The sequence below is a fragment of the Mumia sp. zg.B53 genome (genome assembly GCF_019550935.1).
GTDB lineage: Bacteria > Actinomycetota > Actinomycetes > Propionibacteriales > Nocardioidaceae > Mumia.
Window position 1 is genome coordinate 2,149,154 of record NZ_JAHWCK010000001.1, and the last position, 56,459, is coordinate 2,205,612.

General features: G+C 70.9%; 54 protein-coding genes, 1 tRNA gene and 1 pseudogene (2 of these 56 running past the window's edge). 40 read left to right on the forward strand and 16 right to left on the reverse strand.

Annotation, left to right across the window (positions count from 1 at the left end):
* From KV102_RS10510 to KV102_RS10540, 7 genes are all read left to right on the forward strand, one after another.
* Positions 1–637: the 3' portion of an ABC transporter ATP-binding protein gene (locus KV102_RS10510; protein ID WP_220346134.1), read on the forward strand. It extends 116 nt beyond the left edge of the window; 637 of the gene's 753 nt are visible here — the last part of the coding sequence; its start codon lies beyond the left edge, outside the window; it ends in the stop codon at positions 635–637.
* On the forward strand, positions 634–3,255 hold the full coding sequence (locus KV102_RS10515) for an FtsX-like permease family protein (RefSeq protein WP_220346135.1): 2,622 nt from the start codon (positions 634–636) through the stop codon (positions 3,253–3,255). The genes KV102_RS10510 and KV102_RS10515 overlap by 4 nt, the downstream gene beginning before the upstream one ends.
* 271 nt (positions 3,256–3,526) lie before the next feature.
* Complete coding sequence (locus KV102_RS10520) at positions 3,527–4,168, forward strand: HAD family hydrolase (protein WP_301022849.1); 642 nt, start codon at positions 3,527–3,529, stop codon at positions 4,166–4,168.
* Positions 4,169–4,222: 54 nt separating this feature from the next.
* The gene (locus KV102_RS10525) at positions 4,223–4,618 is read left to right on the forward strand and encodes a cold shock domain-containing protein (RefSeq protein ID WP_220343535.1); all 396 of its coding nucleotides are present in this window, start codon (positions 4,223–4,225) and stop codon (positions 4,616–4,618) included.
* 52 nt (positions 4,619–4,670) lie between these two features.
* On the forward strand, positions 4,671–5,483 hold the full coding sequence (locus KV102_RS10530) for a DUF3027 domain-containing protein (RefSeq protein ID WP_220346136.1): 813 nt from the start codon (positions 4,671–4,673) through the stop codon (positions 5,481–5,483).
* A gap of 174 nt (positions 5,484–5,657) precedes the next feature.
* Positions 5,658–6,191, forward strand: coding sequence for a MarR family winged helix-turn-helix transcriptional regulator (locus tag KV102_RS10535; RefSeq protein WP_220346137.1), 534 nt, complete (start codon positions 5,658–5,660; stop codon positions 6,189–6,191).
* The gene (locus tag KV102_RS10540; RefSeq protein WP_308290299.1) at positions 6,188–7,759 is read left to right on the forward strand and encodes an MFS transporter; all 1,572 of its coding nucleotides are present in this window, start codon (positions 6,188–6,190) and stop codon (positions 7,757–7,759) included. Before KV102_RS10535 ends, KV102_RS10540 begins: the two co-directional genes overlap by 4 nt.
* A 61-nt stretch (positions 7,760–7,820) precedes the next feature.
* Here KV102_RS10540 and KV102_RS19590 read toward each other — a convergent pair whose 3' ends face one another.
* Positions 7,821–8,408 carry a DUF2530 domain-containing protein gene (locus tag KV102_RS19590; protein WP_308289428.1) on the reverse strand — a complete coding sequence of 196 codons (588 nt, stop codon included), beginning with the start codon at positions 8,406–8,408 and terminating at the stop codon, positions 7,821–7,823.
* 55 nt (positions 8,409–8,463) lie between these two features.
* Between KV102_RS19590 and KV102_RS10550 the strand changes: the two genes are divergently transcribed.
* From KV102_RS10550 to KV102_RS10570, 5 genes are all read left to right on the forward strand, one after another.
* Positions 8,464–9,915: an NCS2 family permease gene (locus KV102_RS10550; protein ID WP_220346138.1), complete on the forward strand. Its 1,452-nt coding sequence runs from the start codon at positions 8,464–8,466 to the stop codon at positions 9,913–9,915.
* 105 nt (positions 9,916–10,020) lie between these two features.
* Positions 10,021–10,434 (forward strand): MarR family winged helix-turn-helix transcriptional regulator, encoded by a 414-nt coding sequence (locus tag KV102_RS10555; protein WP_255559640.1) that lies wholly within the window; start codon positions 10,021–10,023, stop codon positions 10,432–10,434.
* Positions 10,431–11,846 (forward strand): MFS transporter, encoded by a 1,416-nt coding sequence (locus KV102_RS10560; RefSeq protein WP_220346140.1) that lies wholly within the window; start codon positions 10,431–10,433, stop codon positions 11,844–11,846. The genes KV102_RS10555 and KV102_RS10560 overlap by 4 nt, the downstream gene beginning before the upstream one ends.
* Positions 11,847–11,848: 2 nt before the next feature.
* Entirely contained in the window at positions 11,849–12,661 is an 813-nt protein-coding gene (locus tag KV102_RS10565) for a maleylpyruvate isomerase family mycothiol-dependent enzyme (RefSeq protein ID WP_220346141.1), read from the forward strand.
* Between the two features lie 104 nt (positions 12,662–12,765).
* Entirely contained in the window at positions 12,766–13,665 is a 900-nt protein-coding gene (locus KV102_RS10570; RefSeq protein WP_220343542.1) for an esterase-like activity of phytase family protein, read from the forward strand.
* On the opposite strand, the gene serC is transcribed toward KV102_RS10570, so the two are convergent.
* Entirely contained in the window at positions 13,662–14,768 is a 1,107-nt protein-coding gene (gene serC, locus KV102_RS10575) for a phosphoserine transaminase (protein WP_220346142.1), read from the reverse strand. The two genes, KV102_RS10570 and serC, sit on opposite strands and share 4 nt — an antisense overlap.
* Positions 14,769–14,863: 95 nt before the next feature.
* On the opposite strand from serC, the gene KV102_RS10580 reads away from it, so the two are divergent.
* From KV102_RS10580 to KV102_RS10600, 5 genes are read left to right on the forward strand one after another with little or no spacing between them, the layout of a single operon-like run.
* Positions 14,864–15,820 carry an ABC transporter ATP-binding protein gene (locus KV102_RS10580; protein WP_220346143.1) on the forward strand — a complete coding sequence of 319 codons (957 nt, stop codon included), beginning with the start codon at positions 14,864–14,866 and terminating at the stop codon, positions 15,818–15,820.
* Positions 15,817–16,596, forward strand: coding sequence for an ABC transporter permease (locus tag KV102_RS10585; protein WP_220346144.1), 780 nt, complete (start codon positions 15,817–15,819; stop codon positions 16,594–16,596). The genes KV102_RS10580 and KV102_RS10585 overlap by 4 nt, the downstream gene beginning before the upstream one ends.
* Positions 16,597–16,610: 14 nt before the next feature.
* Positions 16,611–17,753, forward strand: a complete 1,143-nt coding sequence (locus tag KV102_RS10590) for a sensor histidine kinase (RefSeq protein ID WP_220346145.1) — start codon at positions 16,611–16,613, stop codon at positions 17,751–17,753.
* Positions 17,750–18,379, forward strand: a complete 630-nt coding sequence (locus tag KV102_RS10595; protein ID WP_220346146.1) for a response regulator transcription factor — start codon at positions 17,750–17,752, stop codon at positions 18,377–18,379. The genes KV102_RS10590 and KV102_RS10595 overlap by 4 nt, the downstream gene beginning before the upstream one ends.
* Positions 18,380–18,432: 53 nt before the next feature.
* Complete coding sequence (locus tag KV102_RS10600; protein ID WP_220346147.1) at positions 18,433–19,305, forward strand: alpha/beta fold hydrolase; 873 nt, start codon at positions 18,433–18,435, stop codon at positions 19,303–19,305.
* On the opposite strand, the gene KV102_RS10605 is transcribed toward KV102_RS10600, so the two are convergent.
* A complete protein-coding gene (locus KV102_RS10605) occupies positions 19,296–20,117 on the reverse strand; it encodes a TetR/AcrR family transcriptional regulator (RefSeq protein ID WP_220346148.1) in 822 nt (273 codons plus the stop codon). The genes KV102_RS10600 and KV102_RS10605 overlap by 10 nt on opposite strands.
* A gap of 57 nt (positions 20,118–20,174) precedes the next feature.
* On the opposite strand from KV102_RS10605, the gene KV102_RS10610 reads away from it, so the two are divergent.
* The 5 genes and pseudogenes from KV102_RS10610 to meaB all read left to right on the forward strand — a co-directional run bounded on the left by KV102_RS10610 (position 20,175) and on the right by meaB (position 27,093).
* Entirely contained in the window at positions 20,175–21,185 is a 1,011-nt protein-coding gene (locus KV102_RS10610) for an ABC transporter ATP-binding protein (RefSeq protein ID WP_255559639.1), read from the forward strand.
* Complete coding sequence (locus KV102_RS10615; protein ID WP_220346149.1) at positions 21,182–22,006, forward strand: ABC transporter permease; 825 nt, start codon at positions 21,182–21,184, stop codon at positions 22,004–22,006. The genes KV102_RS10610 and KV102_RS10615 overlap by 4 nt, the downstream gene beginning before the upstream one ends.
* Before the next feature lie 85 nt (positions 22,007–22,091).
* Positions 22,092–23,939, forward strand: a complete 1,848-nt coding sequence (locus KV102_RS10620) for a methylmalonyl-CoA mutase family protein (protein WP_220346150.1) — start codon at positions 22,092–22,094, stop codon at positions 23,937–23,939.
* Between the two features lie 98 nt (positions 23,940–24,037).
* A pseudogene (gene scpA / locus KV102_RS10625) lies at positions 24,038–26,119 on the forward strand (methylmalonyl-CoA mutase); the annotation flags it as partial.
* The gene (meaB, locus tag KV102_RS10630; protein WP_220346152.1) at positions 26,119–27,093 is read left to right on the forward strand and encodes a methylmalonyl Co-A mutase-associated GTPase MeaB; all 975 of its coding nucleotides are present in this window, start codon (positions 26,119–26,121) and stop codon (positions 27,091–27,093) included. The pseudogene scpA and the gene meaB, both read left to right, overlap by 1 nt.
* 105 nt (positions 27,094–27,198) lie before the next feature.
* On the opposite strand, the gene KV102_RS10635 is transcribed toward meaB, so the two are convergent.
* The gene (locus KV102_RS10635; protein WP_220343554.1) at positions 27,199–28,317 is read right to left on the reverse strand and encodes a citrate synthase 2; all 1,119 of its coding nucleotides are present in this window, start codon (positions 28,315–28,317) and stop codon (positions 27,199–27,201) included.
* A gap of 52 nt (positions 28,318–28,369) precedes the next feature.
* On the opposite strand from KV102_RS10635, the gene pdxH reads away from it, so the two are divergent.
* Both pdxH and KV102_RS10645 read left to right on the forward strand, forming a co-directional pair.
* The gene (pdxH, locus tag KV102_RS10640; RefSeq protein ID WP_220346153.1) at positions 28,370–29,011 is read left to right on the forward strand and encodes a pyridoxamine 5'-phosphate oxidase; all 642 of its coding nucleotides are present in this window, start codon (positions 28,370–28,372) and stop codon (positions 29,009–29,011) included.
* 313 nt (positions 29,012–29,324) lie between these two features.
* Positions 29,325–30,593, forward strand: coding sequence for an MFS transporter (locus tag KV102_RS10645; protein WP_220346154.1), 1,269 nt, complete (start codon positions 29,325–29,327; stop codon positions 30,591–30,593).
* Here the strand turns inward: KV102_RS10645 and KV102_RS10650 are convergent, their stop codons facing one another.
* The 4 genes from KV102_RS10650 to KV102_RS10665 form a co-directional block, all read right to left on the reverse strand.
* On the reverse strand, positions 30,594–31,217 hold the full coding sequence (locus tag KV102_RS10650; protein ID WP_220346155.1) for a PadR family transcriptional regulator: 624 nt from the start codon (positions 31,215–31,217) through the stop codon (positions 30,594–30,596).
* A 126-nt stretch (positions 31,218–31,343) separates the two neighbouring features.
* Positions 31,344–32,960, reverse strand: coding sequence for a glycoside hydrolase family 13 protein (locus KV102_RS10655; RefSeq protein WP_220346156.1), 1,617 nt, complete (start codon positions 32,958–32,960; stop codon positions 31,344–31,346).
* A 70-nt stretch (positions 32,961–33,030) separates the two neighbouring features.
* Positions 33,031–33,783 (reverse strand): hypothetical protein, encoded by a 753-nt coding sequence (locus KV102_RS10660; protein ID WP_220346157.1) that lies wholly within the window; start codon positions 33,781–33,783, stop codon positions 33,031–33,033.
* A gap of 44 nt (positions 33,784–33,827) precedes the next feature.
* Entirely contained in the window at positions 33,828–35,174 is a 1,347-nt protein-coding gene (locus KV102_RS10665; RefSeq protein ID WP_220346158.1) for a deoxyribodipyrimidine photo-lyase, read from the reverse strand.
* A 54-nt stretch (positions 35,175–35,228) separates the two neighbouring features.
* Between KV102_RS10665 and KV102_RS10670 the strand changes: the two genes are divergently transcribed.
* The 3 genes from KV102_RS10670 to KV102_RS10680 all read left to right on the forward strand — a co-directional run bounded on the left by KV102_RS10670 (position 35,229) and on the right by KV102_RS10680 (position 39,018).
* A complete protein-coding gene (locus KV102_RS10670; RefSeq protein WP_220346159.1) occupies positions 35,229–35,930 on the forward strand; it encodes a metal-dependent transcriptional regulator in 702 nt (233 codons plus the stop codon).
* Positions 35,931–36,062: 132 nt separating this feature from the next.
* Positions 36,063–38,405, forward strand: coding sequence for a bifunctional diguanylate cyclase/phosphodiesterase (locus KV102_RS10675; RefSeq protein ID WP_220346160.1), 2,343 nt, complete (start codon positions 36,063–36,065; stop codon positions 38,403–38,405).
* Between the two features lie 73 nt (positions 38,406–38,478).
* On the forward strand, positions 38,479–39,018 hold the full coding sequence (locus tag KV102_RS10680) for a PGPGW domain-containing protein (protein WP_220343563.1): 540 nt from the start codon (positions 38,479–38,481) through the stop codon (positions 39,016–39,018).
* Positions 39,019–39,067: 49 nt separating this feature from the next.
* On the opposite strand, the gene KV102_RS10685 is transcribed toward KV102_RS10680, so the two are convergent.
* The gene (locus tag KV102_RS10685; RefSeq protein ID WP_220346161.1) at positions 39,068–39,412 is read right to left on the reverse strand and encodes a hypothetical protein; all 345 of its coding nucleotides are present in this window, start codon (positions 39,410–39,412) and stop codon (positions 39,068–39,070) included.
* 22 nt (positions 39,413–39,434) lie between these two features.
* On the opposite strand from KV102_RS10685, the gene KV102_RS10690 reads away from it, so the two are divergent.
* From KV102_RS10690 to KV102_RS10700, 3 genes are all read left to right on the forward strand, one after another.
* Positions 39,435–40,004, forward strand: a complete 570-nt coding sequence (locus KV102_RS10690) for a protein-L-isoaspartate O-methyltransferase (protein ID WP_220346162.1) — start codon at positions 39,435–39,437, stop codon at positions 40,002–40,004.
* A gap of 26 nt (positions 40,005–40,030) precedes the next feature.
* Positions 40,031–40,103: transfer RNA gene (locus tag KV102_RS10695), tRNA-Arg, on the forward strand.
* A gap of 16 nt (positions 40,104–40,119) precedes the next feature.
* Positions 40,120–40,548 (forward strand): protein-tyrosine phosphatase family protein, encoded by a 429-nt coding sequence (locus tag KV102_RS10700; protein ID WP_220346163.1) that lies wholly within the window; start codon positions 40,120–40,122, stop codon positions 40,546–40,548.
* Positions 40,549–40,554: 6 nt separating this feature from the next.
* Here the strand turns inward: KV102_RS10700 and KV102_RS10705 are convergent, their stop codons facing one another.
* Entirely contained in the window at positions 40,555–41,046 is a 492-nt protein-coding gene (locus KV102_RS10705; protein WP_220346164.1) for a GNAT family N-acetyltransferase, read from the reverse strand.
* Positions 41,046–42,077 carry an LLM class flavin-dependent oxidoreductase gene (locus KV102_RS10710; RefSeq protein ID WP_220346165.1) on the reverse strand — a complete coding sequence of 344 codons (1,032 nt, stop codon included), beginning with the start codon at positions 42,075–42,077 and terminating at the stop codon, positions 41,046–41,048. Before KV102_RS10710 ends, KV102_RS10705 begins: the two co-directional genes overlap by 1 nt.
* A gap of 142 nt (positions 42,078–42,219) precedes the next feature.
* On the opposite strand from KV102_RS10710, the gene KV102_RS10715 reads away from it, so the two are divergent.
* Together KV102_RS10715 and KV102_RS10720 are read left to right on the forward strand one after the other, a co-directional pair.
* Positions 42,220–43,590, forward strand: coding sequence for a hemolysin family protein (locus tag KV102_RS10715; protein WP_220346166.1), 1,371 nt, complete (start codon positions 42,220–42,222; stop codon positions 43,588–43,590).
* Positions 43,587–44,606, forward strand: a complete 1,020-nt coding sequence (locus tag KV102_RS10720; protein WP_220346167.1) for a CNNM domain-containing protein — start codon at positions 43,587–43,589, stop codon at positions 44,604–44,606. The genes KV102_RS10715 and KV102_RS10720 overlap by 4 nt, the downstream gene beginning before the upstream one ends.
* A gap of 9 nt (positions 44,607–44,615) precedes the next feature.
* Here KV102_RS10720 and KV102_RS10725 read toward each other — a convergent pair whose 3' ends face one another.
* Entirely contained in the window at positions 44,616–45,644 is a 1,029-nt protein-coding gene (locus KV102_RS10725) for a hypothetical protein (protein WP_220346168.1), read from the reverse strand.
* Positions 45,645–45,717: 73 nt separating this feature from the next.
* Between KV102_RS10725 and KV102_RS10730 the strand changes: the two genes are divergently transcribed.
* From KV102_RS10730 to KV102_RS10750, 5 genes are all read left to right on the forward strand, one after another.
* Entirely contained in the window at positions 45,718–46,326 is a 609-nt protein-coding gene (locus KV102_RS10730; protein WP_220346169.1) for a TetR/AcrR family transcriptional regulator, read from the forward strand.
* A gap of 67 nt (positions 46,327–46,393) precedes the next feature.
* The gene (locus KV102_RS10735; protein WP_220346170.1) at positions 46,394–47,206 is read left to right on the forward strand and encodes an HAD-IIA family hydrolase; all 813 of its coding nucleotides are present in this window, start codon (positions 46,394–46,396) and stop codon (positions 47,204–47,206) included.
* On the forward strand, positions 47,199–48,272 hold the full coding sequence (gene mgrA / locus KV102_RS10740) for an L-glyceraldehyde 3-phosphate reductase (RefSeq protein WP_220343573.1): 1,074 nt from the start codon (positions 47,199–47,201) through the stop codon (positions 48,270–48,272). The genes KV102_RS10735 and mgrA overlap by 8 nt, the downstream gene beginning before the upstream one ends.
* A 104-nt stretch (positions 48,273–48,376) precedes the next feature.
* Positions 48,377–49,291: an NAD(P)-dependent oxidoreductase gene (locus tag KV102_RS10745; protein ID WP_301022296.1), complete on the forward strand. Its 915-nt coding sequence runs from the start codon at positions 48,377–48,379 to the stop codon at positions 49,289–49,291.
* The gene (locus KV102_RS10750; RefSeq protein ID WP_220346171.1) at positions 49,284–49,502 is read left to right on the forward strand and encodes a hypothetical protein; all 219 of its coding nucleotides are present in this window, start codon (positions 49,284–49,286) and stop codon (positions 49,500–49,502) included. The genes KV102_RS10745 and KV102_RS10750 overlap by 8 nt, the downstream gene beginning before the upstream one ends.
* A 17-nt stretch (positions 49,503–49,519) precedes the next feature.
* On the opposite strand, the gene mscL is transcribed toward KV102_RS10750, so the two are convergent.
* From mscL to KV102_RS10765, 3 genes are all read right to left on the reverse strand, one after another.
* The gene (gene mscL / locus KV102_RS10755; RefSeq protein WP_255560606.1) at positions 49,520–49,975 is read right to left on the reverse strand and encodes a large conductance mechanosensitive channel protein MscL; all 456 of its coding nucleotides are present in this window, start codon (positions 49,973–49,975) and stop codon (positions 49,520–49,522) included.
* Between the two features lie 80 nt (positions 49,976–50,055).
* Positions 50,056–50,679, reverse strand: a complete 624-nt coding sequence (locus KV102_RS10760; RefSeq protein WP_220343576.1) for an SAF domain-containing protein — start codon at positions 50,677–50,679, stop codon at positions 50,056–50,058.
* 109 nt (positions 50,680–50,788) lie between these two features.
* Positions 50,789–51,121: an FmdB family zinc ribbon protein gene (locus KV102_RS10765; protein ID WP_220346172.1), complete on the reverse strand. Its 333-nt coding sequence runs from the start codon at positions 51,119–51,121 to the stop codon at positions 50,789–50,791.
* 145 nt (positions 51,122–51,266) lie between these two features.
* On the opposite strand from KV102_RS10765, the gene KV102_RS10770 reads away from it, so the two are divergent.
* From KV102_RS10770 to KV102_RS10780, 3 genes are read left to right on the forward strand one after another with little or no spacing between them, the layout of a single operon-like run.
* Positions 51,267–52,631 carry a hemolysin family protein gene (locus KV102_RS10770; RefSeq protein ID WP_220343578.1) on the forward strand — a complete coding sequence of 455 codons (1,365 nt, stop codon included), beginning with the start codon at positions 51,267–51,269 and terminating at the stop codon, positions 52,629–52,631.
* On the forward strand, positions 52,628–53,686 hold the full coding sequence (locus tag KV102_RS10775) for a hemolysin family protein (protein WP_220346173.1): 1,059 nt from the start codon (positions 52,628–52,630) through the stop codon (positions 53,684–53,686). Before KV102_RS10770 ends, KV102_RS10775 begins: the two co-directional genes overlap by 4 nt.
* A gap of 16 nt (positions 53,687–53,702) precedes the next feature.
* On the forward strand, positions 53,703–56,336 hold the full coding sequence (locus tag KV102_RS10780; protein ID WP_308289426.1) for a penicillin acylase family protein: 2,634 nt from the start codon (positions 53,703–53,705) through the stop codon (positions 56,334–56,336).
* A gap of 9 nt (positions 56,337–56,345) precedes the next feature.
* Here KV102_RS10780 and KV102_RS10785 read toward each other — a convergent pair whose 3' ends face one another.
* A protein-coding gene (locus KV102_RS10785; RefSeq protein WP_220346174.1) for a 5-formyltetrahydrofolate cyclo-ligase crosses the window boundary here: on the reverse strand, positions 56,346–56,459 show its final stretch. 456 nt of this gene lie beyond the right edge of the window; only the last 114 of its 570 coding nucleotides appear in the window; the start codon falls outside the window, past its right edge; the stop codon is at positions 56,346–56,348.

The following is a 56,459-nucleotide window of genomic DNA, read 5'->3' on the forward strand; positions in this document are numbered from 1 at the left end:
TGCCGGGGAGCTCGTCGCCGTGATGGGCCCCTCCGGCTCCGGCAAGTCGACGCTGCTCAACCTCGCGGGCGGTCTGGACGCGCCGACCTGCGGTGACGTCGTCGTCGAGGGCGTGGCACTGGGGTCGTACTCGCGCACGGCCCTCGCGCAGGTCCGTCGGCGCCGCCTCGGGTACGTCTTCCAAGACCTCAACCTCATCCCCACGCTCACCGCCGCCGAGAACGTCGCGCTCCCGCTCGAGCTCGACGGGCTCCGCGCGCGTGACGCCCGCGAGGAGGCGCTGCGATCCCTGGAGGAGGTCGGGATGCAGGAGGTCGCCGACCGGTTCCCCGACGACATGTCCGGCGGCCAGCAGCAGCGCGTGGCGATCGCCCGGGCTCTGGTCGGTCCCCGCCGCGTCCTGCTGGCCGACGAGCCGACCGGCGCGCTGGACTCCGAGACCGGCGAGGAGGTGCTCGCGGTGCTTCGCCGCCGGATCGACGCCGGCGCCGGCGGGCTCCTCGTGACCCACGAGCCCCGGCACGCGGCATGGGCCGACCGTGTCGTGTTCCTGCGGGACGGCCTCGTCGTCGACTCCGGCGACAACGGTCACACCGAGGCCGCCTCGGCCGACCTCGGCGAGGTGGCGTCCGCATGAGCGCCGCACGCGCCCGGTGGAGGCTGGCGCTGCGCATGGCGCGTCGCGACGTCCGGCGTTCGAAGGGCCGCAGTGCCTTGATCGCCGCGATGGTCGGTGTACCGGTGATGATCGTCGTCGTCCTCACGACCGTGATCGCGACCGACGACATCACCGCCGAGGAGAACCTCCCGGCGACCCTCGGGCAGGCAGCGGCGCGCGTGTCAGTGGTCGGCGGGGGAGCGGTGACTCAAGACCCGGAGGGCATCGCCGGCGGCACGGGGGCGGGTGAGAGCCCGTGGGGGACGGAGCGTCCTCCCGCAAGCGCCTTGCAGGAGGCGCTCCCGGAGGCGACCCTCGTCCCGGTCCGGGCAGGACGCACGACCATCTCGCGATCTCGGGGCGCGGTCGACGTCCTCGAGGTGGACGTGGCAGAGCCCGCGACCGAGGGCCTCGTCATGCTCTCCGACGGCCGCCTTCCCCGGACCGGCGACGAGGTCGTGGTCAGCCCGGGCCTTGCTGGCGACGACGGGGTGCAGATCGGCGACACCGTCGGGCTCGGGGGTCGAGAGCGCGAGGTCGTGGGCATCGGGACGTACGACTCCGTCGCGACATCGCCGGGTCGCCACTCCCTCGTCACCGTGCCAGGTTCCGGCCTCCTCGACGACGCGGACGTGTTCACCGACCACCTGGTGGTCCGCGACGCGCCCGTCACGTGGGATGACGTCAAGCGGCTGAACCGCCTCGGCTTCATGGTCGTGTCGCGGTCGGTCGTCGAGAACCCTCCGCCGAAGTCCGCGCAGTACCCCGAGCTCGTCGAGTGGGATCGTCACGACGCCGAGCGCGAGGTCCTCGCGATCGTCGTCACCGCGATCGTGCTCCAGGTCGTCCTGCTGGCGGGCCCCGCCTTCGCCGTGGGCGTACGTCGCCAGCGCCGCGACCTCGCGCTCGTCGCAGCCGCCGGCGGAGGGCCGGCGGACGTCCGGCGCGCGGTGCTCGCGCAGGCGCTGCTGCTCGGCCTCGGGGCCGGAGCGCTCGGGGCCGTGCTCGGTCTTGCCCTTTCGCCGGCGATCGTGGCGCTGATCCCGCGCGCGGTCGACGACACGGTGCTCGGTCCGTACGACGTCATGTGGCCTGCCGTCCTGGCCGCTGTGGTCCTCGGCGCCGTCGCGGCGTTCCTGGCCGCGCTCGTCCCGGCACGTCAGGTCGCGAACCAGGAGGTGAGTGCGGCCCTCACGGGTCGTCCGAGCAGGCCGGGTCGGCGCAACGGCTGGCCGCTCGTCGGTCTGGCGCTCGTGGCCGTCGGGCTGGCCCTCTGCTTCACCCGAGGTGTCCGGCCCGGGGGCGAGATCGCTGTCGCCTCCGGAACGATCGCCGTCGTCCTGGGCACGGTCTTCCTGACGCCGCTCGTGCTCGCCGGGGTGGGGCGGCTCGGTCGGGCCCTTCCGCTGCCGTTGCGCCTCGCCGTACGGGACACGACGCGCCAGCGTGCCCGCAGCACGCCCGCGGTCGCCGCCGTGATGGCCACGGTCGCCGGTCTGACCGCCCTGGCCATCGCCGGCGCGAGCGACTTCGAGCAGGAGCGCCGGTCGTACACGTTCGCCTATCCGCTCGGGACGACCATGCTCAGCGAAGAAAGCGGGCCGGTCGATACGGCGGCGCAGGCGGCCGGCGAGGCTGCCGGCGTCACCTTCACCCCGATCGGGACGGCCGGGCAACGAGGGAGCGACGCGGCCGGCGAGGGATGGATCGACGTCGCGGTGGAGACCGAGGACTGGGGTCGGTGGGACACCCGTGAGGTCGCCGTCGCGACACCCGAGGAGCTTGCCGGGTGGGGGATCGAGCTGACACCCGAACAGGGCGAGACCCTTCGCACCGGGGGCGCGCTGGTCGCCGGACCCTCCCTGCTCGATGGTGACGGGCGGGTCACGCTGGGGACGTACGAGGAAACGTCCGACGGGGCCTCGGAGGACCTGCGCACGGTCGCGCTCGACGGTTCGGCCGCCGACCTCGGCATGGGGGCGGTACCGCAAGGGCGTGAACCCGTCGTCGCGCTCGCCGTGATCGCCCCGCAGACCGCGCAGGCCCAGGCCATCCCGTACGAGCGGAGCAGGGCGCTCGCCGACTCGACCCTCACGGCCCAGCAGTTGCGCGACGTTCGTGCGTCGTTGCGCGAGATGCCCGGGCTCCAGAGCACGTGGACCGAGCGAGGGTTCCAGGAGACGTTCACCCTGCAGTTGCTCCTGCTGATCGGCGCCGGAGGCATCGCGGTGCTCATCGGCACCCTGAGCGCGACCGGGCTGGCACTGGTCGACGCGCGTCCCGACCTGACGACGCTCGCCTCCGTCGGCGCGGGTCCGAGGACGCGCCGCGCGGTCGCCGCCGCGCAGGCCGTCGTGCTCGGTGTGCTCGGGGCGGCGCTGGGTGTCGTGGTCGGGTTCGCGCCAGGGCTGGCTGCGGCGCGGCCCCTGACCACCGATCGCTGGGGAGCCCTCGAGGGGAGCCCGGGAGGACCCGTCATCGACATCCCGTGGGCGGTCCTCGTCACGCTCGTCCTGGTCGTCCCGATGATTGCGGGGGCGGTGGCCGCAGTCGCCACCCGGGGTCGCGTCCCGCTCACCCGCAGGCTCGCTCAATGAGGTCGGCACTCACGTCGCTGTCACTTGGTGTTACAGAACCGTTATCGCGGAACGGACAGCATCTGAGTACCTGCCGCGTTTACAGTGTTCATAAGGTACGGCACAAGGTGTAGGGGGCACTGATGTCGCACATCGATCTTGCAGAACGACAGAGAAGGGCCGCACGGCTGCGCATCGCGCAGCTGGTCGCACTCCGGCGGGCAGCCGCCGACGGGGCAGAGCGGGTCACCAGGGAGGTCAAGTCCTCGTCCTGACCGCGTAGCCTGCGGGAGTGCCCACCACAGATCTCGGGACCTCTCCGCTCGTCGGCTTCGACCTCGACATGACGCTGATCGACTCGCGTCCGGGGATCAAGGCGGTCTATGACGAGCTCGCCGCCCGCACCGGGGTGGCGATCGACTCCGATCTCGTCGTGTCGCGGCTCGGTCCGCCCGTGGAGGTTGAGCTCGGCCACTGGTTCGCGGCGTCCGACGTTCCCGAGATGGCCGATCTCTATCGCGCGCTCTACCCGGACCTGGCGATCGAGCGGGTGAGGCCGCTCCCGGGTGCAGCCGTGGCGTTCGAGGCGGTGCGTGCTCGTGGGGGACGGCTCGCCGTCATCACGGCGAAGAACACCGCCGACGCAGCCCGACACCTCGATCACCTCGGGCTCCGTGCCGACGAGGTCCGAGGCAGGGCGTGGCGTTCGGGGAAGGCCGACGCGCTGCGCGAGCTGGGAGCCGTGGCCTACGTCGGCGACCACGTGCACGACATGGAGGCGGCGCAGCTCGCCGGCGTCCCCGGTCTCGCCGTGTCGACAGGCCCGTGCACCCCTGCTGAGCTGGCGGCTGCAGGGGCGTCTCGTGTCGTCGGCTCGCTCGAGGAGCTGCCCGCGGTCCTGGACGCCGTGTGGCCGCCGCGCGCCGTGGCCTAGGCTGGGAATCTGTCCCTGTGGTGCCGCCGCCCGCGACGAAGGTGAGGTCAAGCCGTGCCTGTTGGCAAGGTCAAGTGGTACGACTCCGACAAGGGGTTCGGGTTCGTGAGCCGCGAGGACGGTGATGACGTCTTCCTACGCGCCGACGCGCTGCCGGCCGGTGTGACCACCCTGAAGCCGGGCACCCGGGTCGAGTTCGGGATCGCTGCCGGGCGCCGAGGGGACCAGGCGTTGCAGGTCCGGGTGCTGGACCCGACGCCGTCGGTCGCCAAGCAGCAGGCGAAGGCTCGCCGCAAGCCTCCGGAGGACATGGTCGTCATCGTCGAGGACACCATCCGCCTGCTCGACCAGCTCGAAGGCACGTTCCGCGCCGGCCGGTTCCCTGAGGGGCGGACGTCCAAGCAGACGGCCGCGCTCCTGCGGGCGCTGGCCGACGAGCTGTCCTCCTGAGGGAGCTGCCCCCGGCCTGGTGAAGACTTGCCTCGTACGGAAGAATGAGGCTATGCCTCCCATCAGTCGTGCCGCGGGCTCCCGCGCGTCCTCAGGGCGCGCGCCCAAGCTGGACGCCGTCGCTGCCGCCGCGGTCGACGTCGCCCGCGACGCCCTCGTCGACGAGGTGGGGGAGCGACAGGTGGGCGAGCACCTCGGCGTGCGTGCCGAGGGTGATCGGGTCGTGACCCACCTGTTCGAGTCGGCTCAGGCCGGATACCGCGGCTGGCACTGGTCGGTGACCGTCGCCCGGGCACCGCGCCAGAAGAAGGTCACGGTCGACGAGATCGTGCTGCTGCCGGGCGACGACGCGATCCTCGCGCCCGACTGGACCCCCTACAAGGACCGTGTGCGGTCCGGCGACATGACCCCCGGTGACGTCCTGCCTCCGGAGGAGGACGACTCCCGTCTGGCGCCGGCATGGTTCGTGGGGGACGACGCGGTCGATGCCGAGATCGATCCGACGTCGGTCCGGCCGATCGCCGCCGAGGTCGGCCTCGGCCGTACGGAAGTGCTGTCGATCCAGGGCCGCGACGATGCCGCCCAGCGCTGGTATGACAGTGACCACGGACCCGACACACCGATGTCTCGTCAGGCGCCGGGGCGATGCCGCACCTGCGGCTTCATGGTGTGGCTCTCGCCGCCGCTCGGCACCATGTTCGGGGTCTGCGCCAACGCGATGGCGAACGACGACGGCGGCGTGGTCTCCTTCGACCACGGTTGCGGAGCGCACTCGGCGGCTCGGGTGAAGCAGGCGACCGTGCCGGTCGCCCCCACCGTGCACGACACCCTCACGGACGACATGTCCGACGTCGAGTCGGTCTGACCCCCCACCTGACACGTCGAGCGGGATCAGACTCTGTCCCGCTGACCTACGTCCTCGCTGTCTGAGGTGACCTTTCGGGCGATGTGGCAACGTTTGAGCTCACTTAGTTGCGTGACGAAAGCATCCGAATTAAGGTTGCCTTTCACAACCAACTAACGTTGAGGTGGAACGCGGATGCTCACGGTCGAGACGGCGGAGCGGATGGTCGGCGTGCTCGGCACGCTCAACCGGGCGCTGCGCTCGTCCAGCCATCGGTGGGAGCTTGCTGTCGGCATGCGGGGCAGCGACCTGACCCTGCTCCGACGGCTCCAACGGCACGGTGAGCAGCGCGTGAGTGATCTCGCCGACGCCCAGTGCGTGACAGCCTCGGTCATCAGCCGGCAGATCACGACCCTCGAGCAGGACGGGCTCGTCGAGCGACGTGCCGATCCCACCGACGCCCGCGTGGGCCTGATCCGTCTGTCCGATCTCGGTCGTGCCCGGCTCGAGCAGGTCACGCGCCGCTCCGTCGGCGTCGTCCAGTCGGCGCTGGCCGACTGGGACGACACCGAGACCGAGCGCGTGGCAGACCTCATCAGCCAGCTCGCTGAGCGTCTGGTCCACGAGCGTGAACGGGTCCTCGACCGCCACCTCACCACAGACACCGATGCAGCGACCGCCGTCGCCGCATTCCCCGACCGTACGACCGACAGGAACCCCACCTCGTGACCACCGCTCCACCCCAGAGCCACGACGAGCTCGACCACCGCGCGATCATGGAGGTGATGGTCGGCATCCTCGCCGCGCTCTTCACCGCCATGCTGAGCACGACGATCGTCGCCAACGCACTGCCCACGATCATCGGAGACCTCGACGGGACCCAGGCGCAGTACACCTGGGTCGTGACGTCGTCGTTGCTCGCGATGACGGTGTCGACACCGATCTGGGCGAAGCTCTCGGACCTGCTCAACAAGAAGCTGCTGATCCAGATCTCCCTCGTCACCTTCGTGGTGGGATCGGTGCTGGCCGGGTTCGCCCACGACGTGCCGACGCTCCTCGCCGCGCGAGCCCTCCAAGGGCTGGCGATGGGTGGCCTGACAGCACTCGCGCAGGCGATCATCGGCTCGATCATCCCGCCGCGGGAGCGCGGTCGCTACAGCGGCTACATGGGCGCCGTGATGACGCTCGCGACCATCAGCGGTCCGCTCGTCGGCGGCGTGATCGTCGACTCCCCGCTCGGCTGGCGCTGGACCTTCTTCGTCTGCGTGCCCTTCGCGGTGCTCAGCCTTTTCGTGCTGCAGCGCTACCTGCGTCTCCCGACGCTCGTGAAGGACGTCAAGGTCGACTACGCCGGCGCGGTGCTCATCGCCGTCGCGGCCAGCCTTCCGCTGCTGTGGGTCACCTTCGCGGGCAGCTCGTACGCCTGGGTCTCCTGGACCAGCGCGCTCTTCATCGGCGGCACGATCGTCGCCGCCGTCGCGTTCGTGGTGGTCGAGTCGATCGTCCCCGAGCCGCTGGTCCCGCTGAAGGTCTTCCGCGACCGGACCACGGCTCTCGCGATCGTCGCGAGCATCGCCGTGGGCATCGCGATGTTCGGCAGCTCGGTGTTCCTGGGCCAGTACCTGCAGGTCGCCCGCGGCTACACGCCGACGGAGGCCGGCCTGATCACCATCCCGATGATGATCGGCTCGTTGATCGGCACGGTGGGCTCAGGCAACCTGATCGTCCGCTACGGGCGGTGGAAGGGCTTCCTCGTGGGAGGCGCCACCCTGCTGATCGCCGGGCTCGGACTGCTCGGCACCATCGATCACGCAACGGCGCTCTGGCAGCTGTGGACCTTCATGGTGCTGATGGGTCTCGGCATGGGCATGCTCATGCAGAACCTGGTGCTCGCCGTCCAGAACACTGTCGACATCACCGAGGTGGGCATGACGTCTGGCGCCGTCGCGTTCTTCCGCTCGCTCGGCGGCACCGTCGGCGTCTCCGCCCTCGGTGCGATCCTCGCCTCCAGCGTCACGGACAAGATCAGCGTCGGCCTGGCGAGGCTGGGCATCCCCGCCTCTCAGTCCGGCGGCAGCGGCACGCTCGACCTCGACGGCATGCCCGGGCCCGTCGCCGACGTGGTCAGGATGTCGTACGGGGACGCGACGGGCGAGGTCTTCCTGGTAGCCGCGGGTGTCGCGCTGGTCGCGCTCCTGGCGGTCATCTTCATCAAGGAGGTCCCCTTGCGGACCACCGTGCGCAAGCACGACGTCGAGGCCGAGGACGTCGTCTCGGAGACCGTCGGCACACGCTGACACCCGCGTGAGCGCGAGGAGGGCCGCCCCCACCGGGGGCGGCCCTCCTCGTCGTACGGGGTCAGCGGCTCGGCTCGGCCTCGTCGGCCAGGTCGTCGGCCTCGAGCGCGAGCTTGCGTCGGCGACAGTACTCGACGCCGAGCAGCCCCAGCCCGAACCCGGCGAGACAGGTCCACAGCCACCACACGTCACCGTTGCGCTGCAGCGTGCCGAGGAAGGGAAGGAGCGCCAGCCCTGCGGCGAGCCACAGGATGGATCCGACCGTCATCGTGCGGATGCCGTCGACGTCGAGCGGCTTGGGGTCGGGGACCACGCGGTGGACCGTGCTGCCGATCTCCAGCTCGGTGACCTCTGGGCGGTCCAGCCCGTGGGCCCGACGACGAGGCGGTGATGGGTCTGCCTTCGGCTCGTGGCGTGGCCCGGGCTGCGGCTCGGGACGTGCCTGTGGCGGCGGCTCGGCGCGCACCGGCTCAGGTGCCGGTGCCGCCGTGACCGGGGCCACAGCCTGTCCGGCGCGGCGAGTGCTTGCGGGTCGGTCCTTCGGCACGGCACGATCAGCCTTGCGGCTCCCGGCGCGACGGGTCTCGGCTCGGCCGCGACCACGCTTGGGGGCCGCGTCCGAGTTGAGCTTCCGCCTGCCTTCCGCCACGCCCATACAGTACCCCGCGGCGGATTCCGTCCTCATTCGTCCTGTCAGGAGCGTCATGTCCACCCAGACCGAGACCGGGTCTCTCGACCGGTTCTTCAAGATCTCAGAACGAGGTTCGAGCGTCACCCGCGAGATCCGCGGCGGTGTCGTCACGTTCTTCACGATGGCCTACATCATCGTGCTGAACCCGATCATCATCGCCGGTGTGCAGGACGTGGACGGTAACTACCTGGGCGGCGGGTCGCAGGCGGAGGCCTTCGCGCTCGTAGCGGCCGGTACGGCGCTGGTCGCGGGCGTCATGAGCATCCTGATGGGCGCCGTCGCCAACTTCCCGCTCGCCATGGCGGCCGGACTCGGCCTCAACGCGTTCGTCGCGTACTCGATCGCCAACCGGATGACGTGGGCCGACGCCATGGGGCTCGTGGTGCTCGAGGGCCTCATCATCCTCGTGCTGGTCCTCACCGGCTTCCGCAAGGCGGTCTTCGACGCCGTCCCGCTGCCGATCAAGACCGCGATCTCGGTGGGCATCGGCCTGTTCATCGCCCTGGTCGGGCTCGTCAACGCCGGAGTCGTACGGACGACGGGCAACGCCTCCCCGCCGATCGGCCTCGGCATCGGGGGCACGCTCTCCGGATGGCCGGTCCTCGTCTTCTGCGTCGGGTTGCTGATCATGCTGGCCCTGTACGCCCGCGGTGTGCACGGCGCGATCCTGCTGGGCATCCTGGCGACCACCGTCATCGCTGTCGTCGTCGAGGCGATCACCGACTCCGGCGCCTCGGGGGGCGACCCGCAGTCGAAGGGCTGGAACCTCAACGTCCCGACCGTCCCCGACGCCTTCGTGGATCTGCCCGACTTCTCCCTGCTGGGCCAGTTCTCCCTCCTGGGGTCGTTCGAGCAGGTCGGGTTCGTGACGACCGTCCTGCTCGTCTTCACGCTCCTGCTCGCCGACTTCTTCGACACGATGGGCACGATGACCGCCATCGGCGCCGAGGCCGGACTCAACGACGAGGACGGCACACCGGAAGGTGCTCAGCGGATCCTCATCGTCGACTCGCTCGGCGCTGTCGCTGGCGGCGCGGCCAGCGTGTCGAGCAACACCGCATACGTCGAGTCGGCCTCCGGTGTGGGAGACGGTGCGCGCACCGGGCTGGCAGGCATCGTCACCGGCCTGCTGTTCCTGCTGGCGACGGTCCTCTCGCCGGTCGTCGTGCACATCCCCAACGAGGCCGCCGTCCCGGCGCTCGTGCTCGTCGGCTTCCTGATGATGCAGCAGGTCGTCGACATCCCGTGGGACGACATCGAGCTCGCGATCCCCGCGTTCCTCACCATCGCACTCATGCCGTTCACCTACTCGATCAGCGCGGGCATCGGTGCCGGCTTCGTGACGTACGTGCTCATCAAGGCGGTGCGCGGCAAGGCTCGTGACGTCCACGTGCTGATGTGGATCGTGGCGGCGTTGTTCGTGCTCTACTTCGCGATCGACCCGATCACGGGTTGGATCAGCTGATCTCGACCATCCCGGGCGGTGGGCCGTGGCGCGCCCGCCGCCCGGGGTGACGCACGACATCCTTAACGGCTTTAATTAACAATGGCAACGACCTATCCTGGTCGTATGCCCACTGATGCCCAGAAGCTCGCGACGTCGGTGGCTCGTCTCAACCGTCGGCTCCGGCAGGAGCGCCACTCCGACCTGACGCCCAACCAGATGAGCGTGCTCGGGGTGCTGCGCAACCACGGGCCGTTGACACCAGGAGCCATCGCCGCGCTCGAGCGCGTCCAGCCGCCCTCGGTCACCCGTACGCTCAACTGCCTGTTCGACAAGGGCCTGGTCGCCCGAGCCGCCAACCCGTCCGACCGCCGCCAGGTCGTCGTCACGATCAGCGACGAGGGCGCCGCCGTCGTGGACACCGAGCGTGCCCGCCGCGACTCCTGGCTCGCGTCCCGTCTCGCCGCCCTGCCCACCCAGGAGCGCGCGCTGCTCCGTGACGCCACCGCGCTTCTCGAGAAGCTGGTGGTGAGTGAGTGAGCCCCACCTTCCGCTCGCTGTCCGTCCGTAACTACCGGGTCTACGCCACCGGAGGGCTCGTCTCCAACATCGGGACGTGGATGCAGCGCGTCGCCCAGGACTGGCTCGTGCTCGCGCTCACCGGGAGCGGTACGGCCCTCGGCATCACGACCGGTCTTCAGCTGCTCCCCGCACTCCTCTTCTCCCCGGTCGCGGGAGTCGTCGCCGACCGCTTCCCCAAGCGTCGCGTCCTCATGGTCACGCAGATCGCGATGGCCGTGCCCGCAGCCGTCCTGGGTGTGCTCGCCATCACCGGCGTCGCCCAGGCGTGGCACGTCTACGTCCTCGCGTTCCTCTTCGGCGTCGGGACGGCTTTCGACGCACCCGCGCGTCAGTCGTTCGTCGTGGAGATGGTCGGCAGGGACGACCTCGCCAACGCCGTCGGTCTCAACAGCGCCTCGTTCAACTCGGGGCGGATGATCGGCCCGGCGGTGGCCGGCGTGATGATCGCCGCGCTCGGCTCGGGCGTCGTGGCCACCGGATGGGTCATCCTCCTGAACGCCGTGAGCTATGCCGCGGTCTTCCTCTCCCTGGCGGCCCTGCGCGTCCACGACCTGCGGCCAGCCACACCCTCCCCGCGCGGGAGGGGAGCGGTCCGCGCAGGAGTCGGCTACGTACGCTCCCGCCCTGACCTCGTCCTCATCCTGACGACGGTCTTCTTCGTCGGCACGTTCGGGATGAACTTCCAGATGACGTCGGCGCTGATGGCGACCGAGGTGTTCGACAAGGGCGCCACCGAGTACGGGATCCTCGGGTCGATCATGGCGATCGGCTCCCTCGCCGGGGCGCTCGTCGCTGCCCGCCGGGAGCTGCCGACCCGGCGCCTGGTCGTCGGTGCGGCCCTCTCCTTCGTGGTGGTCGAGATCGCGGCCGGCCTGATGCCGACCTATCTCGCCTTCGCCGTCATCCTCCCGCTGCTCGGGTTGAGCGCCCTGACGATGGTGACGGCCGCCAACGCCTACATCCAGCTCACCGTGACGCCCCAGATGCGCGGGCGGGTGGCGGCTCTCTACCTGATGGTGTTCATGGGCGGAACCCCGTTCGGAGCACCCGTGATCGGATGGATCGGTGACACCTTCGGGGCCCGTTGGACGCTGATCCTCGGCGGCGTCGTGGCCGCGGTCGGGATCCTGTCCGCCACGGCGTTCTACCTCCTGCGGGCGGGCATGCACCTGCAGGTCGACCTTCGACAGCGTCCGCGGATCAGGGTGGTCCCGCGCGACCCCCGCGCTGCGGCCGCCGCGGACCGGAGAGCCGACGCTGCTGGGGCTCTGGACCAGACCGACCGGCTCGACGCGGGGGAGTCCGCCCCCGAGCCGTCCGAGTCGTCCCGGCCGGTCGAGCAGCGTTCCCGCGCGCGGTCCGACGCATGACCATGGCGCACGAAACCCTGGTGCCGCTCGGTGCGCGTGGCACCCTGGAGGGCATGGTGTCGACAGACGTCGAGAACCGGCTCCCGTGGGATCTCTATCTCACGGTGATCCGTACCGAGGTGGACCGCATGCTCGAGGCCGCTGCCGACCTCGACGCGGCGGTCCCCAACTGTCCCGGCTGGACGGTGCGTGACCTGCTCGAGCACGTGGCCCTCGTCTTCCGGCACAAGGTCGAGTCGATCCGCAGTGCGAGCGAGCCCCCGTGGCCTGTCGACGACAGAGACACCTCCGACGTCCGCCGCCTGCTGGCCGAGGAGTCGGCGACCCTGCTCGCCGAGCTCCAGCAGCGAGGGCCTCGTCAGGTCCGCTACACCTGGAACCCTTCCGACCAGTCCAACGGCTTCTGGTTCCGCCGGATGGCGCTCGAGGGCACGGTGCACCGGGTCGACGCCGAGCAGGCGGCCGGGACGCAGGTCACGCCCATCGAGGACGAGGTGGCGCTCGACGGCATCGACGAGTTCCTCACCATCATCGTCGGAGGCCCGTGGTGGGACGGTGGGGACGAGACCCCCTACCCGGTCGACGCCGTCGTACGGATCCGTTCCGGCGGGAGGGCATGGACGCTCGACCTGTCGGCGAGGCAGGTCGTCGTGGTCCAGGGGGACGAGGGGGAGGCCGACCTCACGATCGAGGGGAGCCCGCACGACCTCTACCTCTGGCTGTGGGGTCGAGGCACCGCGTCCGCGCTCGCCCTCGACGGCCGCAAGGAGCTGCTCGACGAGCTGGCAGGCCGTTTTGCGGAGTCGGGCGACTAGTTCTCCACCGGTGCAGGCGGCGCGCCTGTACGCCGGACGGGACGAGGGGCTAATCTCGTCCGTCGGGGGCAGCGCCGACAACGAGCAGGAGTGACCCGGAGTCCATGAATCCGCGACACCGCAGGGCCCTCATCCCCGGCCTTCTCGTGATCCTGCTCGTCATCGTGGTCGTCACGGCGCTCGCACGAGAGGCACGCGCCGCGGAGGGCGATCCCGTGGTCGACCGGCTCAGCACGGTCACCGATGCACGCATCCCGGAGTCGAGCGCGTTGGTCTTCAGCAAGCGCGACCCCGCCCTCGCCTACACGATTAACGACTCGGGCCACGAGCCGACGGTCTTCGCAATCGAGGTCTCGACCGGCGAGGTGGTCGGCGCCACCCGCCTGGTCGGACACCGGCTCGTGGACCCGGAGGCGCTCACCATCGACCGTGACGGCACGTTGTGGGTGGCCGACATCGGCGACAACGACGCTGTCCGCTCGACCGTGTCGCTCTACGCGCTGGACGAGCCGGTCATCGGCACCAAGCAGACCAAGCCGACCCGCTACCGCGTCCGCTACGCCGACGGCAACACCGACGCCGAGGCGCTGCTCTCCGACCCCACCGGCGACGGCATGTACATCGTGTCCAAGGGCCTCCTCGGGGGCCAGGTCTACCGCCTTCCCAGCACCCTGCGCACGACCGGTGTCAACGAGGCCGAGCCGGTCGCCGAGGCCGAGATCCCAGCGATGGTCACCGACGGCGACTACCTTCCCGACGGTGCCCGGGTCATCCTGAGGACCTACACGGGCGTGCACGTCCTCGACGCCCGGACGTGGAAGCAGACGTGGTCGGCAGCCATCCCGGAGACCCGTCAGAGCGAGTCGCTGGCCGCAGCGCCCGACGGCACGTCCGTCATCGTCGGCAGCGAAGGCCTGCCGTCGCCGATCACGCGGATCACCCTCCCCGAGGACCAGCGCGCGGCGATGCTCGCGCCGGCGAGCGGGGTCTTCGACCTCGACTAGTCGTCGAGGTTCTCGACCACGTAGTCGATGCTCTGGGTGAGCAGCGAGATGTCGTCGGGCTCGATCGCAGGAAACGTCGCGATCCGGAGCTGGTTGCGCCCGAGGCCGCGATAGCCCTCGACGTCGACGATGTCGTTGTCGCGCAGCGCCGCGCAGACCGCAGCGGCGTCCACGCCCTCGAGGTCGATCGTGACGACCGTCGCGGACTGCTTGCCGGGATCGGAGACGAACGGCGTCGCGTACGACGACTGCTCGGCCCACCCGTACAGCCGCGACGAGGAGTCCTCGCAACGAGCCACCGACCAGGGAAGCCCTCCGTTGGCGAGGATCCAGCTCAGCTGGTGGTCGGTCCAGAACAGCGATGCGAGCGGCGGGGTGTTGTAGGTCTGGTCCTTGCGCGAGCTCTCCACCGCCTTGGAGAGGTCGAGGAAGGCGGGGATCCAACGGCCGGAGCCAGCGATCTCCTCGACCCTCGCAAGGGCTGCGGGTGACATCAGTGCGAACCACAGCCCGGCGTCGGAGGCGAGCGCCTTCTGCGGGGCGAAGAAGTAGACGTCGCTCTGGGTGACGTCGAGCGGCAGCGCTCCGGCCGCCGAGGTCCCGTCGATCACCACCAGCGCGTCGCTGTCGGCGCCCTCGACACGCCGTACGGGCGCGGTGACACCGGTCGACGTCTCGTTGTGCGCCCACGCATAGACGTCCACGCCGCTCTCGGCGGACGGGACGGGGTGCGAGCCGGGCTCGCTCTCGATCACCGTCGGGGAGCCGAGGAAAGGCGCGCGGGTCGTCGCGGTCGCGAACTTCGCACCGAACTCGCCGAACGACAGGTGCTGGCTGCGCTCACGCACGAGGCCGAACGTGGCGGCGTCGAAGAACGCCGTCGAGCCGCCGATGCCGAGCACGACCTCGTAGTCGTCGGGCAGCGAGAAAAGCGCCCGCATCTGGGCGCGGACAGACCCGACCAGCTCGCGGACCGGCGCCTGCCGGTGCGACGTCCCGATCACCGGGGAGGAGGCGAGTGCCTGCATGGCCTCGTGAGGAACCTTGGAGGGACCGGAGCCGAATCGGCCGTCGGAGGGGCGGAACTTCTTCGGGATCTGCACGTGCTCATTCTCCCGGGTGCACGTGACAGATGTCAGGGCAAGGTCGTGACGTTCGGCGTACGGGTACGTGGCCGTCCCGGACGACGATCGACGACATGACCAAGACCCAAGATCCCGACAGCACCCCTGCGGTGCTCCTGGACGACGTCGTCAAGACGTTCCGCGCCCCTGGCGGGGACGTCACCGCCGTGGACCACCTCTCGCTCGTCGTACGCCCAGGCGAGGTGGTGGCGTTCCTCGGCCCCAACGGAGCCGGCAAGACGACCACCGTCGACATGATGCTCGGCCTGTCCGACCCGGACGCGGGCACCGTGCGCGTGCACGGGGCGACCCCGAGGGCCGCTGTCGCGCGAGGCGCCGTGTCCGCGGTGATGCAGACCGGTGGTCTGCTGAAGGACTTCACCGTCGGTGAGACCGTCGAGCTTGTCGCGAGCCTTCACCCGGGCTCCCGACCGGTCGGCGAGGTCGTCGAGCGCGCCGGGATAGCCGACGTCACCGGTCGCCTGGTCGGGCGGTGCTCGGGAGGGCAGCAGCAGCGGCTCCGCTTCGCGCTGGCGCTCCTGCCCGACCCCGACCTGCTCGTTCTCGACGAGCCGACGGCCGGGATGGACGTCGAAGGGCGCCGGGACTTCTGGGACGCGATCCGCGCCGACGCGGTCCGGGGGCGGACGACCATCTTCGCGACCCACTACCTCGAGGAGGCCGACGCGTACGCCGATCGGATCGTGCTGGTGCGGCGCGGGCGGATCGTCGCCGACGGCACTCCGTCCGAGATCAAGGCACTCGCCTCGGGCCGTCTGGTCCGGGCGACGCTGCCCGCTGTCGACCCCGCGGTGCTGGCGCAGATCCCCGGCGTCGAGTCCATCGACGTCCGCGGCGACGCCGTGTCGGTCCGCGCGGCGGACAGCGACGCGGTCGCCCGCTATCTGCTCACCAGCACAGCGGCACGGGACGTGGAGATCACCTCCCACAACCTCGAGGACGCGTTCCTCGCCCTCACCTCCGACCAGGGTCAGACCTCGACCCCGGCGACCGAAGGAGCCTTCGCATGACCGCCACCTCGCTCGAACGACGTGTCCCTCCCCTGGGTGGGTTCTCTGTCACCTTCCTCCGTCTCGAGCTGCGGAGGCTGCTGCGCAACAAGCGGACCGTGATCTTCACCCTCGTCCTGCCGGCCGTGTTCTTCCTCCTCTTCGGCACCAGCAGCAGCTACCGGGAGGGGACGGCGGGGGCGGGCAACGTGACCGCGTACGTGATGGTGAGCCTCGCGCTGTACGGCGCGATGGTCGCGACGACCAGCACCGGAGCGGTGGTCGCGACCGAGCGTGCCCTCGGTTGGAGCCGACAGCTGCGGGTGACGCCGCTCAACCCGCTGGCGTACGTCGCGGTCAAGGTCTGCGTGGCCATGGTCCTCGGCGGTGTGTCTGTCGTGGTGGTCAACGTCGTCGGGCGGCTGGCGGGGGCGACGCTGCCGTGGGACCGCACGCTCGCCTGCGCGGCGCTGGCCTGGTTGTGCTCGCTGGTGTTCGCCGCGTTCGGGCTGTTCGTGGGCTACCTCCTGCCGACCGAGAACGTGATGCAGATCGTGGGCCCCGTGCTGGCGCTGCTCGCGTTCGCCGGTGGCCTGTTCGTCCCCGCCGACCAGCTCGGCGACCTGTTCGCCACCGTTGCGAGAGTCACTCCGGTCTACGGGGCGGCAGAGATCGTCCGGGCACCGCTCGGTGACAGCGGCTCTCTCTGGCCTGCGGCGCTCAACGTGGTGGCCTGGACGTCGGTGTTCGTCGGCGGCGCGGTGTGGCGATTCCGGAAGGACACGGCCCGGGTGTGAATACGCTGGGCGGTGTGACGCGACCACAGGCCTCGCAAGGTGACCCGGTCCCGGGGCCGCCGAGGTGGCGGCACGCCGCCGCCGGGGTGTGGCTGGTCTACCTCTGGTCCCCGGTCGCCGCCCTCCTGAGGGCCGACGGCTGGGAGCGCCTCCTCGGCCTGGCGGCCGTGGCGGTGTTCGTCGCCGCCTACCTCGGCGTCGTCGGACGCAACCGACGGTTCGTCGACCTCGAGACGCGTGGACCCCGCTGGGAGGTCTGGCCCTGGCTCGCGACGCTTCTCCTGTGCACGGTGTTGATGGTGCCCGGCGCGGGTGACCGGGCCTTGACCGCGCTCGTGTTCGTGGCGGCCGCGGCGATGAGCACCCTGTCGCCGCGCTGGGCGTGGGGATGGGTCGCCGTCCTGCTCGCGATCGTCGAGGTCTCGGCGCGTGTCGTGCCGGGCTGGTCCGACCGAGGCAACGGCTTTGCGCTGATCCTCGCGTCGGTGGCGGTCTTCTTCCTCCGTGCGGCGGTCGGTCGGCAGCGGGCCCTCCTGGCCACCGAGCGTGAGCTCAGCGATGCGCGGCTGGAAGAAGAGCGCTCACGGATCGCGCGCGATCTTCACGACATCCTCGGCCATTCGCTCACCGTCATCGCCGTGAAGGCAGAGCTCGCGGAACGGATGCTCGACCTGGATCCGGAACGCGCACGCGCCGAGCTGGCCGACGTCCGCAGCCTCACGCGTGACGCTCTCTCCGACGTGCGTTCGACGGTCCGAGATGTCCGGGGTGCCTCGCTTCCTGCCGAGATCGCTGCCGCACGGTCGGCGTTGGTGTCGGCAGGGATCGAAGCCGATCTGCCCACGGTGGCCGACGACGTGCCGACGGCCTGGCGCGGGCTGTTCGCCTGGACCGTCCGAGAAGGCGTCACCAACGTGATCCGCCACAGCGCTGCGACGCGGTGCGTCGTACGCCTCGGAGCCGAGGGTGTCTCGGTCGCCGACGACGGACGCGGGCTGATCGAGGGCCGCACGGACGGGATGGGTCTGCACGGCCTGCGGCAGCGGGCGAAAGACGCCGGCGCCACTCTCGTCGTCGGGCCTGGACTCCACGGTGCCGGGACCTCGGTCGCGATCGTGGTCCCTGCTGCGGCGCCGGAGCAGGAGGCGGTCTCGTGACCGAGCCCATCAGGGTCCTGCTCGCCGACGACCAGGCACTCGTCCGCGGGGCGCTCGCCGCACTGCTCGACCTCGAGCCGGACCTCACGGTCGTGGCCGAGGTCGCCGACGGTACGCAGGTTGTGGCGGAGGCGATGCAGCACCAGGTCGACGTCGCGCTGCTCGACGTGGAGATGCCGGGTATGGACGGAGTCGCGGCGGCCGCGGCGCTGCGCCAGGCCGTGCCAGGGTGCCGCGTCCTCATGGTGACCACGTTCGGGCGCCCGGGATATCTGCGCCGGGCCCTCGCCGCCGGCGCGTCGGGGTTCGTCGTGAAGGACACGCCCGCTCGGCAGCTCGCGGACGCGGTGCGCCGCGTGCACGGCGGTCTGCGGGTCGTCGACCCGGCGCTCGCGGCCGACTCGTTGGCGTCCGGGGAGTCGCCGCTCACCGAGCGGGAGGCGGACGTTCTCCGGGAGGCACGTGACGGTGGCACCGTGGCTGACATCGCTCGCGTGCTCGCCCTCTCCGAGGGGACCGTCCGCAATCATCTGTCGAGCGCGATCGGCAAGACGTCGGCGCGGACACGTGCCGAGGCGGTGCGGATCGCGGTGGAGAACGGATGGCTGCTCGGCGAGCAGGGATGAGTTCGGTGGTGGCGCACGGTCAACCCCCTCAAAGCACCGATCGAGGAGCCGCTATGACCGAGCCTCACACCCACCGACTGACCGTGCCCGGCGCCGAGATCGCCTACGACGTCCGTCCGCAGCCCTCCGCCTCCGTTCCGCCGCTGCTCGTCATCGGGTCCCCGATGGCCGCGTCGGGGTTCGGTACGCTCGCGCGCCACTTCTCCGACCGGACGGTCGTCACCTACGACCCCCGTGGCGCCGAGCGCAGCGTCCGGACCGACGGAGCGAGCGAGTCGACCCCCACGGAGCACGCCGACGACCTCATCCGACTCATCGAGGCGACGGGCGGGGGACCGGTCGACGTGTTCGCCACTAGCGGCGGGGCGGTCAACGCCCTCGCGCTCGTGGCCGAGCATCCCGACCTCATCCGGACCCTGGTGGCGCACGAGCCGCCCTTGGCCCAGCTGCTGCCGGATCGGGACCAGGCGCTCGCGGCAACCACCGGCATCCGACGGACCTACCTGGAGGACGGTCTCGGACCCGCGATGGTGCGCTTCATCATGCTCGTCTCGCACCAGGGGCCGGTCCCTGACGGGTTCGTCGAGATGCCCGCGCCGGAGCCGTCCGCGTTCGGGCTGCCGGTGGAGGACGATGGATCGCGCGACGACGTCCTGCTCGCCCAGAACCTCGTGTCCTGCACGCACTTCGCTCCCGACGTCGATGCGCTGCGCGAGGTCCTGTCGCGCATCGTCCTGGTCGCCGGGGCGGAGTCGGCCGAGCAGCTGGCGTCGCGCGCGACGTACGCCCTGGCCGACCTGCTCGGCACGTCGGTCACCGTGTTCCCGGGTGACCACGCGGGCTTCCTCGGTGGTGAGTACGGGATGACCGGCCAGCCCGACGACTTCGCCAAGGCGCTGCGGGAGGTGCTCGACGGTCAGGCCTGACCTGCCTCCCGCTGCTCGTCGAGAGCTGCGGTGTAGCGCGCCATGCACTCCTCGAACGACGGGATCGGGCTGCCGCCCTCGGCCTGTGCACGGTCGATGAGCAGCTCGAGCGTGTCGAGCAGGCCCTTGATGTGGGGGTCGAACGGGGTGGCGGCGTTCTCGAAGGCCCCCACGCTCCAGAGCCTCGTCATCGCCGGGAACCGGGACGGGTCGAAGGTCTCCTCCCAGAAGTCGCTCGTGGACGCCCAGTAGGCGGCGTAGTCGGTGCCTTGGCTGCGCCGGTCGGCGTCCTCGGCCGCAGCAGCGCGGGCCGAACCGACGACCGTGTCGTGCACGATGCCGATCGTGTCGATCACCTGGCTGGCTGTGAGCCCGGTGTCGATGAGGATCTGGTAGCCCGCCTCGTCGAACGCGAAGACGTGTGGTGCCAGGGGGAGACGCCACCGGTTGACGTCGAGCAGCCACGGGTGCCGGCGCAGCAGCTGCCAGTAGCCGCGCGCATAGCGCTCGAGCGCCGGACGCCACGGCAGGCCCGGCTCGGGCAGGTCGACGTCGGCGTAGGCCCGGTCGACCATCGCGTCGAGGAGCTCGTCGCGACCGGGCACGTGCGAGTACAGCGTCATCGCCCCGACACCGAGGGACCGGGCGACCGACCGCATCGAGACCGCGTCCAGGCCCTGGGCGTCCGCGATCGCGACAGCGGCGTCCACGACCTGGGGGCGGCTCACCCTCGCCGGTCGGCCCCGGGTCGACGCGACCGGCGACTCCCACAGGGCGGCGTAGCGGTGCCGTGGGGGATCTGCGTCGGTCATCGGAGTCTCCTGGAAAAGGCCTTGCCGGACTTTATCGTACAGCGTACCGTTGCTCGCATGACAGATTCAGTACGCCGTACGACAAGTATGGTCTCTGCACGAGGTCTCACGAAGACCTTCACACGGAAGAAGGAGGTCGTCGAGGCCGTCAAGGACGTCGACCTCGACGTCGCGGACGGCGAGCTGGTCGCCTTCCTCGGTCCCAACGGCGCAGGCAAGTCGACCACCCTGCGGATGCTCACGTCGCTGCTCCGACCGACAGCCGGCACTGCGACCGTCGCCGGCTATGACGTGGTGCGTGACCCCGCCGAGGTACGAGCCCGCATCGGCTACATCGGTCAGGGCAACGCCGGCGGCTACTCGTACCGGGTGGGTGACGAGCTCCAGAACCAGGGGCGCTTCTATTCGGTGCCGGCCGACGTGGCCCGGCGGCGGGCCGGCGAGCTGCTCGAGGCGCTCGAGCTCTCGGGGATGGAGAAGCGCACGGTGCTGTCGCTCTCAGGGGGCCAGCGCCGACGGCTCGACGTCGCCATGGGGCTGATGAACCATCCGGGCCTGCTGTTCCTCGACGAGCCCACCACCGGGCTCGACCCGCACGCGCGGGCCAACCTGTGGGAGCACATCATGCGCCTGCGGGTCGAGAACACCATGACGATGCTCCTGACCACCCACTACCTCGACGAGGCCGACTCGATGGCCGAGCGCATCGTCCTCATCGACCACGGCACGGTGATCGCCGACGCGACCCCGACCTCGCTCAAGCGCGACTTCGCCGACGACGTCGTGACGCTCGGGCTCGTCCCAGGCGCCGACACCACTGCCGTCGTCGTGGAGAAGGCCCGCTCCGTGCTCCCCGACGAGATCAGCCGCGTCGAGGACCACCACGAGGACGACGGGTCCGTCCGGCTCGTCCTGTCGACCAACCACGGGCCGGATCTCGTGCCGACCGTCCTGCGCTCGCTCGAGGCGGTGGGCGTGACCGTGGGGTCGGCGGACGTCAAGCAGGCGTCGCTCGACGACGTCTTCCTCAACCTGACAGGCCGGAGCCTGCGCGAGGAGGCAGCATGACCACCACGATCCAGACCCACGTCCAGGTCGCGAGCCCGTTGCCGGAGCGGTCGCGCTCGGCGAAGTGGCTCCACGACACCGCCGCGGTCTTCGTCCGAGAGATCCTCGTGACGCTGCGCGATCCGTTCACGCTGATCTTCTCGCTGCTGCAGCCGCTGGTCTTCCTCGGCCTCTTCGGTCCGCTGCTCGACGGGATGCTGGGGGACGCGGCGATCGACGGCGAGTCGGCGCTGCAGTGGTTCCTGCCCGGAGTGCTCGTGATGATCGCGATCTTCGGGACCGGCATGGTCGGCGGCAACCTGCTCTACGAGCTGATGACCGGAGCGTACGAGCGGATCCTCGCGACACCGCTCGACCGCTCGTCGATCCTGGTCGGGCGCGCCCTCAAGGAGTTCGCGCCGCTGGTCGTGCAGGCGCTGCTGATCACCGTGGTGGCGATCCCGTTCGGGCTGGCGTTCTATCCGGCGCACGTGTTGCTCGGGCTGCTCATCCTGGGCATCTTCGGAATCGGGCTGGGCTCCCTGTCGTACGCGCTGGGGCTGGCCTCGAAGAATCGGGAGTGGGTGTTCTGGGGCGTTCAGCAGTCGCTGATCTTTCCGCTGCTGCTCCTGGCGGGCATGATGCTGCCGCTGGAGGCGGGGCCGGAGTGGATGCGGGTCGTCTCGAAGTTCAACCCGTTGACCTACATCGTCGACGCCGAGCGCGCGCTCTTCGCCGGCACGATGTGGGACTCGACCGTCGCGTGGGGCCTGCTCGCCGCGCTCGCGACGTGCGCGGTCGGCCTGTGGGTCGGCATCTGGAAGGTCAAGCGGACGATCTGACCCGCCCGCCCCGCGAGGGTGCGGTGCGTCACACCAACGCCCGGCGGGTGGCTGTAACACCGGCGTCATCCGTACGATGCGCAGCATGAGCGAGTTGTCGTTGAGCGGCGGCGCGGTCTCCTCCCGCGAAGCGTGGGAGAAGGCCGCGGCGGCTGTGCTCCGCAAGGCCCGACGGCTGTCGGACGACCAGCCCGACGCCGCGGTGTGGGAGGCACTGACGACCCGCACGCTCGACGGCATCGCCGTCACCCCGCTGGGTACGCCGGAGCTCGCCGCCGGCCTCCCGGATCCCGGACTGCCGGGTCAGGCGCCGTACGTCCGCGGGACCCGTGCGCGACGTGACGACGGCTCGTGGGACATCCGGGTGCTGCACGAGGACCCGGACGCGACGCACACCGCCGAGGCGGTGCTCGACGACCTCGAGAACGGCGCCACCTCCGTGTGGCTGCGACTCGGCCCCGAGGCGATCGACCCCGCTGCCCTCGGCACGGTGCTCGACCGGGTGTTCGTCGATCTCGCGCCCGTCGTCGTCGAGGCACGGGCCGACGGCCTGGGCGCCGCCGACGCGTTCTGCCGCTACCTCGACGAGCGTGGGGTCACACCGGCCCCCGGCACCAACCTCGGGCTCGACCCGATCGGTGCTTCGCTGCGCGGATACACCGGTGAGATGGTGCTCGAGACCGTGGTCGTCGAGGGCGCCCGCAAGGCGGCCGAGCGTGGCATCGCCGCGTTCGTGGTCGACGCGACCGCGGCGCACGACGGTGGAGCGTCCGAGGCGCAGGAGGTCGGCTACGCGCTCGCGGTCGGTGCGGCGTACCTGCGCCTCCTCACCGCTGCCGGGTTCTCGGTCGAGGACGCACTCGCGATGATCGAGTTCCGGTTCGCCGCGACGGACGAGCAGTTCACGACCATCGCCAAGCTTCGCGCCGCACGCGGCACCTGGAACCGCCTCGCCGAGCTCTGCGGTGCTGCGGACGTGGCACGCGGCCAGGTCCAGCACGTGGTCACCTCCCGGGTGATGCTCAGCAAGTACGACCCCTGGGTCAACATGCTGCGGACCACGGTCGCCGCGTTCGCTGCGGGCGTCGGTGGCGCCTCGTCGGTGACCGTGCTGCCGTTCGACGCCCCGCTGGGGCTCCCCGACGCGTTCAGCCGTCGGATCGCGCGCAACACGTCGTCGCTGCTGACCGCCGAGGCGCACGTCGGCGCCGTCACCGACCCCGCCGGCGGCGCGTACGCCGTGGAGCGCCTCACCGACGACCTCGCCCGCGCGGCCTGGGACGAGCTCGGCCGCATCGAGGAGGCAGGCGGCGCCGTCGACGCGATCGAGGACGGGTCGCTCGTCGGGCGCCACCGCGCCGTCGCCCGCGAGCGGGAGAGCCAGATCGCCCGGCGCAAGCGCCCGCTCACCGGTCTGTCGGAGTTCCCGAACCTGCGTGAGGTGCTGCCTGAGCGCACTCCGTACCCCGAGGGCGCCGAGCCCGTCCAGCGTTACGGTGCGGCCTTCGAGGCGCTGCGGGACAACCCCGTCCCCACGCCTGTCTTCCTCGCCACCATGGGGCCGATCTCGGCGCACACCGCGCGGGTCACCTTCATCGCCAGCCTGCTGGCGGCGGGTGGCATCGAGACGGTGACCGCCGGCCCGACGGCCCGCGTCGACGCCGTCCTCGCGGCGTACGACGGAGCTCCGGTGGTCTGCCTCGCCGGACCCGACAGTGCCTACGCCGAGTGGGGCGCCGACCTCGTGACCGCACTGCGCGCGGCCGGGGCGCAGTGGGTGATCCTCGCCGGGAAGCCCGTCGACGGTGTCGCCGTCGACGCCACGGCAGCGACCGGCGTCGACGCCCTGGCCTTCTTGCACGAGACGCGCGGACACCTCGGCGCGGCGCGAGCCGCGGGCGGACCCGCGGCCGAGAACGGAGCAGACGCATGAGCATCCCCGAGTCCTTCGCCGGGTTGCCGCTCGACCCGGACCAGCCGTACGCGGCCGACCGTACGGCCTACGACCGCGCCGCCGATGGTGCCGAGCCCTGGCCTGCGCCCGAGGGCATCGACATCGCACCGCTCTACACGGGGGCCGACCTCCAGGGTCTGGACGCGCTCGACACCTACCCCGGCCTCGCACCGTTCCTGCGTGGTCCGTACCCGACGATGTACACCACCCAGCCGTGGACGATCCGCCAGTACGCGGGGTTCTCCACGGCGGAGGAGTCGAACGCCTTCTATCGGCGCAACCTTGCCGCGGGGCAGAAGGGCCTGTCCGTCGCCTTCGACCTCGCGACCCACCGCGGCTACGACTCGGACAACCCTCGCGTCGTGGGCGACGTGGGCATGGCCGGGGTCGCGATCGACTCGATCTACGACGCGCGCACCCTCTTCGAGGGCATCCCGCTGGACAAGATGAGCGTCTCGATGACGATGAACGGTGCGGTGCTCCCGGTGCTCGCGCTCTACATCGTGGCGGCCGAGGAGCAGGGGGTGAAGCCGGAGCAGCTCATGGGGACCATCCAGAACGACATCCTCAAGGAGTTCATGGTCCGCAACACATACATCTATCCGCCGGCGCCGTCGATGCGGATCATCTCCGACATCTTCGCCTACACCGCGCAGCGGATGCCGAAGTTCAACTCGATCTCGATCTCCGGCTACCACATCCAGGAGGCCGGAGCGACGAACGACCTCGAGCTCGCCTACACCCTGGCCGACGGTGTCGAGTACATCCGCGCGGGCCTCGACGTCGGGCTCGACATCGACGCGTTCGCGCCGCGGCTGTCGTTCTTCTGGGCGATCGGGATGAACTTCTTCATGGAGGTCGCCAAGCTCCGGGCCGCGCGCGCCCTCTGGTCACGGCTCGTCGCCCCGTTCGACCCGAAGAACCCCAAGTCGAGCTCGCTGCGGACCCACTCCCAGACGTCGGGGTGGTCGCTGACGGCGCAGGACGTGTTCAACAACGTGCAGCGGACGGCCATCGAGGCGATGGCGGCGACCCAGGGGCACACCCAGTCGCTGCACACCAACGCGCTCGACGAGGCGATCGCCCTGCCGACCGACTTCTCCGCGCGGATCGCCCGCAACACCCAGCTCCTGCTCCAGCAGGAGTCGGGCACCACGGCGACGATCGACCCGTGGGGCGGCTCCTACTACGTCGAGCGCCTCACCCATGACCTCGCCCGCCGTGCCTGGTCGCACATCGAGGAGGTCGAGCGGGCCGGCGGCATGGCCAAGGCCATCGAGGCCGGGATCCCCAAGATGCGCGTCGAGGAGGCTGCCGCCCGCACCCAGGCGCGGATCGACGCCGGGCACCAGGCCGTCATCGGCGTCAACACCTACCGCGTCGACACCGAGGAACCCTTCGAGGTCCTCAAGGTCGACAACCGCGCGGTCTACGCCGCGCAGGTCGCCAAGCTGGAGCGGCTGCGGGCCGAGCGTGACGACGACGAGGTCCGCCGTACGCTGCACGCCCTGACCGAGTCGGCGGGACGTGGGGCGAGCAAGGACGGCTCGCTCGACGGCAACCTCCTCGCGCTGGCCGTCGACGCCGCCCGGGCCAAGGCCACGGTGGGCGAGATCTCCGACGCGCTCGAGAAGGTCTACGGACGCCACAAGGCGGTCATCCGTACGATCTCTGGTGTGTACCGATCCGAGGCAGGCAAGGCCGAGAACGTCGAGCGCGTGATCGCGGCGACCGACGCCTTCGAGGAGGCCGAGGGACGACGTCCACGCATCCTGGTGGCCAAGATGGGCCAGGACGGGCACGACCGGGGCCAGAAGGTCATCGTCTCCGCCTTCGCCGACATGGGCTTCGACGTCGATGTGGGCCCGCTCTTCTCCACGCCGGAGGAGGTGGCGCAGCAGGCGGTCGACGCCGACGTCCACGTGGTGGGCGTCTCGTCCCTGGCTGCGGGCCACCTGACGCTCGTGCCGGCGCTCCGTGACGCGCTGGCCGAGCTGGGCCGCCCCGACGTCCTCGTGGTCGTGGGCGGCGTGATCCCGCCGGACGACGTGGAGACGCTCAAGCAGATGGGCGCGGCCTCGGTCTTCCTGCCGGGCACGGTCATCGCCGAGTCGGCGCTCGAGCTGCTGGACAAGCTCCGGGCGACGCTGCAGCACTGATGGTCGACGTCGTCGAGCTCGCTGACCGCGTACGCGCCGGGCAGCGTGCTGCGGTCGCGCGAGCCATCACCCTCGTCGAGTCTCGTCGACCCGACCACCGAGAGGCGGCACGGGAGCTGCTTGCGCTGCTCACCCCGCACTCGGGTGGCGCTGTCCGCGTGGGGATCTCGGGGGTCCCGGGGGTCGGGAAGTCGACGTTCATCGAGGCGCTGGGCACCCACCTGACCGCGACCGACCACAAGGTCGGGGTCCTCGCGGTGGACCCGTCGTCGGTGCGTACGGGGGGCTCGGTCCTCGGCGACAAGACGCGGATGCCGGAGCTCGCGGCGAGCCCCCGGGCGTACATCCGCCCCTCGCCGTCGGCCGGCACCCTCGGCGGCGTCGCGCGCGCGACGACCCAGGCGATCCTCGTGCTCGAGGCGGCCGGATTCGACGTGGTGCTCGTGGAGACGGTCGGCGTCGGGCAGTCGGAGGTGACCGTCGCCGGGATGGTCGACACATTCCTGTTCCTCACGCTCGCGCGGACCGGTGACCAGCTCCAGGGCATCAAGAAGGGCATCCTCGAGATCGCTGACGTCATCGCGGTCAACAAGGCCGACGGTGACCGTGAGCCGGAGGCACGCGTCGCTGCCCGCGACCTCGCCGGGGCGATCCGCCTCGTCCACGCCGGGACCACCGGGTGGGTCCCGCCGGTGCTGACCTGCTCCGGGCTCGAGGGCACGGAGGTGGACACGGTGTGGATGCGGGTGCTGAGGCACCGCGAGTTCCTCGGTGCCGGCGGCCTGCGCGACAAGCGGGCGGCGCAGCAGCTCGAGTTCATGTGGGCGCTGGTGCGCGACGAGCTCGAGCAACGGCTGCGGCGCTCGGAGGCCGTACGCGGGGTGCTCGACGAGGTCCGTGCCGAGGTGCTCTCCGGTGACATGCCCGCGACGAGTGCCGCGGACGCGATCCTGGCTGCGTACGACCGCCCCTGACCGCTTCCCGCATCCGCTGCGCCCCGTGATCCGACGGGTTGTGCACCGAGATCACGTGCCGATCCGGTGCGCAACCCGTCGGATCGGGGATGCACGAGGGGGAGGTCAGGCCCAGGCCGGGTCCCAGCCCTCGACGTCCTCCGGCTTGCGCGACGGCGGGCCGGTGTAGATAGCGGACGGACGGATCAGCCGCCCCGTGCGCTTCTGCTCGAGGATGTGCGCACTCCATCCGGCCGTGCGAGCGCACGTGAACATCGACGTGAACATGTGCGGCGGGATCTCGGCGAAGTCGAGGACGATCGCTGCCCAGAACTCGACGTTCGTCTCCAGCACCCGGTCCGGGCGGCGCTCGCGCAGCTCGGCGAGCGCGGCGTCCTCCAGCGCCTCGGCCACCGCGTACCGCGGGGCGTTGAGCTCGCGCGCGGTCCGGCGCAGGACACGGGCGCGCGGGTCCTCGGCGCGGTAGACGCGGTGGCCGAACCCCATCAGGCGTTCGCCGGCGTCGAGCAGGCCCTTGACATAGGTCCGCGCGTCGCCGGACTTCTCGACATCGCCGATCATGCCGAGCACGCGCGACGGCGCGCCGCCGTGCAGCGGACCCGACATCGCGCCGACGGCACCCGACAGCGCGGCAGCGACGTCGGCGCCGGTCGAGGCGATCACGCGTGCGGTGAACGTGGAGGCGTTCATGCCGTGCTCGGCGGCGGAGGCCCAGTAGGCGTCGATGGCCTTGACGTGAGCGGGGTTGGCCTCGCCGCGCCACCGGGTGAGGAACCGCTCGGTGATGGTGCTCGCCTTGTCGATCTCGGTCTGCGGGACCATCGGCTGACCGACGCCCCGTGCGGCCTGGGCGACGTACGACAGCACCATGACGGCCGTACGGGCGAGGTCGTCGCGAGCCTGCTCAGGATCGATGTCGTACAGCTGGCGGAGGCCCCAGGCGGGAGCGGTCAGTGCGATCGCGCTCTGGACATCCACCCGGATGTCACCCGAGTGCACAGGGATGGGGAAGGGCTCGGCGGGCGGGAGGCCCGGCTCGTACGTGCCGTCGACCAGGAGGCCCCAGATCTTCTCGAAGGGCACTCGCCCCACGAGGTCCTCGATGTCGACGCCGCGGTAGCGCAGCGCGGAGCCTTCCTTGTCCGGCTCGGCGATCTCTGTGGCGAAGGCGACGACGCCTTCGAGGCCCTCGTGGACCTTCACCGTCTCGGATGCGTCAGTCATGCCAGTCATTCTGCCCCGCCCGCGCAACGCCAGGTCTCGTAGGGTGCTGTCCATGGAGTCCCACGCGATCGCGGCACTGCGCGAGGAGTACGAGGCATCCGGACTGAGCGAGGCCGACGCCGGGCACGACCCGGTGTGGCTCTTCGGGACGTGGTTCGACCAGGCGGTCGCCTCGGGGATGCACGAGCCGAACGCGATGGCGCTGGCGACGGCGACGCCCGGTGCGCTGCCGTCGGTCCGGATCGTGCTCCTCAAGGGCTTCGACGCCGAGGGGGCGGTCTTCTACACCAACCGTGAGTCGCGCAAGGGCGACGACCTCGAGGGCAACCCGCACGCGGCGTTGGTGATGCTGTGGCACCCGTTGCAGCGGCAGGTCCGGATCGAGGGCTCGGTGACGCGGGTGTCTGACAGCGAGAGCGATGACTACTTCAGCTCACGGCCTCGGACGTCCCAGCTGGGCGCCGTCGCCTCCGACCAGTCGCGGGTGGTCGCCGACCGGGTTGCCCTCGAGCGGGCGTACGACGCGGCGGAGGTCTCGTACCCCGACGACGTGGCGCGTCCCATGTGGTGGGGCGGCTATCGCGTGTCCATCGACTCGATCGAGTTCTGGCAGGGACGCTCGGGCCGCATGCACGACCGGATCCGCTTCCGTGCCGTCGGTGGGCAATGGCTTCGCGAGCGTCTCGCGCCGTAGGCCGGGCAGAGGGCCGGGCCGCAGGAGGGTGAAGACAGGAACGACCCGCGGGGTTTGCGTGCCGAGCGGACTTTGCTCTCGGCCCCCGCGGGTCGGGTGGCTGCCTGGGATTCGCCGCACGGTGCTGGCGTTCCCACGGCACCGTGGCTAGCTGACAGCCACCTCACATGTCCTGAAGTCAATCATTCTTCGGACCACCTCCTTCCCGTGTACGGACGAGATTACGCCGCGCTCCCGCCCGGGCCAACCCCTTTCCCGGGCCGGTTCCAGAGGCGATCCCCAGGGTGATCCGCAGGGCGGGACAATCGTTCCCGTGACGGCACCACGGGGCGTAGGGCGGATCCTCACCGACATCCGTCCGCTCCGGGAGTCGGTCGACTACCGGCGTCTCTGGGTCGGCCACACGGTGTCTCAGCTGGGTCAGCAGATGGCGACGGTCACGGTCGCCTACCAGGTCTTCGTGATCACCGACTCTTCCTTCGCGGTCGGGGTCCTCGGGATCGTCGCCCTGGTCCCGTTGATCGTGCTCGGCCTGTACGGCGGGGCGCTGGTCGACCACTTCGACCGGCGGACGGTCGCGCTCGTGACCGCGGTCGGGCTCTGGGTGTGCACGGCGGTGCTGTTGGCGCAGGCGCTGGTGGGCCTCGAGTCGGTGGTCCTGCTGTACGCCGTGGTCGCGGTCCAGTCGGGTCTGTTCGCGGTGAACAGCCCGGCACGGTCCGCGATCATCCCGCGGCTGATCCCGGCGCACCTGCTCCCGGCGGCCAACGCGCTGAGCATGGCGGCGTACAACCTGGGCTTCACCGTGGGCCCGTTGGTCGGCGGTGTCGTGATCGCCTGGCTCGGGGTGGCGGCGACGTACGCGATCGACCTCGTGACGTTCACCGCCGCCGTCTACGCGTTGGTGCGCCTGCCGCCGATCCCGCCCCTCGAGGCGCCTCGGGGGGTGCCGGGCTTCCGGTCGGTGGTCGAGGGGATGGCGTGGTTGAGGCGGGCGCCGAACCTGCGCATGACGTTCGTCCTCGACCTGTGCGCGATGGTGCTGGCGCAGCCCCGGGCGCTGTTCCCCGCGCTCGCGCTGACGGTCTATGCGGGCGGGCCGTCGGCGCTCGGGCTGCTGCAGGCCGCGCCGGCGATCGGGTCCTTGGTGGCGTTCATGCTCTCGGGATGGGTCGGGCGCGTGCACCGTCACGGGGTCGCGATCGTGGTGGCCGTCGTCGCGTACGGGGTCGCCGTCGCGCTCGCGGGTGCGAGTGCGATCGGTGCGCCGGGGTTGATGTGGCTCGTGGTGACGATGCTGGCGTTCTCGGGATCGGCCGACATGGTGAGCGCGGCGTACCGGAGCACGATGCTCCAGCAGGCGGCCCCCGACGCGCTGCGGGGGAGGCTCCAGGGTCTGTTCACGGTCGTCGTCGCCGGCGGCCCGCGCCTCGGCGAGTTCCTGGCCGGATCGCTCGCCGAGATCACGACGATCGGGGTCGCGATGCTCTGCGGCGGAGTGGCGTGCGTCGTCGGGACGCTGGTGGCGGTCGCCCTCCAGCGGGGCTTCCTCACCTACGACGCACGCGACCCGTCGCCGTAGTCACTCGGCCAGCAGGCCGTAGAGCTGACGGCGCGCCTCGTCCAGGATCTGAGCGGCCCGCTCGCGCTGGTCGTCGCTGCCGTCCTCGCCCACCTGGCGGGCGGCCCGTACGAGCTTGCGTGCGCTGACGTGCAGCTCCTCCTGGGTCTGCGAGCCGGGTCGCCCGCTGTCCCAGGCCTGCGCGACCTCCGCGGCGTGATCGGCGAGGTAGGCGGCGCCGTCCTCGGTGATCTGGAACTGGGTGCCCTCCGCATCGACGGGCTCGACGAGGCCGTCCGCGGTCAGCCGTCGGAGCACGGGGTAGATGGACCCCGGGCTGGGCCGCCACCGTCCCTCGGTGCGCTCGGTGAAGGTGGTGATCAGGCCGTACCCGTTGGTCGGGCCGTCGGCCAGGACCGAGAGCGCGGCGAGGCGTACGGCGCCACGGCGGGCGCGGGGCCCGCCACGCCGGCGCTCGCCGAAGCCCGGTCCGAAGCCGGGGCCTGAGCCGGGGCCGAAGTCAGGGCCGAGTCCGGGACCATGGCCGTGACCGCGGCCGCGCGGGTCGCGACGACCTGGACGCGGTCGGCGACGCCCGGAGGTGGGATCGAAGGTCTCTCTGAGGTCGAAGTCTGGGTTTCGCACGAGGCATCCTCCTGTGGCAAGCGGTGGAGTATCGATGATAGAACGCGATATATCGTTACGCAATCGCGCACGCCGCAGCGCCTGCGTTCATCTCGATCGGCTCGACGAGGTGCTCGGCGAACGCCGTCAGGACAGGAACCAGGCCGCCGAGTCGGGAAGGAGCTGACCGGTGCCCTCGGCGAGCGCCGCGGAGAGCACGACCGGCGTGCCGAGATCGTCGACCGGATGGTCGCCCGTTCCGCAGTTGACGACGCACACCAGACCACGCGCACCGTCGACACCGTCACGCCGGAACGCGACCACGTCGTCACCGCGCTCCAGCATCTCGAAGGTCGTCGAGAGGCCGCCGACGAGCTCTCGACGTTGCTGCAGGGCGAACGTGAGGAAGTTCAGCGTCGAGTACGGGTCGCGGGTCTCGTGCTCGACGGTGTAATCACGGAACCAGTCTGGCTGCGGGATCCACGTGCGGACCTCCCCGGGTCCGCCGGGGGAGAAGCCGAACGGAGGCTCCGAGCCGGACCACGGCATCGGGACCCGGCAGCCGTCGCGGCCCACACCGCCGCCACGCAGCCAGGTCGGGTCCTGCCGGTCCTCGGGAGCCACGTCGACCTGGGGGAGGCCGAGCTCTTCGCCCTGGTAGACGTACGCGGACCCGGGCAGAGCCAGCATCGTCAACATCGCCGCCTTGGCCCGAGACAGCCCGAGGTCGCCGCCACCGTAGTGGGTGACCGTACGGACGACGTCGTGGTTGGAGAGCACCCACGTGGGGCTCGCGCCGACCGGGCCCACCGCGGCGTACGTCTCGTCCAGGACGCGTCGTAGCGCGGGCGCGGAGAAGGGAGTCGAGAGCCAGTGGAAGTTGAAGACCTGGTGCATCTCGTCAGGGCGGACGTAGTGCGCCATCGCCTCGGCCGAGCCGACCCACGCCTCACCGATCATCATCCGGTCACCGGGGTAGGAGTCGAGCACCGTGCGCCAGCCGCGGTAGACCTCGTGCACGCCCGGCTGGTTCCAGTAGGGGCGGTCCCACTCGGTCATCGTGGCGTCGAGCGTCTCGCCCGCGGGTCCGAGCCCTTCGACGTCGGGCATGCCGGACGCCTTGAAGAGGCCGTGCGCCACGTCGACGCGGAAGCCGTCCACGCCCCTGTCGAGCCAGAAGCGCAGCACCGACTCGAACTCCTCGCCGACCTCCGGGTGATCCCAGTTGAGGTCGGGCTGCCCGGCGTCGAACAGGTGGAGGTACCACTGGCCGTCCTCGACCCGGGTCCACGCCGGGCCGCCGAACACCGACTGCCAGTTGTTGGGCGGCAGCGAGCCGTCGGGTCCGCGGCCGTCCCGGAAGAGGTAGCGCTCTCGTGCCGAGCTGCCCCGGCCCGCCCGGAGGGCTTCCTGGAACCACGGGTGAGCCGAGGCCGTGTGGTTGGGCACGAGGTCGACGATGACCTTGAGACCGCGCTCGTGGGCGCCGGCGAGCATCTCGTCGAAGTCGGCGAGCGTGCCGAAGAGCGGGTCGACGTCGCGGTAGTCGGCCACGTCGTAGCCGTGGTCGGCCTGCGGCGAGCGGTAGAACGGCGTGAGCCACAGCGCGTCGACGTTGAGCTGCTCCAGGTAGTCGAGCCGAGAGGTGACGCCCAAGAGGTCGCCGACCCCGTCACCGTCGGCGTCGGCGAACGAGCGGACGTAGATCTCGTAGCAGACGGCGTTGCGCCACCATGGCACGACAGACTCTGAGGACTGGGTCACGAGTGGTTCCTCCGTGGGGGGCGGCGGTCGCGTCCGCGGCCCTCAGCGGTGCGAGCAGGGCACGACAAGTCTAGGCGGGTACGTGACGAGTCGGTCGGCGGAAGTCGGTGATGTCGATCGCGATCCAGGTCTGCTCCGCACGCGCGACGAGCGTCCCGTCGACGCCGTAGAGCGCGGTGCCGGTGCGGTGCTTGCGCCCGTCGACGCCGCGAAGCGTGCCCACGCTGACGTAGTCGTGCCCGGTGACGACGGGCGAGAGGATCTGACCGGTCATCCGCCCCAACACCATCGGGGTCCGGTCGATGTGTGCTGCCCAGCCGCCCGGGCAGTCGATCGCCGCCCAGACGACCTCCGTGCCGAGGCGGCCCTCGCCGTCGGCGAAGGCCGGGTGCGGCGTCCAGCTCGCCGCCACCGTGCCGGGGAACCCCGGGTCGTCGACCGGACCCGAGAACACGAGCAACCCGTCACCGGGCTTCCGCGCCGTCCCGCAGGTGAAGCAGTGCGGGAACGGATGCTCGACACGCCCCTCGTACGCCTCGCTCCCCAAGCGGGCGAGGACCTCCCCGACGAACGGCGCGGGATCCACGTCGAAGGCTCCTGCGACCGCGTCGGCCACCACTGTCGCGCCGTCGGAGAGCACCGACCGGTGCCCGTCGAAGGCGAGGTCCAGCGGGACGTCGAGCGGCGGCGGGACCCGCAGCGTCGACGTCACCACGGCGGCGCCGTGGTCGGCGACGGGGTGCGAGACCAGTCCGGCGACGTAGCCTCCGTTGCCGGAGCTGTCCGGTCCGTTGAACTGCCGCGAGATGGTCGTGGTCGTCATCGGGCCACGCTCTCATGCGGCGGCGCCCGTCGGACCAGGGCGGGTCAGCGGATCTCCTCGTACCTCCGCAGCGCCTCCCGGCGCTCTTCGGCGTGGTCGACCAGTGGCGGCGGATAGCTCGCCGGCGGGTCCGGGAGCAGCCAGGGTTCGTGCACCCACCGGGTCGAGACGTCGGCGAGCTCGGGAACCCACCGGCGTACGTAGGTGCCGTCTCGGTCGAACTTCTTCGCCTGGGTGACCGGGTTGAAGACCCGGAAGTAGGGCGCCGCGTCCGTGCCGCAGCCGGCCACCCACTGCCAGTTGTGCTGGTTGGAGGCGAGGTCGAAGTCGACGAGGTGCTCGGCGAAGTGGCGTGCGCCGTGCTGCCACGCCAGATGCAGGTCCTTCACCAGGAAGCTCGCCACGATCATCCGCACGCGGTTGTGCATCCACCCCTGCGCGAGCAGCTGCCGCATGCCCGCGTCCACGACCGGGATCCCCGTACGTCCCTCCTTCCACGCCTCGAGGTCGCCCGCGGGAGTGTCGTAGGCCATCGAGGCGAAGGCCGGCACCCACGGATCCCACGCCGAGTCCGGGCGCTGGTCGAGCACGTCGGCGTAGAACTCGCGGAACGCCAGCTCCCGACGGTACGCCTCGGAGCCTGGGCCACGTCCGAGCCCGGCGAGCAGGGTGCGGGGGTGGATCTCGCCCCACCGCAGGTGCACCGACATCCGTGAGGTGCGGTCGTCACCGGGAAGGTCCCGTTCGGTCGCGTAGTCGCCGAGGCCGTCGGCCACGAACTCGTCCCACCGCCGTCGGGCCGCGACCTCTCCTGGGACGGGGAGGGCGAGACCGTACGGCACCTCGGCGTCCGGGACCTCGACGGTGGGCGGGCCTGGCGACACCCACGCTGCGTCGTAGGGGTCTCGTGCGGGGGCCCGCCAACCGTGCTCGAGCCACGCGGCGTAGTAGGGGGTGAAGACCTGGTAGCGGCCCCCGTCGCGCCTGGTCACCCGGCCGGGAGCGACCGCGTACGGCGAGCCGGTACGGACGAGCGCGACGCCGTGCTCGCCGAGGGCGTCGGAGACCCGGGTGTCTCGGCGGCGTCCGTACGGCGTGTGGTCGCCCGCGACGTGCACGCTGGCCGCGCCGACCCGGCGGGCCACCCCGACCACCTCTCTCGCAGGGTCCCCGGCGACCACGTGGAGTCCCGTGGCGCCCAGTCGTCGGGAGAGGTCGCGCAGCGAGCCCGCGAGGTAGGCCCGTCTCGGCGGCGGGGCCGCGTCCCACAACCGCGGGTCCAGGACGAAGAGCGGGACGACGCCGTCGCCGCCGGCCTCCAACGCCGTCACGAGGGCCGGGTTGTCCCCGAGGCGGAGGTCTCGCCGGAACCACAGCACCGAGATCGGCATCCGCCCATCCTCGACGGTGCACGGGGTCTGTGCACGATCTGGAACAATAGGCGCGTGAGCGACCTGATCGACACCACCGAGATGTACCTGCGGACCATCTACGAGCTCGAGGAAGAGGGCATCGTCCCTCTGCGCGCGCGCATCGCCGAGCGTCTCCACCAGAGCGGGCCCACGGTCAGCCAGACGGTAGCGCGGATGGAGCGGGACGGGCTGCTCACCGTCGAGGGCGACCGCCACCTCGAGCTGTCCGACCAGGGGCGCGCGCTCGCCACGCGGGTGATGCGCAAGCACCGCCTCGCCGAGCGCCTCCTGACCGACATCATCGGGCTCGAGATCGAGTACGTGCACGAGGAGGCGTGCCGTTGGGAGCACGTCATCTCCGAGCAGGTCGAGCGCAAGCTGGTCCGACTGCTCGAGCACCCGACCGAGTCGCCGTACGGCACGCCCATCCCCGGGCTGGGCGAGCTGGACGAGGCGGCGGTGCAGGCCGAGGCGTTCCTCGGGGCCGGCGTGATGCACCTGACGGCGACCCTGGCGGCCAACGGTGATGCGTCGCGGCTCGTGGTGCGACGCATCGGCGAGGAGCTGCAGAAGGACACGACCGCGATGTCGGTCCTGCGTCGCGTCGGTGTGCTCCCCGGCAACGACGTTCTCGTGTCCTCGGCGCCCGACGGCGGTGTCGTCGTCGCGCGGGGCGGCGAGACGGCGGAGATCGACGCGGACGCCGCCAGCCACATCTTCGTCACGCGGCCGTGAGCGTCGCCCCCGGCTCCGACTCCTCCCGGCGTCGTGCCCGCGACGCTCGGACTCGCGGGCTGCCGGGCCGATGGTGCAGGGTGCTCATGAGGTCGGCGGGCTGCTAGGTCGACCGACGACCGGGGGGACACGATGAACGCAGCGCAGCGTCACGCACGCTGGTTCCTCAGCGCCTCCGTGGTGCTCGCGGCCGTCGTGGTCACCGTGCTCACCGTGGCGGCGCTCGTCGCGCAGGGAGAGTCTCTCGACCCGTGGTGGCTGCTCGCCGTCCCGGCGATCGTGCTCACCAGCGCGGCGCCGCTCTACCTCGACCGCTATGACGACTGGCTGGCGGTGGGCACCGAGTTCTGCGTCCTGGTGATGCTGTCGCTCGCGCTCGACTGGCCGCAGGCCCTCTCCCTCTGGATCATCGGCGTCGTGCTGGCCCAGCTCGTGCCGGTGGCGCGGGCCCCTCGAGCGTTCGACGCGTCGCTCTCCATCGTCTGCGGTGCCGTCGCCGTCGCCGTGGTGTCGATCCTGGGCACCGGGACGTCCGGCTACCGCGAGGTGATGGTTGTCGGGGCGGCCTTCACGCTCGCGTTCCTGATCGACATCGGTGTCTCGGTGCTGCGTGTCCACGCCGCCGAGCCGCCCGACCCCGGGAGCATCGCGGCGCGGGGATACGAGGTCCTCACCCTCTACGGGCTGTACGTCGGGGTGACCGCGATGGGGTACGTCTCGGTGCTCCTCTACCGGGCGGTGTCACCGTGGGCGCTTCTCGCGGTCCTGCCTGCGCTGGCGATCGTGCTGATGGCGGTGAAGGGTCTCACCCGCGAGCGCGAGACCGCGCGGCGGCTCAAGGTGCTGTTCGAGACCGCGAACGCGCTCCACTCCGCCTCGACGGAGGGGGAGGTGCTGGCCGTGCTCGACGCGGGGGTCCGGCGACTCGGGAAGTCCGCCGGCTCCGGACTGCGGAGCGAGCTGCCCGCTCCCGGTGACGTCCGGCGGCTCTTCATCTCCGGCGACGACGTCTACTGGCTCGTGATCCACGGCACCGGTGGCCCGCAGGCCGCGACGCTCCGACGCACGGAGGCCCTGGAGTCGATCGCCCAGCAGGCCGAGGAGGCACTCTCGCGGATGCGGATGAACCGTGACCTCGTCGACAGCGCGGAGCGCGATCCGCTGACGCGGTTGAGCAACCGCGCGGTCTTCCTCGACACCGTGGACGAGGCGTTGTCCGCCGAGGGCGGGAGACAGTCGTGCGCGATCCTGTTCTGCGACCTCGACGGCTTCAAGCGGGTCAACGACCAGCTGGGACATGCGAGCGGCGACGCAGCGCTGGTGGAGATCGCGCGCCGCCTCGTCGCCGACCTTCCCGACGACGTGCGGGTGGCTCGCCTCGGCGGCGACGAGTTCGCCATCCTCGTGACGGCGTCGGCGAGCGGAGCGGTCGGACTCCGCGATCGCACGATGGATCTCGCCGCGCAGGTCGGCGAGATCGTCGCCCGACCGATGGTGCTGGACGCCCGCACGATCGAGATCGCCACCAGCATCGGCGTCTCGTGGACCGGCACGGAACGCGTGAGTGCCTCCGAGCTCCTGCGCAACGCCGACATCGCGATGTACGTGGCCAAACGAGAAGGCGGTGGCCGCGTCGTCGTCTACCGTGCGGCCATGGGGGAGGAGCGTGTGCGGTCCTTGGAGCTGGTCGACCGGTTGCGCCGGGCGATCGACGAGCGCCGGCTCCGTGTCGTGTACCAACCGATCGTCTCCGCCGACGAGCAGCGGCTCCTTGCCGTGGAGGCACTGGCCCGGTGGACCGAGGACGGCGAGGTCGTCTCACCGGAGGAGTTCATCCCGCTCGCCGAGGATGCCAACCTCATCGAGCCGATCGGTGAGCTGGTGCTCGACCAGGTCTGCGACGACCTGGAGCAGCTCGGTCACGCGCTCGACCCCGACACCGCGATCGCGATCAACCTGTCTGCGCGTCAGCTCGACTCGCCGCGGTTTCTCGCTCGCATCCATCGCGCCATCGGCCTGCTGGCCCCGCATCCGCTGACGCTCGAGATCACCGAGACGGAGACGATCAGTGAGGAGGTCATCGAGTCGAGGGTGATGGAGGACCTGGTCGAACGCGGGGCGATCCTGGCGGTCGACGACTTCGGGGTGGGATTCTCCTCGCTCGAACGGTTGATGCGGCTGCCCGTGCAGGTGCTGAAGCTTGACCGGGTCTTCTCGCGAGACGTCGACACGGGCGAGGAGCAGGCGGCGTTCCTCACCTCGATGCTCGAGATGGCGTCGGCCACGAATCTCAAGACGGTCGTGGAGGGCATCGAGCGGCGGTCGCAGGTGGAGGCCGTCCTCTCGGACCTGAGTGCTCGCGGGCGTCGCACGCTCGCGCTCCAGGGCTACTACTTCGGCGGACCGATGAGTCCGGCGACTCTTGTCCGCTGGTCGGGGCAGCGGGCGCGGGCGGCCTCGCTGCGGCGGCGGTGACCACGGTGGGCCGCAGGACGGTCGGCCGTTTCAGACGCTTTGGCATGCTGGTCCGGTGGGACGAGGGAGGGTGATGAGCACCGTACGAGGATTCGGTTCGTGGCTGCGCGCCACGGGGACGGAGCTGCTGGGATGGCTGCTCGTGGTGGCCGGCATCGCCGCGCTGGTGCTGCCCGGCCCCGGTCTGCTCATGGTGTTCGGGGGCCTCGCGGTCCTGTCCAACCGCTACGAGTGGGCGAGGCGGCGGGTCGAGCCGGTCAAGGCCAAGGCCTTCGAGGCTGCCCGCTACGGCGTCGCGACCTGGCCCAGGATCGCTCTGAGCGTCCTCGGCGCGCTCTCGGTGATGGCCTTCGGCGTCATCTGGTGGATGGCTCCGGCCGTCCCGACCGTGGGGCCGCTCGGCCCGGAGCTGCCGTTCAGCGGGTGGGGCACCGGACTGAGCCTCATGATCTCCTCGGTCATCGCGCTGGGCCTGCTCGGCTTCAGCGTGGCGCGCTTCCGCTACGGCGGTGACGACGACGAACGGGTGGACGGCGACCTTGTGGAGGCCGAGCTGCTCGAGGCCGAGGTCGGTGATCGCGAGGACGGCCGACGCGATGCCGAGGACCGCTAGCCGAGGATCACTAGCCGCAGCACCGGAGGCCCCGGCCGCGCGGGCGGCGCTACTGCCAGAGCACCGCGATCAGCACGTTGAGGACTGCGAGCCCTCCGATCGCGTGCGCCATCCAGACCGGGGCGCGGTCGCCCTTGCGGGTGGCCACGAACGCGAGCACGGTGACGACGATCGCGACGACCAGCTTGATGCCGATCTTGACGTGGTTCACGTCGAGGTCGTCCATCTCGCGGACGCCGACGAGCAGCAGACCGGTCACCAGAGCGGTCGCCGCGGCGTGCCAGACGCCCTTGGCGATCGGGACCGGGGTCCGCAGTCGTGATGCCCACGCCCCCACCACGAATGCCCAGGAAAGAAGGTGGATCGCGAGCAGGACGAGTCGAAGCGTCTCCATGGGCCGAACCATACTTGAGGCCATGGGGGATCAGATCAGTGAGGTGATGGGGCGCCTGCGACGCGAGGACTTCCTCCCGGACGACCAGAAGCGCTTCGCAGACCTGGACGAGCCGCTGCCGATCGGGTGGGGGCAGACCAGCTCGCAGCCGAGGACCGTCGCGGCGATGCTGCGGCTGCTCGACGTGTTGCCCGGCATGCGGGTCCTCGACGTCGGAGCCGGTTCTGGATGGACGACGGCACTTCTCGCGACCCTGGTCGGGGCAGAGGGTCAGGTCGTGGGGGTGGAGCTCGTCCCCCAGCTTCGCGTCCGCGCGACTGCGGCACTCGGGAGGCTGCATCTCGACCAGGCTCGGGTCGAGCTGGCGGAGCGGGGCGTCCTGGGCTGGCCGGTCGACGCGCCGTACGACCGGGTGCTGGTGTCGGCGCAGGCGCGATCGCTCCCCACGCCTCTCGTCGAGCAGCTGGCAGAGCAGGGTGCCATGGTCGTCCCGGTTCGCGGGCGGATGACTCGTGTCGTCCGTCAGGCGGGCGAGGAGGTCGCCGTCAGCGAGCACGGGTCGTACCGCTTCGTGCCGCTGCTCGACTGGTGAGGCTCCCCGCTAGTCTTGGGCGGTGCGCCCCCGTAGCTCAGGGGATAGAGCACCGCTCTCCTAAAGCGGGTGTCGCTGGTTCGAATCCAGCCGGGGGCACGACTAGCGTGGGGTCGTGGACTCCTGGGGCGCCGTCGTCGGGGTGGTGGAGCTGCCCGACGGCCGACGTGTGCGGGGGACAGGCCTGCGCCGCCCTCGGCGCGGGGTCGCCCCGCCCGACTTCGCTGTCTACCTGCTCGGTCGTGACCCGCGGGTCAGCGACTGGCCCTATCGCTGGGTCCGTTGGCGCGACTTCGGTCTGCCGGCCTCGACCGTCGACGCCATGACGGCGCTGCGATCGGCTCACGAGCGAGCAGCCGTCGAGCGTGTGGAGATCGCGTGCGGAGGCGGCGTCGGGCGGACCGGGACGGCGCTGGCCGCCCTTGCCGTCATGGGCGGACTGGACGTCGACGAGGCCGTGACGTGGGTACGCCGGCACTACCACCCGCGTGCGGTGGAGACCCGTCGGCAACGGCGGTGGATCGGGGGGTTGGTCACGCGGTGACGCAGGCTAGACCAGCCGCTTGTGCATCACGTGCAGACCCACGAGGCCTCGCGTCGCGTGGTCGAACGCCTCGGGGACGGTCCCGACGATCTCGAAGCCGAGGTCGCGCCACAGCGCGACGGCGGCCGTGTTGGTCTCCACCACCGCGTTGAACTGGATCGCGCGGTAGCCGGCCTCGCGTGCCCAGGAGATCATCTCGACGCCGAGCGCTCGCCCCACGCCTGCCCGGCGAACGGCCGGATCCACCATGAAGCTGGCCGTCGCGACGTGCGCGCCGCGGCCGGGCCGGTTCGGTCCCATCGTGGCCGAGCCGATCACCACGCCCTCGTCGTCGACGGCCACGGTCGTACGACCCTGGGGCCGCTCCATCCACAGCTCCCGTGCCGACGCGAGGTCGAGGTCCAGGGGATAGGCGTAGGAGTCGCCGGAGTCGACGATGGTCGTGAAGAACGGCCAGATGGACGGCCAGTCGGCCTCGAGCGCCGGACGGATCTGCATCAGGCCAGCATGTCGTACACGAGCGGTGCGACCTGCGTGCCGTACAGCTCGATGCACCGCAGGAGCTGGTCGTGCCGCATCGCGCCGTTGGCGTACTTGAGGTCGAAGCGGCTCACGCCGAGCGCGGCGGCATTGCGAGCGATCTTGCGGGCGACCGTCTCCGGCGATCCGACGTACAGGGCGCCGTCGGGGCCCGCTGCCTGGGCGAACTCGTTGCGGCTCGGCGGCGGCCATCCTCGCTCTCGCCCGATCTGCGCGCGCTGTGCCATCCAGTGGTCGTGAAGCTCCTCGCGTGCCTGCTCGTCGCTCTCGGCCACGTAACCCGGGGAGTGCATCCCGACCGGGAGAGGGCCGACACCCTCCTCCGCGAGGCGGCGGCGGTAGTGGTCGGCGTACGGGACGTACTGCAGCGGTGGACCACCGATGATGGCGAGCATCATCGGGATCCGGTAGCGCACCGCGCGCTCGACCGAGGCCGGTGTGCCACCGACACCGATCCACGTGCGCAGCCGACCCGACTCGATCGGCGGATAGACGCGCTGGTCGGTCAACGGGGGACGGATCGTGCCGGACCACGTGACCGGCTTCTCCTCGAGCAGACGTGCGAACAGGTCCAGCTTCTCGTCGAACAGCACCTCGTAGTCGTCGAGGTCCAGCCCGAACAGCCCGAACGACTCGATGAACGAGCCACGGCCGAGGATCACCTCGGCGCGCCCGTTCGAGAGGGCGTCGAGCGTCGAGAAGCGCTCGTACACCCGGATCGGGTCGTCCGAGCTGAGGACCGTGACCGCGGAGCCGAGGCGGATGCGCTCGGTGCGACCGGCGACGGTCGCCAGCACGATGTCCGGCGCGGTGATGGCGAAGTCGGCGCGATGATGCTCACCGAGGCCGATGAACGCGAGCCCGACCTCGTCGGCGCGCACGGCCTGCTCCACCACCTGGCGAAGCACCACCGGGGCGGGCAGCGGCTCACCGCTAGAGTCGGCCGAGATGTCGCCGAACGTGTCGAGGCCCAGCTCGAGGTCGCTCACGAACCCGACACTAGCGCGGGGAACGAACGTCACGCGGGGCGCGTTCGTCCTGATGAGCCCGATCCCCAGACCGAGAGTGTGAGATGAGCTCAGGCAGTATCGACCCCCTTCCGGAACGGGTTCTGGGAGGGGGTGAACGGCGGTGGTGACACTCTTGTCGCTGCTGGCGGGCGTCGTCGTCGTCCTCGCGATCACGGCGGTCACGGCGTACTTCGTGGCCCAGGAGTTCGCCTACATGTCCGTCGACCGCTCGGCCCTGCGGGCCGGGGCGGCGGACGGCTCGACCGCAGCTGAGCGTGCGCTCTCCGTGACGCGACGGACGTCGTTCATGCTCTCGGGAGCCCAGCTGGGCATCACGGTGACCGGTCTCCTCGTCGGGTACGTCGCCGAGCCCTTGATCGGCCAGGCGATCGGCGACCTTCTCGGTGGAGCCGACGTCCCGCGCGGTGTCGGCATCGCCGTCGGCACGGTGCTGGCCCTGGTGTTCTCGACGTTCGTGCAGATGCTGTTCGGTGAGCTCTTCCCGAAGAACCTCGCGATCGCCAGGCCCCAGCCGCTCGCGCTCGCGCTGGCGCGCTCGACGGCGCTCTACCTGAAGCTCTTCGGCTGGCTCATCGCCGTCTTCGACCGCGCGTCCAACCTGCTGCTGCGGGCCCTGCGCATCGAGCCGGTGCACGACGTCGAGCACGCGGCGACCGTACGAGACCTCGCGCACATCGTGGCCGACTCCCGCGAGTCCGGTGACCTCTCGCCCCACCTGTCGGTCCTGCTCGACCGCATCCTCGACTTCCCTCACCGCGATGCCGAGCACGCGATGATCCCGCGCTCGCGTGTCGACACCTTGGGCCCGTCCGCCTCCCTGGCGGAGGTGCGCGCGAGGATGAGCCACGGACACTCCCGCTACCCCGTTCTCGGCGCGGACCAGGACGTCTTGGGTGTCGTCCACCTCGAGGACCTGCTCGTGCGCGACCGGGAGGACGCCCGGGCGAGCGCCGCAGACCTGATGCGCCGGCCACTGTTCGTGCCGACCTCCATGACGCTGCCCAACGTGCTCGACACCATGGTCGAGGGGAGCGAGCAGCTGGTGTGCGTGCTCGACGAGTACGGCGGCTTCGTCGGCGTCCTCACCTCCGAGGACCTCGCCGAGGAGCTGGTCGGAGAGATCGCCGACGAGCACGACCCCGTGGACGTCTTCGTCGAGTCCGTCGGTGACGGCATCTGGGTCACGGCCGGGGACCTGCCGCTGGACGAGCTGGCACGTCTCGTCGACCACGTCGTCCCCGATGGCGACTTCGAGACCGTCGCCGGCCTCGCGATCGCCTACCGAGGCGCGTTCCCCGAGGTTGGAGACTCGGTCGACGTGGTCCTGCCGCCAGACCCCGCCGAGCTCGCTCTCGACGACGACCCGCCGCGTGCTGTCCTGCGCCTGGTGGTGCTCGACGTCGGGCGCCACGTCCCGTCCCGACTGCGCGTGCAGGTGCTCGCGCCTCGTACGCCGGAGGTCGACCGATGAGCAGCCAACCCTGGGTCGTCGTGGCGGCGACCGTCGTCATCATCGCCCTCAGTGCGTTCTTCGTGGCGGTCGAGTTCGCTCTGCTGGCGGCCAAGCGGCACCGACTCGAGGATGCGGCGGCATCCAGCAGGTCGGCGCGCGCCGCCCTGCGCAGCTCCGCCGAGCTCACGATCGTCCTGGCGGGCTCGCAGCTCGGGATCACCGCGTGCACGTTGGCGCTCGGCGCCGTCACCAAGCCGGCCGTCCACCACGCGATCACCCCGGTGCTCGAGGCGTGGGGCATGCCCTTGTGGACCGCCGACGTCGCCTCCTTCGTGCTGGCGCTGGTGGTCGTGACGTTCCTCCACCTCGTCGTCGGCGAGATGGCCCCCAAGTCGTGGGCGATCGCGCACCCGGAACGCTCGGCGATCGCGCTGGCGATCCCCATGCGTGCGTTCATGACCGTCTTCCGACCCGTGCTGATCGGGCTCAACGCACTGGCCAACCGGTGCGTGCGAGCCGTGGGCGTCGAGCCGGTCGACGAGGCGGCCTCCGGTCAGGACCCGCGCGCACTGCGCCAGCTGCTCGAGCACTCGGCGAACGTCGGTGCGCTCGACGCGTCGTACTCGGCCCAGCTGTCGGGCGCCCTGGACCTCGACTCGACGACCCTCGGAGACCTGGTGCGCGACGCCGGCTCGACACCCACCTCCGTGCCGCGGGGAGCGACCGTCGCCGACGTGCAGGACGCCACCCGGCGGTCGGGGCACCTGCGCCTGCTCCTCGGTGACGGCGCAGACCTGCGTGAGGTCGTGCACGTCCGCGACACGTTGGACCTGCCGGCGGACGCGCCGGCCGCTCCGGTCGCTCGGCCGGTCCTCGCGCTGGCGGCGACGACGCCGCTGTCTCGAGCGCTGGCGCAGATGCGCGAGGGGCGCAACCACCTGGTGGTCGTGACGGGGCCGGACGAGAGCGCCGTCGGTGTCATCACCCTCGCCGACGTCCTCCGGATGCTGTTCCCAGGGACCGCGGTGGCGTGAGCGTCACCGTCACCGGACGCCGAAGACGCGGACCATCAGCGGGGTGTCCGCCCAGACGTGCGGGGCGACCGCGTGGTACGCCCACGCATGCACCCAGACGTTGCCCGTCCGTACGGTGAGCAACGCCTTGAACATGCCGGGCAGCAGGTACTGGAGGACCAGGAGAGCCACGGACAGGACCGCCGCCGTGACCGACCGGTAGTCGGTCCAGCCGTCGAAGGCGTGGAGCGCGGCGTACGCCAGACCTCCGCAGACGACGGCGGTGGCGGCTGAGCCGCTCGCCCTCAGGACGAGGGGCACCACCAGCGCGGTGACCATCACCAAGGTCGGGAGCACCGTCCCCAGGAACGAGACGATCAGGGCGATCACGGATCCGACCGCCATCTGCCGGCCGGTGAGCGCGAAGAACGCGGCCCCGAACACGAGCATCTGGAACGCCGACTCCCAGACGAGGACGATCAGCACCACCCGGACGTCCGTCCGGCGGTCGTGGGAGTGGAACCACCGACGATCGAGCGATCCGCGCCGGGCGAACCACCAGAGCGGGACGACGACGTACGCAGTCACGTTGAACGTCACCCACGCCAGCACCGACCCCACCGTGGGTGTGGCGTCGCTGCTGTGGATCGATCCCGCCAGGTGGGAGCTGATCGCCGTGCCTCCGATCTGCTCGCCGAGCACGGCGCCGACGATCTGAGCGACGACGGCGTACCCGGCGAGGAGCAGAAGATCGCCACGTGCCCGCGCTCGACCGGCCATGTCGCCGCGACCGGCCATCAGCCGGCCGGGGTGGCGCCGCGTGAGAAGGACGACGACGACGGAGAGAAGGGCGAGGTCGACCGCCACCACCGTCGTCGCGGTCAGTCTTTCGGCGGTGCTCCACGGCGCGTGGTGCCCGTCCCCCAGAGGGAGAGGGTCCCCTCCGAGCAGCACCAGGACCACCGCCGAGGCGATCCAGGCGGCCGCGGCAGCAGCGATCCACCGTCGGGGGTGGGTGAACACCCCAGGAGCCGGTGGGGCTGAGGTTTCCTGGCTCATCGGAGTCTCCCCGGCAACGTAGTAGTACGACCGTGCTAGATCCTGACCATCACAGGTGTGCTAGAAAATGTCAATGCCGAGGACCATCGACAGGCGGGAGCGTCACCACGCGCTGGGGCGAGCGGTGTGGCGGGTGATCGTGCGCGACGGCCTCGACCACGCGTCGGTGCGCAACGTCGCCGCCGAGGCAGGCCTGTCGACAGGGTCGCTCCGGCACTCGTTCGGATCTCACTCCGAGCTGCTCGGGTTCGCGCTCGAGCTGGTGGGTGACCGCATCGAGCGACGCATCGTCGGCGTCGACAGGAGTGTGGGCCCGCAGGTCTTCGTTCCGGCGATGATCGAGGAGATGCTGCCGCTCGACGACGAGCGCCGGGCCGAGTGCACGGTCTGGATCGCCTTCGCCGTCCGGTCGCTGACCGACCAGCACCTCGCGGAGCAGCGGGCCCTGACCAACCGCCGGCTGGAGCAGGCATTCGGATCGATGGTCGACCACCTGGCCGGTGCCGGCCTGCTCGGCGCGGGGCGCGACCCTGCCCTGGAGGCCGAGCGGCTCTCCGCGCTCGTCGACGGGCTGATCGTGCACGGGCTCCTCGCGACGACCGACGACGCAGGACGGATGTCGCGGGCGGTCGTACGCGCGCACCTCGCCGATCTCGCCACACCCCCCGCTGCGACACCGTGAGCTCCTCCTCGTCGCGGGGAGCCACGTCTGGGTCGCTCGCCCTGGTCCGGACGGCGATACTTCGGCCATGACCGAGAACCGGCCCGTCACGACGTGGCTCACCGACATGGACGGCGTCCTCGTCCGCGAGGAGGACGCGATCCCAGGCGCTGCGGAGTTCCTCCGCCGGCTCACCGAGTCGGGCTGCAAGTTCCTCGTGCTGACCAACAACTCGATCTACACGCCGCGCGACCTGAGGGCGCGGCTGGCCGAGTCGGGACTCGACGTCCCGGAGAAGAACATCTGGACCTCTGCGCTCGCGACCGCCAAGTTCCTCTCCGACCAGCGCCCGGGCGGCAGCGCGTACGTCGTCGGCGAGGCGGGCATGACCACGGCGCTGCACGAGGTCGGCTACGTGCTGACCCGGTCGCGCCCCGACTACGTGGTCCTCGGCGAGACGCGCACGTACTCCTTCGAGGCCATCACCGCCGCCATCCAGCTGATCCTCAAGGGCGCTCGCTTCATCGCCACGAACCCCGACTCCACCGGCCCGTCGCCGGCCGGCCCGCTCCCGGCGACCGGGTCCGTCGCAGCCCTGATCACCCGCGCGACCGGTGTGGCTCCGTACTTCGTCGGCAAGCCGAACCCGCTGATGATGCGCAACGCCCTCAACCGCATCGAGGCTCACTCCGAGACCACGGTCATGGTCGGCGACAGGATGGATACCGATGTGGTGTCGGGGATCGAGGCAGGCCTGCGAACCGTCCTCGTCCTCACCGGCTCGACCCGTCAGGAGCACATCGAGCGTTTCCCGTACCGTCCGACACGCGTCGTCGAGTCGATCGCCGACCTCGTCGACGACGTCGTCCCGCCCCCCAACGACCGGAGTGACCATGAGTGAGCGACGCACGATCCTGGACCCGCACGACCTCTACCGCGCGTCGGACGACCGCTACGCCGGCCCCGACGACGGCGGGCTCGCGTCGTTCCGCCGCTGCGGACGCTCGGGCCTCCAGCTGCCGGCGGTCTCGCTGGGCCTGTGGCACAACTTCGGTGACGACAAGCCGCTGGCCACCCAACGGGCGATCCTTCGCCGTGCCTTCGACCTCGGCGTGACGCACTTCGACCTCGCCAACAACTACGGACCCCCGTACGGCGCGGCGGAGAAGAACTTCGGGCGGATCCTCGCCGAGGACTTCGCGCCGTACCGCAACGAGCTCGTGATCTCGACCAAGGCAGGCTGGGACATGTGGCCCGGACCGTACGGGTTCCTCGGCTCCAGGAAGTACCTCCTCTCCAGCCTCGACGACTCCCTGCAGCGGATGGGTCTCGACCACGTCGACATCTTCTACAGCCACCGCTTCGACCCGCACACCCCGCTGGAGGAGACCATGGGGGCGCTCGACGCCGCGGTCCGTGCTGGCAAGGCGCGCTACGTCGGGATCAGCTCGTACGGCCCGGAGCGCACCCGCGAGGCGGTCGAGATCCTTCGCGGTCTCGGGACCCCGCTGCTCATCCACCAGCCGTCGTACTCGATGCTCAACCGCTGGGTCGAGGACGGGCTCCTCGACGAGCTGGAGGACGCCGGCGTCGGGTGCATCGCCTTCTCGCCCCTCGCGCAGGGGGTCCTGACCAACCGCTACCTCGACGGCGTCCCGGCCGGGTCGAGGGCCGCGGAGGACAAGTCGCTCGACCCGCAGATGATCGAGGAGAACCTCGCCCACGTCCGAGCCCTCGACGGCATCGCCCGGGAGCGGGGCCAGACCCTGGCGCAGATGGCGATCGCGTGGGTGCTCCGGGACTCGCGGGTGACCTCCGCGCTCGTCGGCGCGTCCAGCGTGACGCAGCTCGAGGACAGTCTCGGCGCGCTCAAGACGCTCGACTTCGACGACGACGAGATCCGACGGATCGACGAGCACGCGGTGAACGGGAATCTCAACATCTGGGCGGGCTCGAGCGACGCCTGAGCCTCCTGCGGTGACGATCTTCGACCCGTCCGTTATCCTTTTGTGATGGAACCCCCCCGTTCGTGGCCCGATCTGCCCCGGACAGCACCTGGAGCAGCACCACGGTGAGAGTCTTCGTCACAGGCGGCACCGGAGTGATGGGTCGCTCCGTGACCGCAGCCCTCCAGGGCGCCGGTCACGAGGTCGTCGCCCTCGCCCGCAGCGATGACAATGCCGCGACCCACCGGGCGCGTGGCATCGCCTCCGTCCGGGCGAGCCTGTTCGACCGCGCTGGTCTCGTCGACGCCATGCGAGGCTGCCAGGCCGTCGCCAACCTCGCCACGCACATGCCCGTCGGCACCACCGGCATCAGGCCCGGTGCGTGGAAGTCGAACGACCGCATCCACGTCGAGGGCTCTCGCAACGTCGCCGAGGCCGCAGCGGAGGCCGGTGTCACGAGACTGGTCCAGGAGAGCGTCTCGTTCGTGTACGCCGACCACGGCAACCGGTTGATCGACGAGGACAGCCCCATCGCCGTGTCGTGCGCCGCGGAGCCCGTCGTCCTTGCCGAGACCCACGCCGACCAGTTCGCGTCAGCGCACCGGGCGGCCGTGGTCCTCCGGTTCGGGACGATCGTCGGCGACGACGCGGTCACCCGGTGGCGTCTGGCCCGCGCGCGCGCCGGCCAGGCGGTCGGCATGGGCAGACCGCAGTCATGGACCCACGTCGTCCACCCTGACGACATCGGGGGCGCGGTGCTCGCCGCCCTCGACGCGCCGTCGGGCACCTACAACGTCGGGGCGGAGCCAGTCCGTCGCAGCGAGCTGGTCGCTGCGTTCGCCGAGGCGGTGGGGCAGGAGCAGGCGGGGTTCTACCGACGCCTCGTGCTCCGTCTCGGCGGGGACCGCCTCGAGTGGCTGACGCGGTCGCAGCGGGTCAGCTCCGAGCGGTTCCATCGCGCGACCGGATGGACACCCGCCCACCCGCGGTTCGACGCCGGGTGGCTCGCACCGATGGTGATGGAGGCCGCGAGTGCCTGAGGACGCCCCTGGTCCTGACCGGACGTCTCCGCAGACGTCCGATGTCCGCACGGCCGAGCAGGCGCGCCAGCGACGTCTCCGAGCAGCCCGCCTGCTCGGAGACATCGTCCCGGCGACGACCCGCGACGAGACCGCCGAGGGATGGAGCGAGCGCGAGGGCGGCCGTGACGAGGAGATGCGCCGAGACGTCCCGCCGCACCACGGCGGCTGACTGACGACCTTCGTCGGTCAGGCGTCGGGCGTGCCGCTCGGGCGGTTGCTCGGTCCGTCACTCGGGCGGTTGCGGCCTTCGCGGCTCAGGCGCAGCTCGTCCCGGATGTCGCGCAGCAGCGCCACGTCCTCGGGCGGGGGCGCGTCGTCGCTCGGCTTGGCGAACCGCTCTCGGAACCTGTTCATCGGCAGCACGATGAGGAAATACAGCACCGCGGCGATGATCAGGAAGTTGATCACCGCGGTGATGAACGCGCCGACGTCGACGAACGTGTCCTTTCCGGAGCCGGTGAGCTGGAAGCCCAGCCCGTTGGCGTCCGTCCCCCCGATCGCTGCCAGGAGGGGATCGATGAAGGACGCGGTGAAGGCGGTCACCAGCTGGGTGACGGCTGTGCCCATGACGACCGCGACCGCGAGGTCCACGACGTTGCCGCGCATGATGAACTCTTTGAACCCTGCGACCATCCCGGCCATGCGGAGCCTCCCGTGAATGCGGTGGTGTGACGCACCAACCTCACCACAATCGGCCCCCCTGGGGCGACCCGTCGCGCCCCTCAGACGACCACGGTCACCGACAGGTGCCAGGAGACGCCGGCACCGGAGAGCGTCCGCGCGGTCGTCGCATCCACGGCGAGGACCAGCACGGCGCGGTCGTCGCCCTCGGCCGCGGGGAGCGCTGCGACCTGCGCTCTCCGGGCGAGCACTCGTGGCGGCGCGCTGCCGCGGGGGTCGGTGCCCACCACGTCCACGCTGTCGCCCACGCGCACCGGCGTCACCGTCGCCGGGTCAGCAAGCCGAACGCTGACCAGGGCGGTGCCACGACGGTAACCCTCGAGGAGACCAGGCCCGACGACGGAGAACCGGGTGAGGACCGCTCCGTCCGGGACCGGAGCCGCGACCACACGTCCGTGGGCCTCCTCGAGCGACGAGAGCGCCTCGGCAGGCGCGAGGTCGGTGGGCACCGCGACCTGCTCGACCTCGCCAGGGCCCAGCCGGCTCCCGGACCTCAAAGTCTCTGTCGCAACCAGGACCGTCGCGGTCGGACCGGGATCAGGGCGCGCCGCGTGGATGGCCACGAGGACCGACGCCGCCGCGCAGGCAGCCGCGAGAGGGCGGCGGTGAGTCCGGATGCGACGGCGCCACGGTCCCAGGACGTCGAGAAGGCGCGAGGCGGGCATGACCGCACTCTGGCGCGACGACGGTGCCGCCCGTCACCACCGTCCACAGCCGCCGACAGTCGCGCACCCCGTCTCCACAGGGAGACGGGGTGCGGACGAGGCGGTCGGGTCAGGCGGTCGTCTTGGCGGGGTTGGTGGTCGACGACGAGGTGCTCGACGAGGAGGTGCTCGACGAGGACGCGGTGTCGGTCGTGGTGCCTGACGAGCCGCTTCCCCCGTCGCTCGACGAGGACGACGGTGTCGCCGGTGAGGCGCTCGAGGAGGTCGAGCGGCTGTCGTTGCGGTAGAACCCGCTGCCCTTGAAGACGACACCCACCGCGTTGAACACCTTGCGCAGGCGTCCCTCGCAGGACGGGCACACCGTCAGGGCGTCGTCGGTGAAGCTCTGCTGCACCTCCAGCGGTTCGCCGCAGTCGGTGCACTGGTACTGGTAAGTCGGCACGGTCGTTCCTTCTGGCGCTCGCGCGTACGGCCGCCCCGGGCGGGCAGCCGTACCGATTCCAGCGCCCATTGTGCGGGGCGCCACCTGGGAGAACAACGTCGGCCCCACCTGAGATTCCCTGGCGCCCCGCTACGCTGGTTCTCTGATGACCGAGTGGTTACTCCTTCTCACCTCCTTCCTCCTCATGCTCGCCTGCGGCGTCTTCGTCGCCGCCGAATTCTCCTTCGTCACCGTCGACCGGCCCTCGGTCGAGCGCGCCGCCGCCGCCGGCGACAAGCGGGCCGTGGGTCTGCTCGGCGGGCTTCGGACGCTGTCGACCCAGCTGAGCAGCGCCCAGCTGGGCATCACGATCACCAACCTGGTGATCGGCTTCCTCGCCGAGCCGGCGATCGGCCAGCTCCTGCGCGGGCCGCTCGAGGGAGCGGGGATCACCGGCGGTTCGCTGTCGGCGACGTCCTACCTGGTGGCGCTCCTGCTCAGCACCTTCGTCACGATGCTCGTGGGCGAGCTGATCCCCAAGAACCTCGCGCTCACCGCGCCGATGGCCACCGCTCGTGCCGTGCAAGGCCTTCAGCGCGGGTTCACGACCGCGATGGCCCTGCCCATCCGCGCTCTGAACGGGTCCGCCAACGCGCTGCTCCGCAGCATCGGCATCGAGCCGCAGGAGGAGTTGCGGTCGGCGCGCTCGCCGTACGAGCTCAGCTCGCTGGTGCGGCGGTCGGCCGACGAGGGCGCGCTGGACCGTCCGACGGCCGACCTGGTCGCCCGGTCGATCGAGTTCGGTGACCGCACGGCCGCCGACGTCCGGACGCCACGGGTCCGGGTGAAGTTCCTCGACCGCCGCGACACCGCGCAGGACCTCGTCGACGCCGTGCGGTCCTCAGGGCACTCGCGCTTCCCGGTGATCGGCGAGAACCTCGACGACCTCGTCGGCGTCGTCCACGTCAAGGACGCGGTCTCCGTACCCCCCGACCGACGGCGCACGGTCCGCCTCGCGGAGCTCGCGTCGCCCGCACTGACGGTCCCGGACTCGATCGAGCTGGATCCGCTGCTGGTCCTGCTGCGCGAGCAGCGGCTCCAGATCGCGGTCGTGCTCGACGAGTACGGCGGGACCGACGGCGTCGTGACGCTGGAGGACCTCGTCGAGGAGCTCGTCGGCGACATCTCCGACGAGCACGACCGCGCGTCGGCGCAGCTGCGGTCACGGCCCGACGGCACCTGGGTGCTGTCGGGGATGCTGCGTCCCGACGAGGTGCGTGCGCAGACCGGCGTGCCGTTGCCGGAGGGCGACGACTACGAGACGGTCGCCGGCCTGATCGTGCAGCACCTCGGCCGACTGGCGACGGTCGGTGACGTGGTCTCGCTCGTGGTGCCCGTGGTCGCGGGCGAGCAGGTGACCACCGTCGCGGTCCGGCTGCGGGTCGACCGGATGGACGGTCGTCGGATCGACCGCGTCATCCTCGTCGTCGACGCGGACCCGGTCGACGACGACGAGGAGGACGGCCGATGAACCCCCTGCTCGCGATCCTCCTCGTCATCGTGCTGCTCGCCCTCAACGCGCTCTTCGTCGCGGCCGAGTTCGCGTTGATCTCCGCGCGCCGCACCCAGCTGGAGCCGAAGGCGCGCGCGGGCTCGAGACCCGCCAGGCTGGCGATCCGCGCGATGCAGCGGGTCAGCCTCGCGATGGCCGCCGCGCAGCTCGGCATCACGCTCTGCTCCCTCGGGCTCGGTGCCGTCGGCGAGCCCGCCATCGCGCACCTGTTCGAGCCGGTCTTCGAGGCGCTCGCCGTACCCCACGCGCTCGTCCACCCGATCTCTTTCGTGATCGCGATGGCGATCGTCACCTACCTGCACGTCGTGCTGGGCGAGATGGTCCCGAAGAACATCGCACTGGCCGGTCCCGACCGGGCCGTGCTGTGGCTCGGACCGTTCATGCTCGGGATGATCTGGTTGCTGAAGCCGTTCGTCGTCGCGCTGAACGCGATCGCCAACGGTGCCGTCCGCCTGGCCCGTCTCGAGCCGAAGGACGAGGTCGGCAGCACCTTCACCTCCGACGAGGTCGCCGGTCTGATCGACGAGTCGCACCGCGAGGGTCTGCTCGACTCCGAGGAGTACGAGCTGGTGTCCGGAGCGCTCGGCTTCGAGGCGGGCACGGTGGAGCGGGTCCTGCTGCCACGCGGCGAGCTCGTCGCGGTCCCGGTCGGGGCGACCCGCGCCGACGTCGAGGAGGCCTGCGCCCGGACGGGCTACTCGCGCTTCCCGGTGACCGACTCCCACGACGCGCTCGTCGGCTACCTGCACATCAAGGACGCGCTCGAGGTCTCGGAGGCGACACGCCCGATCCCGGCGAAGTGGATCCGCCCGCTCGGCTCCGTACGCCGAGGGTCGCGGCTCTACGACGCTCTCCGCCTGATGCAGCAGAGAGGCGCCCACATGGCCCGTGTGGTGGGCGACGACGGCGCCGAGCTGGGGGTCGTGATGCTCGAGGACGTCCTCGAGGAGCTGGTCGGAGAAGTCCGCGCCGAGGTCCGTGACCCGTCCCGCCGTGCCGGCGGAGGGACGTGAGCGGCACAATGCACAGGTGCGTGCCCTGGCCCTGCGACTCCGTCCTGTCCTGACCCGGCGCCTCGTCGTGGTCGTCGCGATCGTCCTCGCGGTCGCTCTCGTCGCGATGGCGGCGGTCGCCGTGGTGACCGTGCGTCGGCCGTTCCCCGACCGCACCGGTTCCGTCCAGATCCCCGGGCTGAGTGCCGAGGTGGAGGTCCTGCGTGACGACCGCGGCATCCCGCAGGTCTATGCCGACACCGCCGAGGACCTGTTCCTGGCGCAGGGCTACGTCCACGCGCAGGACCGCTTCTTCGAGATGGACTTCCGTCGCCACGTCACGGCCGGCCGGCTTGCCGAGCTCTTCGGCGAGTCGGCTCTCGAGACCGACAAGGTCGTACGGACGATGGGCTGGCGGCGGGTCGCCGAGCAGGAGCTCGCCAAGGTGTCGCCGTCGACGCGTCGCTACCTCGAGGCGTACGCCCGTGGTGTCAACGCCTACGTCGGCGATCGCGAGCCCGCCGCGCTGGGCCTCGAGTACTCCGTCCTCGCGCTCACCGGTCCCGACTACGAGCCGGAGCCGTGGACACCGGTCGACTCGCTGGCCTGGCTCAAGGCGATGGCGTGGGACCTGCGCAGCAACATGGGCGACGAGATCGACCGGGTGCTCTCGACCGAGAAGCTGACCCGTTCCCAGGTCGACACCCTCTATCCGGGCTTCCCGTTCCGCCGGCACGACCCGATCGTGACCCGGGGGACGGTGGACGGTGACGCGTTCGACCAGTCGGCTGGTCGCCGACGCAACGCCGACACCGACCGCGCGGAGGCGGCTCCGGACAGCGCGGACGCGGTGGCGGCCGTCGACGAGTCGTCGTCGGTCTCCCCCGCACTCGACGCCGACGGCCTGAAGGACCTCGTCGGGTCGATGCGGGGTGTCTCCCAGGTCGCCGCGGGCCTTCCGACGTTGCTCGGCTTCGGGGAGGGGACCGGCTCCAACGCGTGGGCGGTCTCCGGCGAGCGCAGCGCGACGGGCCAGCCGATCCTGGCCAACGACCCCCACCTGGCGCCGAGCATGCCCGGCATCTGGCACCAGATGGGCCTGCACTGCCGCGTGGTCGACGACGACTGCCCGTTCGACGTCGCCGGATTCACGTTCTCCGGCATGCCAGGGGTGGTGATCGGCCACAACGCCGACATCGCCTGGGGGTTCACCACGATGTACGCCGACGTCACCGACCTCTACGTCGAGCGGATCGAGGGTGACCGCTATCTGTACGACGGCACGTGGCGTCCGCTGATCCGCCGGACGGAGACGTTCGAGGTCGCGGGCCAGGACGAGCCGGAGACGATCACCGTCCGCGAGACCCGGCACGGCCCTGTCCTCTCCGACGTCGACGAGACGCTCGAGGACGTCGCCGAGCGGGAGGGAGGCGGGACGGAGTTCGGCGTCTCGCTGCAGTGGACCGCCCTCACACCGGGACGCACCATGGACGCCGTCTTCGGCATCGGCAAGGCCAGCGACTGGGCAGGCTTCCGCAAGGCCGCTCGCCACTTCGCCGTGCCGTCGCAGAACCTCGTCTACGCCGACCGCTCGGGCAACATCGGCTACCAGGCGCCGGGCTCGATCCCGATCCGGGCGCGCGGCGACGGTCGGTGGCCGGTCCCGGGCTGGGACCGGACGTACCGCTGGAAGGGCTTCATCCCGTACGCCGAGCTGCCGTCGGTCCTCAACCCTGCCGAGGGCTACGTGGTCTCGGCCAACCAGCAGGTGATCGGCCGGCAGTACCCGTACCTGATCGGGACCGGGCAGGCGGCCGGCTACCGCAGCCAGCGGATCATCGACCTCCTGTCGTCGACGTCCAAGCTGGACGTCGACGACATGTCCCGGATCCAGAACGACACCTACAACAGCCAGGCCAACACCCTGATGCCGTACCTCCTCGAGGTCGACCTCGGCTCGGGCTACTACGCCGACGGGCAGGACCTCCTTCGGGACTGGGACATGAAGCAGGACCGCGACTCCGGAGCCGCTGCCTACTTCGCCTCGGTGTGGCGCAACCTGCTGGCCCGCACGTTCCACGACGACCTGCCCCAGGACGTGTGGCCGGCGGGTGGCGAGCGCTGGTTCGAGGTGGTCCGCCGGCTCCTCAACGCACCCGACAGCAGCTGGTGGGACGATCGGACGACCAAGCGGGAGCGCGAGACGCGCGACGACGTCCTTCGGACGGCGATGCGGGACGCCCGCGACGAGATGACGCGGCTGCAGTCGCTGGATCCCACCCGGTGGACGTGGGGACGGGTGCACACGCTGACTCTGGAGAACCAGACGCTCGGGACGTCGGGGATCGCGCTCGTCGAGCGGCTGTTCAACCGCGGGCCGTACGCTGTCGCCGGCGGGTCCGGTCTCGTCGACGCGACCGCGTGGGACGCGGCGAAGGGTTACGAGGTGACCGCGGTGCCGTCGATGCGGATGGTCGTCGACCTGGACGACCTGGACCGCTCACGGTGGATCAACCTGACGGGCGTCTCCGGGCACGCGTTCCACGGCAACTACGTCGACCAGACCTCGTTGTGGGCGGACGGCAAGACCCTGGCCTGGCCGTTCTCGCCTGAGAAGGTCAAGGCGGCGGCCGACGACGAGCTGACGCTGACTCCCCGGCTCGAACACTGAGCGACCTCGTCAGCGCGGAGGCAGCTCGACGGTCCTTGCCGGGCTGAGCGCCACGTCGACGCGTTGGTCGTGAGCCTCCGGGTGGACGTCGACGACGAGCTCGTGGTCGTAGACGAGCGCGAC

Bases quoted from the DNA above. Each gene is read 5' to 3' on its own strand.
- KV102_RS10515 (WP_220346135.1), top strand. From the start codon at position 634: ATGAGCGCCGCACGCGCCCGGTGGAGGCTGGCGCTGCGCATGGCGCGT.
- KV102_RS10530 (WP_220346136.1), top strand. From the start codon at position 4,671: ATGCCTCCCATCAGTCGTGCCGCGGGCTCCCGCGCGTCCTCAGGGCGC.
- KV102_RS10535 (WP_220346137.1), top strand. From the start codon at position 5,658: ATGCTCACGGTCGAGACGGCGGAGCGGATGGTCGGCGTGCTCGGCACG.
- KV102_RS10550 (WP_220346138.1), top strand. From the start codon at position 8,464: ATGTCCACCCAGACCGAGACCGGGTCTCTCGACCGGTTCTTCAAGATC.
- KV102_RS10555 (WP_255559640.1), top strand. From the start codon at position 10,021: ATGCCCACTGATGCCCAGAAGCTCGCGACGTCGGTGGCTCGTCTCAAC.
- KV102_RS10565 (WP_220346141.1), top strand. From the start codon at position 11,849: ATGGCGCACGAAACCCTGGTGCCGCTCGGTGCGCGTGGCACCCTGGAG.
- KV102_RS10570 (WP_220343542.1), top strand. From the start codon at position 12,766: ATGAATCCGCGACACCGCAGGGCCCTCATCCCCGGCCTTCTCGTGATC.
- KV102_RS10580 (WP_220346143.1), top strand. From the start codon at position 14,864: ATGACCAAGACCCAAGATCCCGACAGCACCCCTGCGGTGCTCCTGGAC.
- KV102_RS10585 (WP_220346144.1), top strand. From the start codon at position 15,817: ATGACCGCCACCTCGCTCGAACGACGTGTCCCTCCCCTGGGTGGGTTC.
- KV102_RS10600 (WP_220346147.1), top strand. From the start codon at position 18,433: ATGACCGAGCCTCACACCCACCGACTGACCGTGCCCGGCGCCGAGATC.
- KV102_RS10605 (WP_220346148.1), bottom strand. From the start codon at position 20,117: ATGACCGACGCAGATCCCCCACGGCACCGCTACGCCGCCCTGTGGGAG.
- KV102_RS10610 (WP_255559639.1), top strand. From the start codon at position 20,175: ATGACAGATTCAGTACGCCGTACGACAAGTATGGTCTCTGCACGAGGT.
- KV102_RS10615 (WP_220346149.1), top strand. From the start codon at position 21,182: ATGACCACCACGATCCAGACCCACGTCCAGGTCGCGAGCCCGTTGCCG.
- KV102_RS10620 (WP_220346150.1), top strand. From the start codon at position 22,092: ATGAGCGAGTTGTCGTTGAGCGGCGGCGCGGTCTCCTCCCGCGAAGCG.
- meaB (WP_220346152.1), top strand. From the start codon at position 26,119: ATGGTCGACGTCGTCGAGCTCGCTGACCGCGTACGCGCCGGGCAGCGT.
- KV102_RS10635 (WP_220343554.1), bottom strand. From the start codon at position 28,317: ATGACTGACGCATCCGAGACGGTGAAGGTCCACGAGGGCCTCGAAGGC.
- pdxH (WP_220346153.1), top strand. From the start codon at position 28,370: ATGGAGTCCCACGCGATCGCGGCACTGCGCGAGGAGTACGAGGCATCC.
- KV102_RS10660 (WP_220346157.1), bottom strand. From the start codon at position 33,783: ATGACGACCACGACCATCTCGCGGCAGTTCAACGGACCGGACAGCTCC.
- KV102_RS10665 (WP_220346158.1), bottom strand. From the start codon at position 35,174: ATGCCGATCTCGGTGCTGTGGTTCCGGCGAGACCTCCGCCTCGGGGAC.
- KV102_RS10675 (WP_220346160.1), top strand. From the start codon at position 36,063: ATGAACGCAGCGCAGCGTCACGCACGCTGGTTCCTCAGCGCCTCCGTG.
- KV102_RS10680 (WP_220343563.1), top strand. From the start codon at position 38,479: ATGAGCACCGTACGAGGATTCGGTTCGTGGCTGCGCGCCACGGGGACG.
- KV102_RS10685 (WP_220346161.1), bottom strand. From the start codon at position 39,412: ATGGAGACGCTTCGACTCGTCCTGCTCGCGATCCACCTTCTTTCCTGG.
- KV102_RS10690 (WP_220346162.1), top strand. From the start codon at position 39,435: ATGGGGGATCAGATCAGTGAGGTGATGGGGCGCCTGCGACGCGAGGAC.
- KV102_RS10705 (WP_220346164.1), bottom strand. From the start codon at position 41,046: ATGCAGATCCGTCCGGCGCTCGAGGCCGACTGGCCGTCCATCTGGCCG.
- KV102_RS10720 (WP_220346167.1), top strand. From the start codon at position 43,587: ATGAGCAGCCAACCCTGGGTCGTCGTGGCGGCGACCGTCGTCATCATC.
- KV102_RS10725 (WP_220346168.1), bottom strand. From the start codon at position 45,644: ATGAGCCAGGAAACCTCAGCCCCACCGGCTCCTGGGGTGTTCACCCAC.
- KV102_RS10730 (WP_220346169.1), top strand. From the start codon at position 45,718: ATGCCGAGGACCATCGACAGGCGGGAGCGTCACCACGCGCTGGGGCGA.
- KV102_RS10735 (WP_220346170.1), top strand. From the start codon at position 46,394: ATGACCGAGAACCGGCCCGTCACGACGTGGCTCACCGACATGGACGGC.
- mgrA (WP_220343573.1), top strand. From the start codon at position 47,199: ATGAGTGAGCGACGCACGATCCTGGACCCGCACGACCTCTACCGCGCG.
- mscL (WP_255560606.1), bottom strand. From the start codon at position 49,975: ATGGCCGGGATGGTCGCAGGGTTCAAAGAGTTCATCATGCGCGGCAAC.
- KV102_RS10760 (WP_220343576.1), bottom strand. From the start codon at position 50,679: ATGCCCGCCTCGCGCCTTCTCGACGTCCTGGGACCGTGGCGCCGTCGC.
- KV102_RS10770 (WP_220343578.1), top strand. From the start codon at position 51,267: ATGACCGAGTGGTTACTCCTTCTCACCTCCTTCCTCCTCATGCTCGCC.
- KV102_RS10775 (WP_220346173.1), top strand. From the start codon at position 52,628: ATGAACCCCCTGCTCGCGATCCTCCTCGTCATCGTGCTGCTCGCCCTC.